Raw genomic sequence first — 57671 nt, 5'->3', positions numbered from 1 at the left:
GGAAACAAGATCCGCCAAAGCCGGGGCCTGCGTGAAGGAATTTGGAGCCAATGCGATTATCCATGCCGATAGCGCGGGCAACTTCCTGCACATTCCCACCCGTTTTTTCGCATAAATCAGCAATCTGGTTGATAAAGGTTACTTTCATCGCCAAAAAGCCGTTCGCCGCATATTTGATAATCTCGGCATTTTCCAGCGAGGTGACCACCATTGGCGTTTCACGGAGATATAACGGCCTGTAAAGCCGCTGCATTGTCAGCTCGCCCCGCTTGTCGTGAACACCCACTACAACACGATCCGGCCGCATGAAATCCTCAATCGCCGAACCCTCGCGCAAAAATTCAGGATTCGACACCATTGAAAACTCAACACCCGGACGAGCCGCCGCAATACGATCGCGAATTTTTGCATTCGTGCCGACAACGACGGTGGATTTAATAACAATTACCGCACCCGGCTTCATAGCCGCGGCAATTTCATCTGCCGCGGCCTCAATATATTGTAGATCAGCCTCACCATCACCCCGACGCGACGGCGTTCCCACAGCAATAAAAACGACGTCGGCATCCTTAACGCATGAGGATAGATCGGTAGAAAATGAAAGCCTCTGGTCCCGGATATTTCTTGCCATCAGCTCATCAAGCCCTGGTTCGAAAATGGTGACCTTTCCCGCTCGCAACTTGTCGATGATCGCCGGGTTTTTGTCTACGCAAGTGACGTGAAAGCCAAATTCAGCAAAACAAACCCCTGAAACCAGCCCGACATAGCCCGTTCCGATCATCGCTAGTTTCATTCATCAATTCCTTTGATTAGGCGCGCTTCAGCCTGCAAATGCTAAAGCCATTTATCATAGTCCGAGACGAGCAGGTGCAAGGGCTGCTCATTTTCCTCAATATCTGAGAATCGGCCGATTGGCTCACGGAAGATATTGTCAGTGAGGTCGTCATTGACAGTGGAAACTTCCCCTATCAACACATCATCGCCTTCACCCCAGAAAGCGTGCCAATTACCGGGCAGAAGAGTAACACTTTCGCCCGGCTGCAATTTTAAATGCGCGCCAGCTTTTTGTGTAACCATCCGCCCGTCAACTGCCACCGTTACGTCGCTCTCTTCATCAACACTGCCATCCGGAGCAGAGTTGAACAGTTCCAACACCAATGTTCCCCCGCCCCGATTGATAATGTCTTCAGCCTTTACGACATGGCGATGCATAGGCGAGAGCTGGTTCTTGCGCGAGATCATAATTTTCTCTGCATAAAGCATACCGGTGCCGCGCTTGAGATCCGCTGCATTGCCGTTGCGTACCGTGAAAAGAAACAGGCCAAGATCAGCGAAATTACCCTGCCCATAGTCCGTTATATCCCAACCCAGACGCGCATCACGAATGGCGCGGGCGTCGTTCGCAGTGCGTTCTTTTAGCTCTTCGGCTGACCAATAAGCAAAGGGAGGCAAAATGTAGCCGAATGAACGAATGAAAGAATCACTTTCACGAATTATTTCATTAATTTCCGAACGTTTCACGACCGCTATCCTCCAAAAGCCTGATACAATTCTTGCCCATCGTTGGTAGCCTCAATTCAGCTTTCCTGGCAATCCCGGAAAACAAACTTGTTATGTTTTAGTGATATTCCCCCGCTGGATTGAGCAGCTCTACTCTCGCGTGTCGTCTTTACGCGAAGTCCATGTCGCATCCCAATGCGCGTTCAGGACATTTCAATGATTGAATCATTGCAACGAAAGCGCGACTTCAACTGCCACCGATAGGAGGCAAACCGTTGATGTAACTATGATCCCGCTTTCGGAGGCACATTAATATACGGGATCGACCGCGGGTCGCTGAGAGAACAGAAGCAGCAAAGCTCCCGCGGATACAACACAAGGGTTTGTGATTATGGACGTTCGCAATGAGATGCTGGGGCTTTTGGCCGGACGCGATCCAAATTTCAGCCTGCAACAAAAGTTTTATACCGATCCAGAGTTTTACAAGCTGGATCTGGAAAACATATTCTATCGCGATTGGCTTTTTGTGGGTCACGATTGTGAGCTACCAAAAACCGGATCTTACATGACGGTACAGATCGGTGCCTATCCTGTTATTATAGTCCGCGACGGACAAGGCGACATTCGCGCATTTCATAATTCCTGCCGCCATCGCGGATCGCGAATTTGCTCGGCCGAAAAGGGCACAACGGCAAAACTTGTCTGCCCCTATCATCAATGGACCTATGAGCTTGATGGTCGGTTGCTATTTGCCAGACAGGTTGGACCGGATTTCAATCCGGCTGAATATGGACTTAAGCCAGTACATTGTGAATCTATCGCTGGCTATATCTATATTTGCTTGGCGGACGATGCCCCCGATTTTGCGTCTTTCCGCTCAACTGTCGAGCCTTATCTGGCACCGCACAATATTAAAGATGCCAAGGTCGCTTTCGAAAGCACTATCATAGAAAAAGGCAATTGGAAGCTCGTCTGGGAGAACAACCGCGAATGTTATCATTGCGCAGCTAATCATCCAGAACTTTGTCGGACTTATCCCGAAGCGCCCACTGCAACCGGCGTTCAGGGCATGCTGGATGATCCAGAAATCAATGAGCTATGGAGAAATTGCGAGGCGATTGGATTGCCTTCAAGGTTCCAAATTTCTGAGGATGGCCGCCATCGCATAGCCCGCATTCCGCTGTTGCATGAAGCGGTTAGCTATACATTGTCAGGAAAGCCCGCAGTAAAAAAGCCTTTGAGCGATCAGGTGGCCGGCGACACCAATATTGGGGCTATGCTTTTGTTCAACTATCCATCCACTTGGAATCACCTGATGGCCGATCATGCCATTTCATTTCGAGTGCTACCGATTGGTCCGGGTGAAACACAGCTCACCACAAAATGGCTTGTACATAAGGATGCGGTTGAAAACGTCGACTACAATCTGGACGAGCTCACCCATGTTTGGATGCAGACCAATGATCAAGACCGCCGGATTGTTGAGGAAAACGCAATCGGTATCAATTCGCCAGCATATGAACCCGGCCCCTACTCGGTTGAACATGAAGGAGGCGTGATGCAATTCCTAGAATGGTATGCCAACACCATCATCCCTCGCTTGCGCGGAGATACGGCAAAAATCGGCAAGGCAGCCTGATATCGCACTCATACGCTCAGACCGCGCGGCACATCGGCATGTTTTGCGTGCCGCGCTTCTAACTCGCGCAGCCAGGTCGGCTGCCCAACCAACGGATATGAAAAGTGAGAAAGTCATGCAGCCTCCGAAATATCTCGATGAGATGCTGCCGTGGAACGATCGCCTTCAGATGCTTCAATGCATTTCTGCGATCGAAGAGGCGCCAGACGTCATGACCTTTTCTTTCAAAGCGACTGATGACAACTGGTTCCGTTATGCACCGGGACAGTTCATCACTTTAGAGCTTCCCATTGAACGCGCCGATGAAGAAGGTCCTTTATTGCGGACCTATACTCTTTCCTCGACACCCTCGCGTCCATATCATATCTCGGTTACGGTTAAAGCGCAGAAAGACAGCATAGGCACCCGCTGGATGCTGGATAATCTCCGCCCGCCTATGCGGCTCAAAGCCTATGGCCCGAACGGCGATTTCTCTCTCGCCAACCATCCCGGCGACAAATATTTATTTATATCAGCTGGGTCCGGCATCACACCAATGGTTTCAATGACTCGTTGGCTGTTTGATTGCGCGCCCGAAACCGATGTTGCTTTCATCAACTGCGCCCGCTCGCCGGACGATATAATTTTCCGAAAAGAATTGGAGCTTTTGTCAGGGCGGATGGAAGCTATGCGCCTGGCTTTCATCGTCGAAGAATCTTCCGCGCGCCACGTCTGGCCCGGATTGCACGGGCGCATGGACCGCCCACGGCTTGAACTTCTAGCCCCCGATTTCATGAACCGCATCGTGTTTTGTTGTGGTCCCGAACCGTTCATGAACAGTGTTCGCACATTATTGGAACGGTCGGGGTTCGACATGAACCACTATCACCAGGAGAGTTTTCAACCAGCCAGCGCGATTTCAGAACAGCCTTCAACAAGCCTGCCCACCCCAACCGCGGCCGCCACAGCACCCACGGCACCGGTTATCGCTACCGCAACAATCATATTCACCCAATCGGGTATCGAAGTTGAATGTACTGAAAACGACACGATCTTGCTCGCAGCGCGCAATGGCGGATTAAAGATACCAAGCGCTTGCGAATTTGGCATTTGCGGAACATGCAAAGTCAAATGTATCGAGGGCGAAACGCATATGAACCATAATGGCGGCATTCGGGACGATGAAATTGCCGAAGGCTATATTTTGGCCTGTTGCACTCGCCCCCAAGGCCGGGTTGAGATCGAGGCTTGAATGGTTCTCACCGCCCGTCAAACTGCTCAGCTTTATCTGCATGATCATGGTTATCAATAACCCGATCTAAAAAACGACGCAGGCCGGCATTATACTAACTGCCAGCCCGCATCATAATTTTGCGCCTGATCAGTTTTCCAGCTCACCATCGGGCATGGCCACGTAAATCAGCACCGCAATAATTGTGATGAAGAAACGAAATGCCGACTCGATACCGTTCCAGGTTGACGACATCCACATACCAAACCACTCACCACCGATCGACATAAAGCCGACCTGCCATACTAAAAATCCGAGCGAGAGGCCGCAAATTGCCCATTTTTTCGCTCGGTTAAATTCCGGTGCGGTTTCCTTAATTTCACCCAACATGGTGAATGCTCCGACCCAGCAGAGAACTGCTGTGATGGTTTCCATTGCAATAATGAAAATATACGCCGCGTGATGCAACGTATTGCTTTCGATAGCGCGATATTTGATCGTTGCGTCAGGAAAAATTGTGTCCATCAGCAAGACATGCTGAACGAATGCGAAATTACTGCCGTAATCAGTGATATTCCCGAATGAAACCAGAGAAGCAAAAAAGGCGATTGCTGCAACAAATGCAGTCTTACTCAAGCGTGTCATATACATAGCATTCCCTCTCCATCAATCGTACTTCGCTGAAGCCACACTGTGCAGCTACGTAGGATCCGTGTGAGAATGCGTTAAAATACTTTCGAATTTATCAAGAGCAGAAGGGCAACTGAATGCCCTTCTACTAAATCACGGCTTACGAGCTGCTTTTTGACATCGTAATCTCATCAGCCTCCTGCTGTCGATCAGGATTGCGACGATTATATCGTATAGATGAAAGAAGCGAGAGTGCGATCAAGACACCGCCGATCAATCCGGTAATGACTTCCGGAATGTGAACAAGCGTCTGGATATACATAATCACTGCCAGCACCAGAATGGCGTAGAAAGCACCATGTTCCAAATAGCGATATTGGCCCAATGTTTTGCGCTCCACCAGCATAATGGTTAGCGATCGAACATAAAAAGCACCAATACCAAGACCAATGGCAATGATAAACAAATTGGTCGTCAGCGCGAAAGCACCAATCACACCATCAAAAGAAAAGCTCGCATCCAGTACTTCAAGATAGATGAAAGCCCCAAGCCCACCGCGGTGGACCGTGCCTAGCTGCTCCTTTGAGGCATCCAGCACCTCCCCTAGCCCTTCAACCGCTAAGAAAGTCAAAAGGCCAAATAAAGCAGCGATTAGAAAAGTATGAGAATTAACATCATCCAATTGGTATGAGACCAACAAGATCAACGCAATCGCCACGCCTATTTCGACGCCCTGTACCGACGCGAATTTCGACATACGGCTTTCAAGAACCCGGATCCAGTGCACTTCTTTTTCGACATCGAAAAAGTATTTCATGCCAACCATCAGCAGGAAGGTACCACCAAAGGCCGCAATACCAGTGTGAGATTCCGAAATGATCCGCGCATATTCATCGGGCTGCCAAATCGCCAGTTTCAGCGCCGTGATCGGATCCGTCCACATAGCAACTGCAACAATTGCCAGCGGAAAAACGATACGCATACCGAATACGGCAATGACAATACCCCAAGTCAAAAACCGATGCTGCCATTCGGGTGTCATGTCCCGCAAAATGCGTGCATTGACGATGGCATTATCAAAAGAAAGGGATACCTCTAGGACACTCAATACCGCACAGATAATGAATACAGAGACCATGCCGCCGATTGTGCCGGTTGTAGAATATCCAAGCCAAAGAGCGAAGAGAAGACCAACGACCGTAAAAAACGCAGGCCAGAGAAAGTAACGATAAGCGGCCATCACCAACCATCTATTAAAGTGCTTAAAAGAACAGGCTGTTCATTGCTTGCCATGCTTGACGGTAGGCAGTTCCCCACAATGCTCGCCTGCGACGCAGGGTGTTATGTAAGATATGCTTTATCGCAAACAAGGGAAACAATGGCAAAATTTAGCCATGTCAAATCATTCACCCACAAAATATGCTAAGATCGGCCATATCTTCAGCAAGGAGAATCGAAATGATTGATGGCTCCCAATGTCGTGCGGCGCGTGCTCTGGTTCAAATCACCCGTGAAAAGCTAGCATCATTATCGGGAGTGACCAGCGACATCATTGAACAATTTGAACGTAGACTAGCAAAGCCTTCAAATGAGCAAATCGCTCAATTACGCGCTGCTCTAGAACGATTAGGCGCCCAATTTATTGACGAAAACGGCGGTGGCGTCGGTGTAAGACTGAAATTCAGCCGCTCCGAGACAAAGCGGATCGCAGATCTTGAAAACGAGGGCGGTATCAGCGGCTTTGATGACGTTCCTTAGATTGAAAGCAATTCTATGCGTTTTTATGGACTGGCTGGCCTTGTCACAGCGCTCCTGTTTGTCTCGCCTTCACATGCGGCAACATTCAGGGTCTGTCATGGCTATGAATGCTACTATCGAACCAAAGTCACACTTTCAAACCGTGACCAGCAGCAAATCAGGCGCAAGTTAATCCAAGCTTCCCATTCACCCTCAGCAGAACGAGATGCCCTGCGCTGGGCAATCGCACTATTTGAGCAACGTTCGACCAAAATCATCGGCGTAAGAGACAAGCCAAAAACACAGTTTGGAAGAGCGCGTATCAAAGGACAAATGGATTGCATTGATGAAGCGACCAATACCGATGAGTTTCTGCGATTTCTTCATGCCAAGGGCTGGCTGAAGTTTCATACTCCTGCCAGAAAAGATTCGCGTGGAAGCTTCTTCGATGGCCGTTATCCGCATTGGACTGCGACAGTCAAAGCCCACGATGGCCAATTGTGGGCTGTCGACTCCTGGTATCAGGCTGGCGGAAATCCGCCCGACATAATGCCTTTATCCGAATGGAAACGGCGCGGTTATCGCCATCGTCCTTAAATCGCAACAAAAATTTGATGGCTTTGCATATCACCCATTGCATGAAACCATCCTGCATCCCGTACGTTATCTATCTAAGAACAATGGAGGATGAGTAGATGGATTGGAATCGCGTTGAAAGGAACTGGAAACAGGTAAAGGGCAAAGTCAAAGAGCAATGGGGAAAACTTACCGATGATGACCTCGACCAAATTAATGGCCGCCGGGATCAACTCGAAGGCAAGATCCAAGAGCGCTACAGCATCGAAAAAGATCGTGTAAGTGCCGATGTCGACGATTGGTATAATCGCCAACAATGGCTGTCATAACTTATAGCCTGCGTCCATTAATAAAGCCCTGCATTTGCAGGGCTTTTCTAGACCTCAACATTGATCGACCCGTTTCAGTGAAGCCGACAATCCCATAAGCGAGAAACTATATCGTGTATTGGTTCCCCGGCTTGAAGTAGCCTGAACATTCATTGCACGGCCGCTGCGCATTGCGTTTAAAATACTCGCCTCATCAGCAACATTCTGTGCCCAAGCTCGGTTTCCTTCTGTGAAAAACGGATAGTTTTTCCCATCAATAGTAACCGTAACACTGCTATTGGGCTTAAGCTGATAACCCATGACCAACTGGGGACTGAACTGACCGCTTGATTTCGAAATAATTACGAAATTATCGCCATGCCGAACACCTGCCGGATGAAAGCTTGTCGGTGCGGTCAGTGCGTAGCACTTGTTTCCGGGTAACTGAGTATTCCGATAAACACCCCAATCTCGGAATTCGCCAACGAAGCTCGTTTTGGCCGACACCGCGAGAGGACACGCCAACAACCCTGCAAGCGCCAGCGTCACGGTGGTTGCCTTCTTCCTCATTGCTAAAAAACTCCTTTTTGCTCAGCATCAGGCTTAAAAAATTGTGTCAATTAGTTATGAATTCCTTAACGTATAGCTAAAGTAACATTAAAACTTTGTAACCTACAATGAGATACCCATTTCACTTTTGAAAATGAAGAACTTAGAGTAAGTGGCAGGGAGAAACGCCGACTGAGCCCAAACTGAGAATCACAAAATTGACTAAGCAAGACAACGTGCCTATCCAGTCCTCTCTCGGGAGGGCTTTATGAAAATCTATGTTATCAACCTTGATCGCAGCCAAGATCGCTTGAAGTCGATCGCGGATCAATTTCACAATTTACATCTTGAGTTCGAGCGTGTGCCGGCAATAGACGGACGAGCTTTGCCGGAAGCTGAGCTATTGGCCCATCACGTGCCGACAAAAAACTGGCCGTCTCCTTTATCACCCGCGGAAATCGGTTGTTTCCTCTCACACAGAAAATGTTTTGAGCTGATCGCCAATGGCGAGGATGATTATGCGGCTATTTTTGAAGACGATATACGTTTGAGCACCGGTGCATCCGCCTTGCTTACGTCCACTGACTGGATACCCGCAGATTCGGACATCATTAAAATTGACTCTTACGGACATGAAGTATTGATTTCACGACCTGTGAAACAGGAAGGCTCTTATCAGATATGTCGGTTAAGATCGCGTCATTTACTGGCCGGGGGCTATATAATCTCTCGCAGATCAGCACAAAAACTGATTTCTTTAATGCAAAAAGCGACCGTACCGTTGGATCATTTTTTATTTGATCCGGATGATGGTCCATTCAACACATTAAATATTTATCAGATCCTCCCTGCGATAGCTCGTCAGTCAGGCGCCCAGAGCACTATCGGACAAAATCGTAGTCCGAAAAACCGTCCGCCATTTTTTCACTTAATCTATCGAGAGATTAAAAGAGCAGGCTCTCGCATGCGTCGAAATCTTAAGGGAAGCTGGGCAAACCTTACCAAAACCGGACGTTGGGGCCCTATTCCTGTGGAACACGATATTCAAAATTAGGAAGATTGCTTTTCGCTCATACACGACCTGAGAACGCGGATCGCTATTGTAAAGATGGTGGGCCCGGAGGGACTCGAACCCCCAACCAAGCGGTTATGAGCCGCCGGCTCTAACCAATTGAGCTACGGGCCCCACGCGTCCTTGCCCTACCCTAAAGAAAGCCAGGATACAAGCCGTCAATTTACATCTTGCCCTATTCCGCACATATTCCGTTGCCAACCTTTTGATCTTCCCTGTGTAAAAGTTCAATTCTTAGGCATGGATTAAGCCTTTTGCCCGAAAATCACCAAGTCAGGTAGTGTTTAAAACCATTGTTTAATGCGCTTATCATTCGACTTCCCAGCTATGTGAGAGGAAAAAACATGCATAATCGTGCCCGACTCGTTCTCGCGACATCTTTTTCAGTATTGATGCTAACTGGCGCGTTCTCTTTGCCCGCATCAGCGCAAGAAAAGCAACATGCGCCCCGCGCAGCCCGTATTGCCGTTACCGGTGAAGGGAAAATGACCGCAGCGCCTGATATGGCTATTCTTAATCTCACAGTTCTGCGCGAGGCCAAAACAGCGCGTGAAGCCATGACTGCCAATAATGAGGCAATGGCCAAAGTTCTGGAAGCCATGAAAGCCGCTGGCGTCGAAGATCGCGACCTGCAAACGGGCAGTATTAATATTCAGCCCCGTTATATTTATCCAGATGATAAAAATGGGCTGACAGAGCCAAGCATCGCCAATTACTCAGTTTCTAACAGCTTGGTAGTCCGCGTGCGCGATCTCTCAAAATTGGGCACAGTTCTTGATGAATCCGTAACATTAGGCGTGAACCAGGGCGGCGATGTCAGTTTCACCAATGATGATCCGGCTGAAACGATCAATGAAGCACGCAAACGCGCTGTTGCCGATGCAATTTCAAAAGCTAAAACACTCGCTGAAGCGGCGGGGGTCGAACTGGGACGAGTATTGGAAATCAACGAGCAAAGCCGTCCAGTTATGCCTATGCCGATAGCTCGACAGTTTAAAGCGGTAGCAGCGGCTGCTCCCGAAGATGCCGTCCCTGTAGCCGCCGGCGAAAATAGCTATAATGTGTCGGTGAATGTGACTTTTGAAATCAAACAATAAGTTTGATCCCATCAAATGATTAAATCCCCAGCTGCACTTCCTGCGGCTGGGGATTTTTTCGATTAGTCATATCACCGGTTCACCGGAGCCGGGCCGGTTGCTCAACGGACCGTCGGGCAACCACGACGGTTTGCGAAAGTCACTCTCGCCGAGCGTCCGTGACGAGTTCCACGAACTTGAACAGTTTTTCCTCGCTGGATCACGCGAGCATTCCGAATACCCATGCGGCGGGCTTTGCTTCTTGCGCTTTTGACTGAGCAAGCCGGACCACGATGCTTCTTACGCACGTTTTTGCGATGGCCGCGATAATCGACCTGCATTAACAATGACTGGTTTCCGATAGTGTTCCCGGCGGTTGAAACCGGCGCAGCAGCATTAGCGTTCGCGCCCGAACCCAATGCGACGGCGCATCCTAATACAGCTGTGATGATTAAGGATTTGAGCGGAGTTATGGACATTTGGTACCCTTTCATCAAAATTCAGAGATTTAGACCATAAGCAAAGTAAGATGAACAACAGTCGAAACGGGCATTCACCCTATATTCAGCTCTGTTCAGGCTCATCAACCATATGATTGAGATAATCGCCATCGTGTTGCATCTCATGATCGAACGCCGTAACCCGACCACGAACGGAAATACCCGCTTCGTGAACCGAATCTTCGGAACCAGAAACCAGCGGATGCCACCAGTATAAATCATATCCCTCGGCTACGAGGCGGTAAGCGCAAGTTGCTGGCAACCAGTCCACTTCATAAACCAGTTCCGGCGTTAGGATCACGCAATCCGGCACTATTTTTCGCCGATTAGGATAATCGCAACACTTGCCGCTTTCAGGGTTCAATAATGTACAGGCAACGCTGGTCCAATAGATCGCGTTGGTATCTTCATCACGTAGTTTATGCATACAGCACTGGCCGCACCCATCGCACAGGCTTTCCCACTCAGCTTTGGTAAGCTGCTCAAGCGATTTGGTGCACCAGAAAGGTTGTTTATCCATACTCACAATTAAACGCCGTTTGGAGTTCTCCGTAAAGAAAACAAAGCCGCGCATGGTCACCCATAACGCGGCGCCTTAAATCTAAATACCGCACATCAGTCGAAGATGCGCTCGCCCTGCTCATCAATGATCTGCCGCCCTTTATTGAGCGCAATATTTGCAGCATCCTCAATGCCTGGGCAACGATCAGCACGTACAAAACGGTGTTCTTTAACCTCGCCATTGATCGTTTTAGAGATCACACCGCAGACCTGATATTGCCCACCCTCACTATAAGGCGTTGCTATTATCAAAAAGTCCTTATGTTCCAACCGTCCGGCTTCTTTTGGTGCGGAATCAGCTTTTTCTGCCGAGCCGCCGCCAAATAGCCTTTTTAAAAAGGACATGGCTCCCTCTCCCTTAATTGCAATATTGCCCGAAATAGTCTCTATTTCGGGCAACGGATTTAGCTGTCGAGGAACGAACGCAATTTGCGTGAACGGCTCGGATGTTTGAGCTTACGCAGCGCCTTTGCTTCAATCTGACGGATACGTTCACGGGTAACCGAAAACTGCTGACCAACCTCTTCAAGAGTATGATCAGTATTCATGCCGATACCAAAGCGCATACGCAATACGCGTTCTTCACGTGGCGTAAGCGAGGCGAGAACACGGGTGGTTGTATCACGAAGATTTGCCTGAATAGCCGCATCAATCGGCAGCAGCGCATTCTTATCTTCGATGAAATCGCCCAGATGTGAATCTTCCTCGTCGCCCACAGGGGTTTCGAGCGAGATTGGCTCCTTGGCGATTTTCAGAACCTTACGCACCTTTTCCAGTGGCATTGCCAGCTTTTCGGAAAGTTCTTCCGGTGTCGGCTCACGTCCGATTTCATGCAGCATCTGACGCGATGTGCGCACGATTTTGTTGATTGTCTCAATCATATGCACAGGAATACGGATCGTGCGTGCCTGATCCGCAATCGAGCGCGTGATCGCCTGACGAATCCACCATGTTGCATAGGTTGAGAACTTATAACCGCGGCGATATTCAAACTTATCAACCGCCTTCATAAGCCCGATATTGCCTTCCTGAATGAGGTCGAGGAACTGCAGCCCGCGATTGGTGTATTTTTTGGCAATCGAGATAACCAATCGCAGATTGGCTTCAACCATTTCCTTCTTGGCGATAGACGCTTCGCGTTCACCCTTCTGAACCTGATTGACGATACGGCGGAATTCGCCGATCGAAATTGCAGTTTCAGTAGCAAGATTTTGAATTTCGCTGCGCAAACGCGTGATTGTACGTTCTTCTTTCGCAGCAAATTCCTTCCAGCCCCGGCTTGTCAGCGTTGAGATACGCTCGACCCAGTTTGGATCCAGCTCATGGCCCTGATATTCTCTAAGGAATTCTTCACGACGAACACCAAATGATTCTGCCAAACGAAGCAACCTGCCCTCGTTCTGAACCAGTCGCTTATTAATGTCGTAAAGCTGCTCGACTAGTTGTTCAATACGATTCTGGTTAAGCGAGAGCGATTTCACCGCCGTAATAAGCTGATCTTTCAGCTCTTTATACCGGCGTTCCTGACTGGAGGACAGCTCGCCCGTTGCAGCCAGACGGCTCTCAACTTGCTGATCCTGCAATTTACGCAGCTTCCGATAAGTATCAGCGATCAGATCGAGCGTTTCCATAACCTGCGGCCGCAGCTCTGCTTCCATAGCAGCCAGCGACAGGTTGACTTCATCCTCTTCATCATCGTCGTCTTCTGTAGCCGCATCACCACCAACATTGGTGACATCGTCATCATCGCGGCGTCGAGCACCCTTATCGTCGCGCGGCTTTTCCTCTTCCACCCGCTCGATAGCCGGGGCTTGCTTGGCTTCCGGCCCAGCATAAGTGGTTTCCAGATCGATGATTTCGCGCAGAAGAATATTGGATTCGTTTAGCTGTTCGCGCCAGATAATAATGGCCTGGAAAGTCAGCGGACTTTCACAAAGCCCTGCAATCATGGTTTCCCGGCCAGCTTCAATACGCTTGGCGATGGCAATTTCGCCCTCGCGTGAAAGCAATTCAACCGAACCCATTTCGCGCAGATACATACGCACCGGATCATCGGTACGATCTGTCGGCTCTTTTTTAGTTGTCGTAGTCGCGACGGCAGTGCCAGTGGCTTCAACCAGGTCGCCGCCTTCTGCTTCTTCTTCAGCCTCTTCGCGATCATTGTCCTGCTCGTCGTCTTCAACGACGTTAATACCCATATCGGATAGCATGGACATCGTGTCTTCGATCTGTTCGGATGTCACTTCTTCCGAAGGCAGCACGGCATTCAGCTCGTCCATAGTGACGTAGCCGCGCTTCTTCGCAAGCTTGATCATCTTCTTGACAGCATCGTCAGAAAGGTCGAGAAGCGGACCGTCAGTTGCACCTTCGCGCTCGACTTCGACTTCTTCGTTTTCCTTAACCTTCGTTGCCATATTGCTCGTCTCCAGGCGACACCGGTCGCATCTTAGATATATAGAGTGGTCACGCGGTTTTGCGAGGTTGCAATCCGCCGGTTATTTAATTCAGAGCAGTTCTGTTTGGCCAAATGCTCTGACAATTCGGCTCCTTCGCGTACACTCGCATTCGAAATCGATTCGCGAACTATACCGCTAGTAACCATTTCCCGTTAATGTCGCATTAACTGTGGGTGGACCCGATCCGCCATCCGGGTTCTTTACATGACCCCCGCGCGATTTTGCGCTTCTGTCCTAATCCCCAGTTGCTGCTGATCGGACGGATTTCCAAGTTTGAAACGGAAATATAAATCAATGTTAGTTCTCTAATTCCTTATCCGAACTTTGGTGATTCCGTCATTTTCCTTGCTGGTCAAGAGCGAATCACCTGATTCGCTCCAAAAAAGCGAATCATTTATTGCCACAGCCGTCCTCACAGCCCCTGATCATCGCAAATGATCGGAAACGCAGTTTCATGAAGACAGAGTCTATATGTAGTGATTCGGGCCTGCGAATCAAAAACCGCCCGGCGGACGGCCCGATGACAGGCCAAATCCATCTATCAACGCTTCTGTAGCTTCTGCCTGCATCAGCTTGTTACGAATATCAATAAGCCGCTCAAATAACTCACCCGTTTCATCTGTTTCAAGCGCTGCCTCAACCGCTCGCAACTCATTATGTAGTGCTCGGGTGCGTTGATGCAAGTGTAGCGCCTGCCGCAACGCTTCACGCACATCCTCTTCGGCAGCCAGCGTGGTTGCAGGCCAAAGCCGTGCACCCTTAACCATCATCTCAAGCGTTTCTATTAATTCTCCGTGCCCTGCCTTCACAAGGGCCTTGCGCATTTCGGCCCCCTCCTCAAGATGATGAGCTGCTAATATATCGAGCATAGCCATATGCAGCGCTTTCAAAGCATCATGCTCAAGGTCCAACCTTGACAGTGTCTCGAAATCCTCGTCCAGAAGCCGCGGGTGGTTGACGAGCATAAGAATGATGGCCGTTTCGCGTAAAGGCGGCTGAAACCCAATTCCAGATCGCCGTCCCTTCACCAAATTGGAGCGTGCGAGGCTTTCAGAATATGCTACCCGACCACTGGAACCTCTGCTAAACCGACCGCCCTGCTGATTGGAAAATCCATTATTGCCGCGATTGAATTGCCGGCCGCCCCGCTGATTATTGGAACGATCCTGGCCAAAAAACACACGAGTCCGATCACGCATTTCCTGGCTATAATGCCTGCGTATATCCTCATTGGCGATCTGGCTCGTGATTTGTCGCAGCTTGGCTTCCAGTTCAGCGCGCCGCTCTGGCGTATCGAACACGGTTCCCGAAGTTTCCCGGTGCCAGATCAGATCGACCAGCGGTCGAGCTTCTTCTAATATTGAATAAAAGGCTGAAGCCCCTTCCGCCCGCACCAGATCGTCCGGGTCCTGACCTTCTGGCAGCAAGGCAAAGCGTACAGAACGCCCCGGTTGCAGAACGGGAAGAGCCAAATCAGCCAGCCGATGGGCTGCCCGCGTCCCAGCACTATCGCCATCAAAACAAAGCACAGGCTCAGGGCTTATACGCCAGAGCAGCTCTAGCTGCTCCTCCGTCAAAGCTGTCCCAAGCGGGGCAACAGCATGTTCTATCCCCGCCTGAGACAGGGCAATAACATCCATATAGCCTTCTACGACAATAATAGCCCTCGCTGGCTGGCCTTTTTGCGGTTGGCTCGCCTTACGGGCATTAAGCGCATTATAGAGAACCCGACCCTTATGAAATAGCTCAGTCTCGGGTGAGTTCAGATATTTTGCCGGCGCATCTGGTGAAAGCGCTCTGCCGCCGAATGCAATAATGCGGCCGCGCATATCCTCTATTGGGAACATTATTCTGTCGCGAAAGCGATCATAGGAAACCGCAATGCCTTCTCCATGGACAACCAGGCCACAAGCCTCAATTTGCTCACGCGAAATGCCCTTGTTCGCCAGGAATTCTTTCAAAGCGCTTCGCGATTCGGGCGCATAACCAATTCGAAATTTCTGCTGTGTAGAGCTGGAAATTCCCCGATCTCGCAGATAAGCTCTGGCTTTCGCACCCGCCGCACTTTGCAGCTGGCTTTCAAAAAACTGCGACGCTAATTCCATCGCATCAAAAAGCGTTGCTCGCTGTGCTTCGCGTTTTTCCATCTCCGGGTCGCGAGCAGGAAGGGCTACCCCAGCCATATCGGCCACACGTGCGACCGCTTCTGGAAAACTGGCGCCTTCAAGTTCTGTCAAAAACCTAAAATGATCACCCGTGGCCCCACAGCCAAAGCAATGATATCGCCCCTTGCGGTCTTCACAGTGAAAACTTGGCGTCTTTTCACCATGGAACGGACAGCAAGCCCAAAAATCCCCCCTACCGGGATTACTCTTTTTACGATCAAACGAAACCCGCGTGCCAATCAATGTTGAAATTGGCACACGATCTCTAAGCTCGTCGAGAAAAGAGGGCGAAAAACGCATTCATTGTCACTTTCAAATTAGAGACACTTTCAAGTTAAGCCGGGGAGCTGAAACCAGCATCTGTGAATAGGCAATACTCGCTGCGGCTCTATCATTCTGGGCGAATATAGTAGGCGGCGGTCTCGCAGTCCATCGCGCATGAAATGCGTCCCCGTTAATCACATGGCCACTTGGCTATTCCCCATTATATGCTTTAATCTATTCGCCTTGATCTCATCGGCAGCTTGATCGGCGCCCTTCCCAGCCCATATTTTTCATATATCATGGGCAGTTAGATTATATTGTTCATTTTACCGCAGGCCATTCGGGCCTGCTGCATGTTCCTTTAGCAGAAAGGGTTTTTCGTGAACGGTTCTCTGGTCCTTTTGCATTTGGCCGGCGCTGTCGCCCTGTTGCTTTGGGCTACCCGTATGGTGCGCACCGGCGTCGAAAGAGCTTATGGTGACCGCTTGCGCCAACGTTTGCGAAATCAAATCCAGAACCCGTTACTGTCCGTATTATTCGGTCTGCTTTTGGCCCTTGCCCTCCAAAGTTCAACGGCGGTCACGCTTCTTGTCGGCTCCTTCGTAGGCTCCGGCTTTGTCGGCGGGATGGCTGGCCTTCTTGCCGTTCGAGGCGGCGAACTTGGCTCCGCTCTGGTCGTCAAAATCCTCAGTTTTGATCTAACGCTCTTGGTCCCGATCTGCCTTGTAGCCGGCACCGTCATATTCATGACAACTGAAAGACATGACTGGCGTCAAATTGGCCGCGTTTTTGTCGGGATAGGTCTGCTGATCCTTTCGCTTGAAATGACAGGACAAGCAACAGAACCACTGCGCGAAAGCGCTTTGCTGCCGATCATCGTTGAATATTTATCCGGCGATCCGATCACCGCCTATTTATTAGCGGCTTTAGTAACTTGGCTGTTTCATTCCAGCATTGCCGCGGTCATTCTTCTGACCACATTTGCCTCGCGTGGATTAATCCAGCCGGAACTCGCAGTCGTCATGGTGCTGGGCGTCAATCTTGGCTCTTCCATCATCGCGCCGATCTTAACAAGAAACGCGCCGCCAGAAACCCGAGTTGTCCCGTTGGGGAATTTGCTGATGCGTGGTTTTGGCTCGCTTGTTATTCTTATTCTGTTTGAACTTTTCAACCCACCGCTAAAGCTGCTGGGTAATGACCCTGTTAATCAAGTCGTCAACGCACATATCCTGTTTAATGTCATAGTTTTAATTGCTGGCATTCCTCTGTCGCGTCTGGTGCTTCGCACGACAGAAGCGCTTGTTCATCTGAATGCAGGAAAAAAGAATGCCGTCCAACCGCTTGAATTTGAAGAATATAGCGCGCTTGACACTGATGTGCTTGATCGGCCCTCACAAGCTTTAGCCAATGCAACGCGAGAAGTTATAGGTGTCTGCGACACGATTGATGTCATGCTGCGGCGCATCATCGAGCTTTATGAAAAGCCTGATCAGCAACATATTGATGAACTCGCAGCTCTTGATGATCGGGTGGACAGCAAACATGCTGCTATTAAGCTCTACCTCTCCAAATTGGCCACTCGCGAACTCAATGATTTTGAATCGCTGCGCATGCAGGAACTGATGGGCGCTTGCGTCAAGCTAGAGCAGGTTGGAGATATTATTGTTCGCAACATGCTTGTTCATGTCGAAAAGAAAATGAACCACAATCTCGAATTCACCGAGGAAGGCTGGCAAGAGCTGAGCCATTTTCATGCCATGGTGCTGGCAAATGCCCATATGGCATTCAATGTAATTGTCTCAAGAGATGGACGCACCGCACGCCAGCTTGTGCAAGAAAAAGACCGCTTAAGAGAATATGAGAAACAAACCAGTTTGCGTCATTTCTCTCGCCTGAGAGAAGGCTCACAGCGTAGTCTTGAAACCAGCGCTATCCATCTTGATACAATCCGCGATCTCAAACAGATCAACTCGCTCTTGGCTTCGATGGCCTATCCCATATTGGAGGCGCAAGGTCTCTTGGGCGAAACTCGGTTGAAAACTGCAAAGCAAAACTGATTATACAAAGCTTAATCGCATCAGAAGCGCCCTCAAAGGGCGCTTCTATTAAGCCGATTGAAGAAGCTCCTTAATCATAGAGCTGGCCTTGCTGAAATCCATTTGGCCCGCATAGCGTTCCTTGAGAATCGCCATGCATTTGCCCATATCACGCAAGCTTTCCGCTCCAGTTTCCGCGATCACCTCGGCGCATGCTTTGCGGATATCATCATCGCTCATCTGGGCTGGCAGAAAATCATTAATAATCTCAATTTCATCACGCTCGGCTTTAGCAAGATCGGCGCGACCACCTTCTTCATAGATCCGCGCTGATTCTTCGCGTTGCTTAACCATTTTGCTAAGAATTCCTAGCAATTCCTCGTCGCCGACAGGGTCTTTACTCGCTGTACGATTGGCGATGTCGCGATCCTTGACCGCTGCCATGATAAGCCGAAGCGTCGCAACACGCAGCTTGTCCTGCGCCTTAACCGCGGTGGTGAGTGCCTGAGAAATTTCCTGACGAAGCATACGTCTCTCCTGATGGCTTGTATGAACTCATACGCCGATCTGAACGCATGGCCCATCTGAACGTATGGATTTGATCCTATAATAGAACTTTTTATGTGCAAGCCATGCCAGAAATCAATCGCAACACATTATATATGAATAAGCTCTCCAGATATTATTTGGCATTATAAGCGCTAATTCGTATTTCCCTCTCGCTCAGCGATTGACCTCACTTGCAATTTTCTCTATTGCTCGGGGCTTAGCAGGACATCGGCACGTGCTCGCGGCGGGAGGTTTTAACCCCGCTGTTTTTTGGCGCGCATATCGCTCAAACCGTACCCTTTCAGCGTCAGGGTTGATACGGAAGTGTGCCGCTGCCTGAACATCTTATCATGCGCACGCCAAGGCAGCGCGAACCAAACACAGGAGTGCACGCCATGACCGAAGCCCCATCCAAGACCGCACCCTGGTCGGTTGCCAAGCGCACGGGCATTCTTGTGCTTGCGGACGGTACCATAATTGAAGGCATTGGCCTTGGCGCGACCGGCGCTGTAGAAGCCGAAGTTGTATTCAACACTGCCCTCACCGGCTATCAGGAGATCCTCACCGATGCTTCCTATACCGGCCAAATTGTTACTTTCACCTTCCCGCATATCGGCAATGTTGGCACCAATCAGGATGACATTGAAGACCTAACTCCGGCCAATCGCCATGGTCCGGTAGGTGCGATTTTCAAAGCCAATATCACCTCGCCATCAAATTTTCGTTCAACTCAGAGCCTTGATGCCTGGCTCAAAAGCCGTGGGGTTATCGCCCTTGCAGGCGTCGATACCCGTGCGTTGACCTCGCTCATTCGCGAACGCGGTGCGCAAAAAGCAGTGATCGCCCATGATCCAGAAGGCAAATTCGATCTTGAAGCCTTGAGAGAACGCGCCAAAAATTGGAGCGGACTGGAAAAACAAGACCTAGCCAAAGAAGTGACCGTCGGTCAGAGCCTGGTTTGGAAGGAAACACCCTGGACCCTTGCGGACGGTTATGGTGAACAAACCAGCGGTGAATACAATATCGTCGCTCTCGACTTCGGTGTAAAACGCAACATCCTGCGCCTGCTTGCAGGACTGGGGGCGAAAATCACGGTTTTGCCTGCAACCGCGGCAGCAGAAGATGTGCTTGCGCATAATCCAGATGGGGTATTCCTCTCTAACGGCCCCGGCGACCCGGCTGCAACGGGTGAATATGCTGTCCCCACCGTCCAGAAACTTATCGAAGCTGAGCTGCCGATTTTCGGCATCTGCCTAGGCCATCAGATACTCGCTCTGGCACTTGGCGCAAAGACGGAGAAGATGCATCAGGGCCATCATGGTGCCAATCATCCAGTAAAAGATTACACAACAGGCAAAGTTGAAATCGTATCGATGAATCATGGCTTTACGGTTGATTCCGACAGTCTGCCTGATCATATTGAAGAAACCCACGTCTCGCTATTTGATGGTACCAATTGCGGCCTGAGCGTTGTGGGCAAGCCGATCTTTTCAGTTCAGCACCATCCGGAGGCGTCCCCCGGACCAGAAGATTCCCATTATCTTTTTATTCGCTTCATAAACCACATCCGCGAGAAAAAAGGCCTAGCGCCACTTGCTGAGAGACAAGCCGCAGCGTGAATCAAAGCTGAGAAACTTCAGTTAACTTCTTGATAAATAAAAGCCGGGCCCGTGCGCCGGCTTTTATTTGTGATGGGATAACTAAATTTCGCCAGCGAATGTGTCGCACGCATCTACGCGCCCACTATCAAAGCCGCGTTGAAACCACTTGGCCCGCTGCTCGGACGTACCGTGATTGAAACTATCAGGAACCACATATCCCTGACTGCGGCGCTGCAAAGTATCGTCACCAATCTGATGCGCGGCATTCAATGCCTCTTCCAGATCGCCAGACTCCAAAATACCCTTTTGCTCGGTGTAATATCCCCAGACACCGGCAAAGCAATCCGCTTGCAATTCGACACGCACCGACATCTGATTAGCCTGAACTTCATTCATCGTTTGCCGCATTTGATTAAATTTTGGCAGAATACCCAGTAGATTTTGCACATGATGCCCCACTTCATGAGCGAGAACATAAGCCTGTGCAAAGTCCCCTGACGCGTTAAAACGATTGGCCAATTCATTAAAGAAACTCAAGTCGATATAGACTTTGCGGTCACCCGGACAATAAAATGGTCCAGACGCGGAAGATGCAAGCCCACAAGCGGAACCAACCGAGTCAGAAAAAAGCACCATTGTAGGCGGTGTGTAAGTCTGACCCCGAGATTGGAAAATCCCGCCCCAGACATCTTCAGTTTCAGCAAGAACCGTGCGCGCGAATTGGGTAACTTCATCATTAGAGACACTACCGCCCTCGGCGATTGTGCGTCCGCCACTTTGTTGTGTCTGGATGCCAGACCCCATTCCGCCATCTCCGAAAAGAATGGGTAAAGGATTAATCCCGACCGCCCAAAGGACAATCGCCATAATGGCAACCATCACAATGCCCGAAAAACCACCCCCCCGTATCAAGCGAAACCCCGGCCCGCCTAATCCCCCGCCCCGCATACCACCAGGCTGGCCGCGCCTGTCTTCCACGTTGTCACTCTGCCTACGACCTTGCCAACGCATGTCAGAACTCCTTCAGTTTCACGCTACACAGCGGCAGCACAGGTGATAAACAGATTGTCGCATAAAGATTGCGCACAGCAACATTTAATCCAGCTTTCTATTGCATCACAAACAGATACGTAGCTGCAACAGTCGGCTAGCATGAGAATTCGGCCTACTATTGTATGCTGAATGCTTTTTCTTTTATTAAGAGCGTTTGTGGGGTTTCACTTTACGTCATCATTGCCTATAAGGCCCACTTAGCCCACAGATTGCATATTCTGCCAACCCGCCGGAGGTCCGTGCGGGTTTTTCAGGCAGGATAAAATGAAAACGCCTGAAATCGGTCTCCGATCTTGGGGCGTAGCCACATGACAATAGAAAGAACAGGACGCGCTCATGCCGAAACGTACAGATATCAAATCGATCCTGATTATCGGCGCGGGGCCCATTGTTATCGGTCAGGCCTGCGAGTTCGATTATTCCGGCACTCAGGCTTGTAAGGCGCTGAAAGAGGAAGGCTACCGCATCATCCTGGTCAACTCCAATCCGGCAACGATCATGACCGACCCTGATCTTGCTGACGCAACTTACATTGAACCGATCACACCGGAAGTCGTCGCCAAGATCATCGCTAAAGAACGTCCTGACGCGATTTTGCCGACCATGGGCGGTCAAACCGCTCTCAATACAGCATTGTCGCTCCGCCGCATGGGCGTTCTTGAGCGTTATAATGTTGAGATGATCGGTGCCAATGCAGAAGCGATCGACAAAGCCGAGGACCGCGCTCTTTTCCGCGAAGCAATGAAGAAAATCGGGCTTGATACCCCTGCTTCAATGCTGGCCAATGCAACCGAAATCAAAGATGAAGACCGCAAGCTGCATGAAGCCAAGCGCGCCGAAATCAAAGCAACATATAGCGGCGAAGAGCTCGATAAAGCGCTGGATAAGCTTGAAACAGAATGGCAGCTCGGCGAAGTTGATCGCAAGCAGCGCTATATGAGCCATGCTCTGGGCAAGGCTGCGCAAGCGCTCGATTTTGTAGGCCTTCCAGCCATCATTCGCCCTTCCTTCACCCTTGGTGGCACCGGCGGCGGTATTGCCTATAACCGTCAGGAATTCTTTGAAATCATCGAACGCGGTCTGGATGCTTCCCCCACGACCGAAGTTCTGATCGAAGAATCAGTGCTGGGCTGGAAAGAATATGAGATGGAAGTTGTTCGCGATAAAGCGGACAATTGCATCATCATTTGCTCTATCGAAAACCTCGACCCGATGGGTGTTCATACGGGCGATTCCATCACGGTTGCACCCGCGCTGACATTAACTGACAAAGAATATCAGATCATGCGCAACGCCTCGATTGCGGTGCTGCGCGAAATTGGCGTGGAAACTGGTGGTTCGAACGTTCAGTTTGCCATTAATCCCGCCAATGGCCGCATGATCGTCATTGAAATGAACCCGCGTGTGTCCCGCTCATCCGCGCTTGCATCCAAAGCCACGGGCTTCCCGATTGCGAAAGTCGCTGCAAAACTTGCAGTCGGCTACACACTCGATGAACTGGATAATGACATTACCGGCGGCGCAACCCCGGCATCCTTTGAGCCATCAATTGATTATGTCGTTACCAAAATTCCGCGTTTTGCCTTCGAAAAATTCCCCGGTTCGTCGCCAATCCTCACAACGGCGATGAAATCCGTTGGGGAAGTAATGGCAATCGGTCGTACTTTCCAGGAAAGCCTGCAAAAAGCGCTTCGTGGCCTTGAAACCGGGTTGACTGGTCTCGACGAAATCATCATCCCCAATATTGAGGAAGGCGACGAAAAGAACGCCATACGCGCGGCCATCGGCACGCCAACTCCCGATCGGTTGCGTATGGTTGCGCAGGCCATGCGCCTTGGACTTTCTGTTGAACAAGTCTTTGACGCATCAAAAATCGACCCTTGGTTTCTGGAGCAGATTGAAGAAATCGTCAGAACCGAGGATCGCATCCGCGAACATGGCCTGCCGAAGGATGCAGAAAATCTTCGTATGCTCAAAGCCATGGGCTTTTCAGATGCTCGCCTTGCCAGTCTGACTGGTCAGGACGCAGAAGACGTGGCCAAGCTACGCGCCGAGCTTAAAGTTCATCCGGTTTTCAAGCGCATTGATACCTGTGCCGCGGAATTCGCCTCACCCACCGCTTATATGTATTCAACCTACGAAACACCTTTCGCTGGCGAAGCTCATTCGGAAGCCTATGTTTCCGACCGCAAGAAAGTTGTAATTTTAGGCGGCGGTCCCAACCGTATCGGTCAGGGCATTGAGTTCGACTATTGTTGCTGTCACGCCGCTTTTGCGCTCGGCGACGCTGATTACGAAGCAATTATGGTCAACTGCAACCCGGAAACGGTTTCAACCGACTATGACACTTCAGATCGTCTCTATTTTGAGCCATTAACCACTGAAGATGTTCTCGAAATCCTCCGTGTTGAGCAGGAAAAAGGCACTTTACATGGCGTTATCGTACAGTTTGGTGGCCAAACGCCGCTCAAACTTGCCGATGCGCTCGAAAAGGCTGGAATTCCCATCCTTGGAACATCCCCGGATGCGATTGACCTTGCGGAAGATCGTGACCGTTTCCAAAAACTACTTATCAAGCTCGGGCTAAACCAGCCAAAGAATGGTATTGCCTATTCGGTCGAGCAAGCACGTCTCGTTGCATCTGACCTCGGTTTTCCGCTGGTGGTTCGTCCTTCCTATGTTTTGGGTGGTCGCGCTATGCAGATTATCCACGACGAACGTGGCTTGCAGACATATCTACTCGACACAGTTCCTGAACTGGTCCCGGAAGACATTAAGGCCAAATATCCCAACGACAAGACTGGTCAAATCAATACGCTACTGGGCAAGAACCCGCTTTTGTTCGACACCTATTTGACCGAAGCTATCGAAGTGGACGTGGATTGTCTTTGCGACGGCAACGAAAGTTACGTTGCTGGCATCATGGAACATATTGAAGAAGCAGGCATTCATTCGGGCGACTCTGCCTGCTCCTTGCCAGTTCATACGCTCTCCCCAGAAATCATTGCGGAACTGGAGCGTCAAACAGCAGCCTTGGCCAAGGCCTTGAAGGTCGGCGGTTTGATGAACGTTCAATACGCCATCAAAAATGACCAGATTTATGTGCTTGAAGTAAATCCCCGTGCTTCCCGTACCGTTCCTTTTGTCGCAAAGGCAGTGGGCGCTCCGATTGCCAAGATAGCCGCACGCATTATGGCCGGCGAAAGTCTCAATGAAGCGATTAGCGCTTATGGCGGCAAACCAAAGCCGCCAGCCCGTCCGCATATCGCTGTCAAAGAAGCCGTGTTCCCATTTGCCCGCTTCCTTGGTGTGGACACACTGCTTGGCCCAGAAATGCGCTCAACCGGCGAAGTTATGGGCCTTGACTATGACTATGCGCTGGCTTTCGCCAAAGCTCAGCTGGGCGCTGGCGTCGAACTGCCGCGTGAAGGTACTGTTTTCGTTTCAGTACGCGACGAAGACAAAGAGCGCGTTCTTGGTCCGGTGCGCCGTCTGACCGAACTTGGTTTCAAGGTTATGGCCACAGGCGGTACCCAGCAATTCCTCGCGGCTCACGGTGTTGAAGCAACGAAAGTTAATAAGGTGATTGAAGGTCGTCCTCATGTTGAAGACGCAATTCGTAACCGCCAGATCCATCTGGTCTTTAACACAACCGATAGTGCCAGCGCTGTTTCAGATTCTAAATCAATCCGCCGCGCCACGCTGATGCAGAAACTGCCTTATTATACAACAATGGCTGGCGCAGAAGCTGCAGCAGAAGCAATAGCAGCACTCAAAGCAGGCTCATTGGAAGTACGTCCCCTGCAAGACTATTTCCGCTAATAGCTGCGCTTATTTTCTAATGCCTTTGATTGCCCCTCTTTTTGAGGGGCATTTTTTTTCGAACGCATTATTGCAATGTTTTAATTTGATAATTTGTTCCAAAATTCTCTTTAAAAGGAGAGATATTGTGTCTAAATTGATTAGTACTTCCATATTATGCTCAACCCTGATGCTTATTTTCGCTGCTGATTCTCATGCAGGCTGGAAAGATGAGCTCAAAAAAGCCGGTAAAAAGGTTGAACAAGTCGGCCGCGCCGTGCGTGACCCTCAAGGCAAAGATGCGCAAAAGGTTTTGCATTCCGACGCAAGAAATTTGTTGCATAATCCCGGAAACGAAATGAACAAATTTTGCGGTTCAGCTACGAATAAAATCGGCGGAGCGCTAGAAAATTTAGCGCATCGAATCACCGTCAATCTAGAGGATTGCACCGTTAATCCGGCAACAACTTCAACGGGACCACAATAAAACTGTTCAAGATCTTGGTATCACAGATATCATATTGCCCATCTTGTATTGGACAAATTTGTCGCATATAGTTGAATAATCGATTTTTCGGTCGAGTGACTTTGCGACCCGTACGGCGTGCCGTGCTTCCTGACGATCTCCTGTCCATAAATTCGATTCACAGGGACGTATGCGATGCATGCGGACTACACGCCTACTAACGTTACAAAGGAATTTCCCATGGCTACGGGAACAGTTAAGTGGTTCAACACGACCAAGGGCTTCGGCTTCATTCAGCCTGATCAGGGCGGCGCGGACGTTTTCGTTCATATCTCCGCTGTTCAGCGCGCAGGTCTGGCCACGCTCGACGAAGGTCAAAAGGTTTCATACGAAATCGTCCAGGACCGTCGTTCGGGACGCTCGTCTGCAGACAATCTGGTCGCAGCTTAACCTCTGCTTGAACGCTTATCTCAAACGACATGTTTGAGTAAGCATTGACGGCAAGACAATCGCGATAATATCGCGTGATCAAGAGAATAAAAGGCGGGAGAAAATCTCGCCTTTGTTATATTTAATGGACTACATTCACTCACCCTGCGGCTGCTTGCCCACACTTCGTGCATGATCCATTCAACGTTTATGCGGGAAAAAACTGAAATAATATTTTCAGTCAGCTAACAACCGTCGCGATTGCTAGCAGTTTCCCGATTCTAGCTGGAAACAAGTTTTAGCAGCTCGGGCTTTCACCAATCACACTGCAATGAAGGCAGTTCATCCATCGCTTTGCGCAGGAATGTGTTCGGTTCGGTGGTGAAATTTGACTATTTTAGCACACAGATACATCGAAAAACGAAATTTGTTGCGGATTCGCAAAGCATCTGTTGCGATTCGTGCGCCGATAAGACATAGGAAGTTCGCAAGACCGGCCCATGCCCGGCGCCGGTTATCTGATCCTGCCATTCATGGAGAACGATCATGGCATTTCTCGCCGACGCCCTTTCACGTGTTAAGCCCTCTGCGACTATCGCTGTTAGTCAGAAAGCACGAGAACTGAAAGCCAAAGGCAAGGACGTGATTGGTCTGGGTGCAGGGGAACCCGATTTCGACACGCCAGAAAATATAAAGCAGGCGGCGATTGACGCGATCAATCGCGGTGAAACCAAGTACACGCCGGTTGCTGGTATTCCCGAACTCCGTCAGGCCATTGTAGCCAAGTATAAACGCGAAAACGGCCTTGATTATAAGCCGGAACAGGTCATCGTCGGAACTGGCGGCAAGCAAATCCTTTTCAACGCATTCATGGCAACGCTAAATCCGGGTGACGAAGTCATCGTTCCTGCTCCCTACTGGGTTAGCTATCCCGAAATGGTCGCGATTAACGGTGGCACCCCCGTTTTCGTCAACACGAAGATTGAGAACAATTTCAAGCTCACCGCAGAGGATCTGGAAAAGGCAATCACGCCAAAGACCAAGTGGTTTATCTTCAATTCGCCATCGAACCCGTCCGGCGCTGCCTATACGGAAGCCGAACTGCGTGCGCTCACCGATGTGCTCGTTCGTCATCCCCATGTATGGATCTTGACCGACGACATGTATGAACACCTGGTCTATGGTGATTTTGTTTTCACCACACCCGCTCAGATCGAACCCTCACTCTATGACCGCACCCTGACTATGAATGGTGTGTCCAAGGCTTATGCAATGACCGGCTGGCGTATTGGCTATGCAGCAGGGCCTTTGCAGCTTATCAAAGCCATGGATATGGTTCAGGGTCAGCAGACCTCGGGCGCATGCTCTATCGCCCAATGGGCAGCGGTTGAAGCACTGAATGGTCCGCAGGATTTCATTTCTACTAACAAAGCGATCTTCCAAGGCCGCCGTGATCTGGTAGTTTCAATGCTCAATCAGGCAACCGGCATTAATTGCCCCACCCCCGAAGGCGCATTCTATGTCTACCCATCCTGCGCAGGGGTAATCGGTAAAAAAACCGAGGATGGCAAAGTGATTGAAACCGACGAGGATTTCGTCACAGCACTTCTCGAAGCCGAAGGCGTAGCCGTGGTTCACGGATCAGCATTTGGTCTTGGGCCAAACTTCCGCATTTCTTACGCAACATCCGAGGAACTACTGGAAGAAGCTTGTAAGCGTATCCAGCGCTTCTGCGCCAGCCTGCGTTAATCGCTCAAGTAATCCGATATTAAGAAGGGGCCGCGAGGCCCTTTTTATTCAACAAGCAGATAAATAAACTAAAAAAAAGCCAGACGAATGTCTGGCTTGAGTTTTGAAGGTGCCTTGAGGCAAACCTCCAGAGGGGAACACTCAGCTCGCGCAAATGGGAGGAGGAAACGTAGAGCTGAGATGACTTATATATGCGCCTTGGTTTCGAATTTTGCAATGAGTCTTTAACGCAATGCAGCTATGCATTTTACACATGGCTATTTTGGATGGCTATTATGCTTAATTTTCAAATAGTTAAGCCCATCTCAAATTGCTCGAACCATTACATTCTTCTCTAACCTCGCAGCCCCCGGCCCCGGTAACCCTCTTAGGACGTGTTAATTGAAGCCCTGTTCATTGATGCGCGCGCACGAATCATAACAACTAAGCAGTCGCTATCCGCGCTATTAAAATGTCCAGTTGCGAGCCTTTGAAAACAAGAAATCGCGGAAAGCATGAAGCTTAGCCGAGTTTTTCAATGCCTCTGGGTAGCAGAAAAACGTATCAAAGGATGGTATTTCTTCTAAACCCGGCAAAAGTTTCACCAATCCGGCATCATTCTCTGCCATATAATCCGGCAAAACCGCGATTCCGACACCGCGCAACACAGCGCGACGTATAGAGAGAAGATTATTCACCTGAAGCACCGGAATTCGGCTCCCCTCTTCCGGGTTGCCGGCAATCTCCAGCCAATTAAGCCCTGTTAAATAATTCGGCGCTGATTCGCCGAAAGTTATGATCCGATGCTGATCAATTTCGTCTATAGAGTTGAGTTTCCCATATTTGGAAACATAGCTCGCCGCTGCATAAACATGCATATGGACAGTAAATAATCGGCGCTGGATGAGATCAGGCTGCTGGGGCTGACGCAATCTGATCGCACAATCCGCATGGCGCATTGTCAGATCCAACTCTTCATTATCGAGAATGAGCTGAAGCTGAATGTCAGGATATAGGTCAACAAATTCTTGAATTCTCTCGACCAGCCAACCCGATCCAAGACCCACAGTTGTGGTCACCCTCAAACGCCCAGTCGGCTTTTCCCGACTTTCAGAGAGTTTCGAACGGACATTTTCAAGCTTCATCAGCACATCATGTGCTGTACGATAAAGTATCTCGCCCTGTTCTGTCAGAATGAGGCCACGTGCGTGGCGATGAAATAACGGAACGCCCACATCCTGCTCAAGCGCACTTACCTGTCGAGAGATTGCCGACTGTGAAAGGCGCAGTGTTTGCGCAGCATGGGTGAAAGACCCTGCCTCAGCAGCGGCATGAAATATGCGCAATTTATCCCAGTCTAGCGGTGCTGCCACGTTATTCTCCCAAATTACTCCGCAGCTTGAACGAGCGGCTCCTGCGCGGCCAACCAGCGCTCGGCTTCAAGCGCTGCCATGCACCCCATACCGGCGGCTGTAACAGCCTGGCGGTAAATATCATCAGTCACATCACCGGCCGCAAAAATTCCTGGCACGTCCGTGGCTGTCGAATCCGGCGCGGTCCACAGATAACCATTTGGCTTCTGCTTCAGCTTGCCTTCAAACAATGAGACTGCTGGCGCGTGACCAATGGCGATAAAGACGCCATGGGTTTCAAGTTCGCGCATCTCTCCACTTACGACGTCTTTTAACCTTACGCCCGTAACCGTTGCCCCCATCGGCGGCTGCGCCTCTGTACCGAGGATCTCATCAATCACATGGTTCCAGATAACATTCACATTCTCACGTGCGAGAAGGCGATCCTGAAGAATTTTTTCGGCCCGAAAGCCCGTACGGCGATGAACAACCGTGACGCTCTTTGCGATATGTGACAAATAAAGCGCTTCTTCGACAGCGGTATTGCCGCCGCCCACAACGACAACATCCTTGCCGCGATAGAAAAAACCATCACAGGTGGCGCATGCAGACACACCGCCTCCCATAAAAGTCTGCTCACTCTCAAGGCCAAGCCATTTGGCCTGAGCGCCTGTAGCAATGATCAGCGCATCACAAGTATAGACGGTACCGGAATCACCAATGAGCCGGAAAGGACGTTGGGTCGTCTCCACCTCAGTGATAATGTCATGGACAATTTCGGCACCAACATTTTCCGCCTGTTTGGCCATCTGATCCATCATCCATGGCCCCTGCACTGCCTCTGCATAACCTGGATAATTTTCGACATCCGTCGTGATCATCAATTGGCCGCCCTGCTGCAACCCGGCAATAATAATCGGCTTGAGCATGGCGCGTGCTGCATAAATTGCCGCTGTATACCCAGCCGGCCCAGAACCGATAACTATGACTGGCGCGTGACGTGATGACATGGGGGATTGCCTTTCCGGTCCTGAAATCAAAGGCGGGAACTGATAGCTTTTCGAAAACGTTGCCGCCCCCTACTCTGCTTTGCCCGTTATCATTAAGGTTAGGTGTGCTACCGCTATTTTGCAAGGTTTGACAGTCCTCTAGACGGCTTTAAACACAGCTTGTCTGCTTGCACTATGTCAACTATAAAAGCCTCATTGCAGACAGAGAGCGGTAGACAGAGCCGTCCGAATAGAGCCAAGACAATAAACATGCCGTACTAATGTCGGAGCCGTTGTCATTTATCACACAATCGCCAATATCTGCGCCCGTTTTGGCCTCTTCATGGCGGCGGCCATGCTTTTACCAGTTATTATCGACTTACGAGATGGAAGCGATGATTGGCTGATTTTTCTGCGTTCTTCCGCCGCAACGGGTGCCTTGTCTCTTTTGGTTTTTATTGCAACGCAAAACAATTCTGCGCGCTTTACACCACGCTTGGGTTTTTTACTCACCGTATCGCTATGGTTGACGGCATGTCTGCTTGGATCGATACCGCTTTATTTCTCACATCTACCAATTAGCTATCCAGCCGCCTTTTTTGAATCAATGTCAGGCGTCACTTCTACAGGCGCCACGGTTCTGGTCGGCCTTGACGATATGCAACGCGGGATTCTCCTGTGGCGCTCTCTGCTGTGCTGGATCGGAGGCATAGGCTTCATCGGCTTGGCATTATTAATGCTGCCCTCACTTCGGGCCGGTGGTCTGGCGCTTTTTCATATGGAGAGCTCGGACAAATCCGAAAAAATTCTCCCACGCATGAATCAGATCGCCCTTGGCATTGTCAGCGCTTACCTCACGCTAACTGCCGCCTGCATGATCACATATTTCACCGCAGGAATGAGCGTTTTCGATGCCGTGAACCATGGTCTTTCAACAGTAGCAACAGCGGGTTTTTCAACCCATGATGACTCATTTGGGTATTATGAAAACAACTCAATAATATTGATTTCTACCACCATTTTCATGGCGCTTTCTTCGCTGCCATTTGCCCTTTATATTAAAGTTTTTCTTCCGCGCAGACTTAGCGTCTTTTCTGATCCACAGATGAAATTATTTCTCACTTTGGTCGTGGGTTTCAGCTTTTTGCTTGCTGTTTTGCTGCGGAGCAATTTTAACATGCCGTTTGGCGATGCGCTTATTTCCGCTTCATTCCATTTCGTATCAATAATATCCACAACCGGATATGCCACAGAAGATTATTCGCTTTGGGGCCCGCCTGCTGTCGGAATATTCTTTCTTGCGTCATTTCTCGGAGGCTGCGCCGGTTCCACTTCCGGCGGCATCAAGATGAACCGGCTGATTATTCTGTGCAGCCTTACTCGCTCCAGTCTGCTCCGTCTTATTGTTCCCCATGCAGTGAGCAAGATTAAATACGGTTCTTCCGAGGTTTCGGGTGAAATTGCGCAAAGTGTTCTGCTTTATCTATTTCTCTATATAGCCTCGCTCATAATTGGCTCGGTATTTTTGGCTTCTTTCGGCCTCGATTTCGTGTCTGCCTTTACAGGCGCGCTCAGCGCTCTTTCCAATGTCGGGCCGGGTTTGGGTGACACGATCGGCCCTGCGGGCAATTTCTCCACCCTTGATGATTCCGCGCTCTGGGTGCTGGCATTTTTAATGCTTGCAGGCCGGCTGGAGCTCGTAACTGTATTTATCCTGTTTACACGTGTTTTCTGGGTACGTTGATTGTAGAAGAGCAGTTTACATTGCTGTGATTCATTTGTTATGAGCAAGGTAAGATTGCGCTATCTAAGCGTTGAATGTTTTATAATTACCGAGGAAAGTAATTTCCTTGCGCGGAGTTTTAAATGCCAATAAAGGCAGATCTGGATGAAATTGACTGGAAAATCCTCCGGGAACTCCAGAATAACGGGCGCATTACAAACGTCGAATTAGCGGAGCGGGTCGGTATCTCAGCCCCCCCTTGTTTACGGCGCGTGCGCAAGCTTGAAGAAAGCGGTGTTATTCGCGGCTATCGCGCAATATTGAATGGCACCACGCTTGGCCAAGATCTTGTGGCATTTTGCTCAGTAGGGCTTCACCGACAGGCGGATGCCGATCTCAAGGCTTTTGCTGAAAAAACCAAACAATGGCCCCTCGTCCGTCGAGCTTGGATGGTTTCGGGCGAATCCGATTTCCTTCTGCATTGTGTCTCGCGTGATCTCAACACGTTCCAGACTTTCGTAATTGAGGAATTAACGGCGACACCCAATGTTGATTCCGTGCGCACCGCACTAACGATTCGGCCAGTTAAAGACGAACCATTAATGATTTTGTAAACGCTAATTTCCCGAAAATAGCCGCTCGTAAACTGCACTGATTGCGGCGGCTTCTTTTTCCAGCGGAAAAACCTTACGGACATGATGCAGCGCATTTTCACCCTGCCGCTCTGCCATTGCGGGTTCCGCGAGGTAAGGTTTGATCGCCTCGCATAATGCCTTCCCGTCCCCCGCGGATACAACACGACCAGTCCCCTCGACAATCATTTCCGCATATGCACCCGCGTCACTTGCCACAACAGCAGTCTGCGATGCCATTGCTTCTAAAGGCGTAAGTCCAAAACCCTCATTTCGCGAAGGTGCGACGTAAAGGGTTAATCGACGATACCAAACTCGCACGTCAGGAACTTCGCCCAAGATAAGAATGCGGTGTTCCAAACCAGCTTCCTTGATCCGCTTTTTTAAATCATCAGCGAATGCTTGATGCTCAGCGGTCGCACGTCCGGTAATAATCGCTGTCCAATCGGGATAATGCGGCAGAAGCGCGATCATGGCGTCTACGAATAAATCCGTTCCCTTTGATGGGCGCACGCGACCAAAACAGCCAATCAAATATTTACCGGGTATTTTGGCGGCAGCAATTTCATCATCCGGACCCTTGGGCGGATGAAAACGCGCCAAATCGACCCCATGCATGATCACGTCATGCGGCACTTCCAGAAAACTCCCAGAGCGCTCGCTCGTCGCAATCACGCCATCCATTCGGCGAATCAGCCATTTGGTAAAAGACTTGTGATGGCGCTGTGCCGCCGATGTAAAAACCAGGCGCAGTTTCATGCGCAATATATCGCGCATAAAAACACCCGCTAGCATTTCAATATTGCGACGCGCATGCCAGATACGGAATCGGCGTCCCTGCGGCGCTTTCCACAGAAACAACAGCGAGCCCCACCCCAGCCGGGGAAGGCTCTCGGGCAATCCCGGCCCGAGAGTTGCTATCTTAATTCCGTTCGCGCATTGCAAAGGAATGAGCTGGACGATCGTCGAGGTAACGCCAGAAAGGCGGCGCTTGAAATTTGGCGCGATGACCTCGACGTTTTGAATGGAAGCTTTCACTGCAAATCAGATATATTTGAGCGACATGATTTCATAAGAACGTGATCCACCGGGTGCATTAACCTCAATGGTTTCTCCCTCACCTTTTCCGATAAGTGCACGGGCAATCGGCGAAGAGATCGAGATCCGGCCCTGTTTCACATCGGCTTCCTGATCTCCTACGATCTGATAAACCTTTTCCTCTTCCGTGTCCTCATCAATCAGGGTTACGGTTGCACCGAACTTGACCTTGTCACCGGTAAGCTTCGAAACATCGATAACCTCAGCTCGCGCCACCAAGTCTTCCAGCTCGTTGATCCGTCCTTCGTTAAGGCTCTGCGCTTCCTTGGCTGCATGATACTCGGCATTTTCCGAGAGGTCTCCATGCGCCCGCGCTTCAGCGATCGCCTCAATGATCCGGGGACGTTCGGATTGCTGGCGCCAGCGAAGTTCTTCCTTGAGCTTGTCAAAACCGCCCGGTGTCATAGGGAACTTTTCCATACTCAATAAATTCCTTTCCATTGCCTGCTGCGCGCGTTCTTTTAGGAAAATACGCGGCGACATTTAGTTTCCCGCCCTATCTCACGCCTTTGCTGGGCACGAGACAACCCGCCGAAGGATGCAATTTTCTTCGGTTTACAAAAAGAAAACGGTCACCGAACACGTGTTTCGGCACCGTTCAAATCGTTCAGTTCAAATATAGCACTTTCTTAAGTCATTTCACGAGGAAAAAATACTTTCCCTAATTTGCATTAAAATCAAGTAGTTAGGACGATTGGGCTTGCCGAGCTGGCGTGATAACGCCCATAGGTTCCGACATCAAAGACGCGAGAACTTCACCGAGGCCTGATGACACGCATATACGCTAATTTGCTTATAGCCATGTTTGCGGTCGAGATCGGCCTAATCTTCTGGTGTCGCAAGACATTCCGAACCTTTTCTGGCCCAGCAGTTTAGACTTCATGCCTTAAAAATAAGGGCTGCTCCACCCGCGATCAGCGCAAATCCGAGCAGATGGTTCCAACCGAGCGCTTCTTTTAAGTAAAAGACCGAGAACAGGCTGAACACCACCAACGTGATCACTTCCTGCATCGTTTTTAATTGGGCTGCAGAGTAAACCTCATGTCCAATGCGGTTTGCCGGTACAGCCATGAAATATTCAATGAGTGCTATTCCCCAACTTGCGAATATGACCGTCAAAAGCGGAGTGTGCGGGAACTTCAAATGCCCATACCAGGCAAAAGTCATGAAAATATTCGATCCAATCAAAAGCAATATCGGAAGGATACTTGGCGACAACAATGCAGACATGGAATGATCTTTAAGGCGCGAATGATAATGGGGCGGCCGGCCCAATGCCGCAGTAATCTGTTAGCAAAAACCAACAGTAATTTCGCGTATATTCTGTATCGAGGTTTATCGCCTCTTTTAAACGCGCACCCTGCTCTTATCTTCCCGGACTATGGACCGCCAACGAATAGGCCGACTATTTCATTTGAACTTGCAATTATGCCGAACCGCACCTGCAACTAGACGCGGTTCTTATTCGATGGTTTCGTGCTGATAATCTATTCCGCAGGAAGTGGGGTCGGTTTACCGTTTTCGTCAAGCGCTACCATGATAAACTCGCCATGGGTGACCAATTCCTTCTGCTGAGTGAGATAGCGTTGTGCCCATGCCTCCACTTTCAGCGTAATGGAAGTCCGGCCAACCTTTATAATATCGGTATAAACACAAAGCGTGTCGCCAATTTTAACCGGCCGCGCAAAAGACATTTCGCGCACCGCAGCTGTTACGACCCGACCCTTTGCCCGTTCGGCAGCGCGGATACCGCACGCTGAATCCATCTGCGCCATTACCCAGCCACCGAAAATATCGAATGCTGCATTAGCATCCTGGGGCATGGCTGGCACACGAAGTGTCAGCATTCCCTGCGGATTTGCGTCTTCGCTCATAATTAAATTCCTATTTGATTTTTGAATCGGCGCGAATATGCGTCAGCTTTTGGTATATTTCCAGCGCTTTCCGATCAATTTGTCTCACCGCCCTTTTCATTTACATGGCGAAAATCCATATTGGTATTATGGCTTCTTCAAAAGATAAATATACCACAGATTCGAATAATCAGGCTGGCGGCTTCGGCGAAGCTCCGCAAGCTGAGTTTTCAGGTGCGCCGCTTTCCGGCTCGATTGCGGATTGGGCAAAAGAGATTAGCACCCAAGCATCAGAAACCCCCAAAAAGGGGAAACTGGCTAAGTCGCTGAAAAGCCCAAAAAAGGCTTCCACCCGCAGTGGCACATCCTCGAAAAGCGCGCGCGGCACATCGCTTGGTGGTGCCGCCACAGCGAAAGAGCGGGCTGCATCTGGTCTCAATCCCGTTGCAGGTCTGGATATCAGTCTTGAAGAGGCAACCCAGCTCAACCCGACTGGTGCGACTGCAACCGTAAAAGCGCTTTCCGAACTTATCGAATCCGGCAATCCGCTTTTCAAGAATGGCAAATTGTGGACGCCTCACCGTCCCGCCCGGCCAGATAAATCTGAAGGCGGTCGTCGCTTTGAGATGGTCTCGGACTTTGAGCCCGCGGGCGACCAGCCGACGGCGATTAAATCTCTGGTATCGGGACTTGACGAAGGCGAACGCACCCAAGTCCTACTCGGCGTTACCGGGTCTGGTAAGACATTTACCATGGCCAAGGTCATCCAAGAGACCCAGCGCCCGGCACTCATTTTAGCACCCAATAAGACTCTTGCAGCACAGCTTTATGGGGAATTTCGCAACTTTTTCCCCAATAATGCGGTGGAATATTTTGTTTCCTATTATGATTATTACCAGCCGGAAGCCTATGTGGCGCGATCCGACACCTATATCGAGAAAGAATCGACGGTAAACGAACAGATCGACCGTATGCGTCACTCCGCAACCCGTGCCTTGCTGGAGCGCGACGATGTTATCATCGTGGCGTCCGTATCCTGCATCTACGGTATTGGCTCGGTCGAAACCTATACCGCCATGACCTTCGAAATGAAAATCGGAGACCGGCTAGACCAGCGCCAGCTTCTCGCCGATCTGGTCGCCCAGCAATATAAGCGGCAAGACATCAATTTCGTTCGCGGCTCTTTCCGGGTACGTGGCGACACGATCGAAATTTTCCCCGCCCACTTAGAAGATCGTGCCTGGCGGATCTCACTTTTTGGCGACGAAATTGAGACTATTACCGAATTCGATCCCCTAACTGGTCAAAAAACCGGTGAACTTCAATCGGTAAAAATTTACGCAAATTCCCACTACGTAACGCCGCGCCCGACCCTCAATCAGGCAATAAAATCTATTCAGGAAGAATTAGAGCAACGCCTTATTGAACTCACGCGAGCTGGCCGTTTATTAGAAGCTCAGCGCTTGGAGCAACGGACCAATTTTGATCTTGAAATGCTGCAAGCTGCAGGCGTCTGCAATGGTATCGAAAATTATTCCCGTTATCTTACAGGTCGCCAACCCGGTGAGCCACCGCCAACCCTATTTGAATATATACCCGACAATGCCTTGGTTTTCCTGGATGAAAGTCATGTGACTGTACCCCAGATCGGCGGTATGTATCGGGGAGACTTCCGCCGAAAAGCCACCCTCGCGGAATATGGTTTCCGTCTTCCTTCTTGTATGGACAACCGGCCCCTTCGTTTTGAAGAATGGGACGCCATGCGTCCGCAAACCATTGCTGTCTCGGCTACGCCTGGCAAATGGGAATTGGAAGAAGCCGGTGGTGTGTTTGCCGAACAAGTCATCCGCCCAACAGGCCTGATAGATCCGCCTGTGGAAGTACGCCCTGCGAAGAACCAAGTCGATGATGTTCTCGGCGAAATCCGTGAAACGGCCCGCAAAGGTTATCGCACACTTTGCACGGTTTTGACCAAGCGCATGGCGGAAGACTTGACCGAATATTTGCACGAACAAGGCGTGCGGGTGCGCTATATGCACTCTGATATTGATACGCTTGAACGTATCGAAATCATTCGCGATTTGCGGCTAGGTGCATTTGATGTTCTGATTGGCATCAATCTATTACGCGAAGGTCTTGATATACCCGAATGTGGATTTGTGGCAATTCTGGATGCGGATAAAGAGGGCTTTCTACGGTCCGAAACCTCCCTTGTCCAGACCATCGGACGCGCAGCGCGGAATGTTGACGGCAAGGTCATTCTTTACGCCGATACGATAACCGGTTCCATGCAACGCGCGATGCAAGAGACCTGCCGTCGCCGCGAAAAGCAGGAAGCTTACAATAAAGAACATGGTATTACCCCTGCCTCTGTGAAAAAGAATATTTCGGATATTCTCGACTCCGTCTATGAACGCGATCACGTTCGCGCCGACATTTCAGGCTTCGCTGAAGAAGGCGCTATGATGGGTAATAATCTCGCCTCGCATCTCGAACATCTGGAAAAGCAGATGCGTGACGCAGCCGCTGATCTTGATTTTGAAAAAGCTGCTCGCCTTCGTGATGAGATCAAGCGCCTACGAGAAACCGAACTCGCCATTGCTGACGACCCATTAGCACGTGAAATCGAGGCGGAATTTTCTGGTTCAAACCGTGGAGCAGGAAGCGGAAAACAAAACCGAAAATCACTATTCCAAAAGCCTTCCCTCGATAATATGGGCCCCGGAACAGATATGGCTAAGCCCTTGTTTCGTAAGAACACGCTGGATGAAATGACCGTCAAACGCACAGAAGTCCCAGCGGGGGATAGTGATCCTGCAATTCGTCGTGAGCGCCCCGGATTAGGTTCCTATGAAGGCCCTTCTTCTGCACGCAAAGCGCGTAGACCTGGGAAAACCGGTCGACCAGGCCGTTAACTCTCCTCAATGTTTAATCACATTTCCGCTCACCCCCCGGGCGAGCTGGATTGGTTAACAGCATGACGATACCTGTCCAATCATATAATTCTCTACGATCTTCGAGGCATCTCGATCTTGGGGACTTATGGGGCTACGAAATATGCAAGACAGTAATAATTCGGATTTCAATAAATCTGCTTGGCAAAATGTCAGCAATATACGCCTGCAACTTTGGCGAGAAGCAAACACCAAACCCTCAGACATTATTTACGCCAATGGCTTGCATCAAGTGCTTGTAATCGCAATTCTTGACTTAACGGACAACAATGGAAATCCATTGCCCGACGATAAATGTCCTCCTGTTCAAAACATCAAGGCTGGTTGCAGACCGATAAATTATGTTAACGGCGATCCGCTGGGCGACAAAGGATCAGTGGGCTGGTCTTATGAGGATACGAAAAATGCTTTTTCATCACCTATTGTCGAAAATTCGCCTTCACTCGTCGATACAAAACCCGATTATATTTCAAACGGTTGCGCATACTTACATTATTATATTCAAACGACTTCCGCATCTTCTGAGATTCAAATTGGATTTGAAGTAGAAATTCGAGACGATCAAGGCATCCCTCAAAAAAGAATTAAATCTAGTCTCAATGGCGAATTTAAAGCAAAAGTTGATATTAAAAGTATCGGCCAAATAACCTTCCAACCCGATGATTTTGAATGGTTTGGCGCTCAAAAGTACCATGGAGGGGACGAAAATGATACTATCACTCCCGGACCTATGTCCGATAACAATGCGTGGCGTGAGTATGAGTACAGTATTTCTTTAACGGAAAAAAAATTTTCTAAAGAATCAAACCATATTTACCGAGCCTGCATTACAAACTTAGAAAATTACACTGACTATTCTTTTGGAACCATTTTCAGCGGATTTTATACATTCAAAGGTTATTTTTGGCCATTTAATATTTTTAAAGAACAGGAAATTACAAAATGGGACGCACAACCCATTTTTCCTACGGCTAAACAGACATTCACGATGGATATATCCGGTGCACCAAAAAGAACCTCCGATATTACCTATATATCTGGCAGATTTAGCATAAGTTTATTATGCGCATTTGGTGCAGAATATTGGTTTGGATATATTCATAACACTCTTTCTATCTTAATATATGAGCAATACGGAAACAGAGGCTACATAAACATAGATCCTAAACTGCTTCCTGATAAATATATTCCAAGCTCGAAAGACAATGGTTTACAATCTCTCTCATACTTCAGCAAAGGAGAAATTACGGAGCCAACAAAAAGCATTGCTAGAAAGTATGTATTTATAAAAAATGTAAATAAGGAATATCCTGAACGAGCCTGCGCATACCAATACAAGCCAGACAGTATTATGATTTGGCCTGAAAAGAACTGTTCCAATGTCGAATTATTTAATTTAGCTTTTAATATAATTATTAATGACAACTCCATATCTGGAGTAGATTATATAAATATGAGTTTTTTCTCTGATTTAGATAGTAATTTATACATCGATGAAAGGGGGTATGTCTGCTCCAGCAAAGGAAAGCCTGGTGATAAGTTCAAAGTTGCACCAAATTGGATTACCGGAAGCACGTGTATTTCAACCAACAGTTATAATTCATACTTGGCTTTGATTTTTGATGCGGAAGGTCATTATTATGACGAGATCCAGTTTATTGACAAATATTATTTTAATCCGTCTACTTGGCCTATACACAAACCGGAACCAATCAGTTTTGCAGGATTTGATTGGGAGTTAATACCCACAGATGACATTCCATACGAACCATAGCGGTTCAACTTCCAAGAAGCATATGGAACGGTAACGGCGGCATAGTATTAGTCCGCTATCGGCAGTCAGTTTATATAAATCAGTTTCTTGGCAAGAAACCGTAGCAACTATTCATATAGCCATTCCTGTTGTGTAACTCGCTTTACATACAAAACGGCAAAAGCATAGCTCGACTCGTTTCTTTATACTGGATAATTGATTTCCATATAAAACTACGAGAAACTACCAGCTGTTTTTAGCTTGGGAGCTCGGTTTGAAGCTATTATGTAGTTTAAGTAGGACATTTTACCGTTTTGTACCTGTCTTAGCACTACTGCTACTTAGAACATGCTTTGCCTCAGATGCACTTGCTGAAAGCTCGCCTGCGGCCCAATCGGCCATTAATAACGAAAACGCGCCGCCACCTACCAGTCGTGAAATATGCAAGCTAATCGAAACAAGCGCGGATGCCCACTCCATTCCAAAGGATTTCTTTGCAAGGCTCATCTGGAAAGAAAGCCATTTTAATCCTCATGCTGTCAGTCCAGTCGGCGCCCAAGGCATTGCTCAATTCATGCCCTATACGGCAAAAGAACGCGGGCTTGCTGACCCTTTCGATATAAAACAGGCGATACCAGCCTCTGCACATTTCTTGAGCGATTTAAGACGCGATTTCGGCAATTGGGGACTGGCCGCTGCCGCCTATAATGCCGGACCTGGCCGCGTTTCTCGTTGGAAGCGATCCGGCGGGTTCCTTCCTTTGGAAACCGAAAATTATGTTTTGGACATCACCGGGCTACCTGCGGATAGTTTTGCGTCTGGGGCTGAGATCACAAACAGACCGCTTGATCCCAAACTTCCATTTATGCAAGCCTGCGAGCTTCTGCCTGTCATCCGCAAAGCGACAATCCCTATGGCGCGTATCAAGCCAAAACCGTGGGGAATCCAGGTCGCTGGCAATTTTCGGCGCAATGTAGCGGTCAACCAATGGCAACGATTACGCAAGCAGTTTCCTTCGGTATTGGCGACGCACAATCCCGTCATCAGCCGGGTTCGTTCACCGATAGCACGCCGCGGCATCTATGCGGTGCGCATCGGCGCGGATAATCGAAAAGAAGCGGATCAAATTTGCGGGAAGCTTCGTGCCGCCGGCGGCTCATGCATCGTTCTGCGTAACCGTTAATTCTAACTCAGCACCCTGATCAACATAGTAATATAGATCGCAGTGTTGCTATAATTTAGAAAAATTAAGCCGATAATCCGGGATATTATTGAAAATATTTTTGTTATTTTCTAGCAAATTTAGATATTTACCTGTGAGATGAAGAATTTGCTTGCCAAATTTCGTATCATAGATCAGTCTTTTGATGTCCGGGCGTTTTGCGAACAAATGGAAGACTGAAAGAACGGCGAGCCGGAGCCGCTAGAAGTTCCGGGTTAGAGTGCAAACTCTGGCAATGATCGGTTCCTTCCCCAATGTCGAGAACTGCCTGCATGACCCTCTGCCGGGTGTGTGGTGCGTTCGGCAGAAGTTGTAATTCCGCTGTTCTCACAAAGACAGTGGCGCCAAGGAAAAGGAACGATCCCATGGCACAGACCGGACAGGTCAAATTCTTCAACTCTGAAAAAGGTTTTGGCTTTATCAAACCTGATGATGGTGGTGCGGACATCTTCGTCCATATTTCTGCCGTCCAGGCTTCTGGCTTGGCAGGATTAGCTGATAATCAAAAAGTGTCCTACGAGACGGAACCGGACCGTCGCGGTAAAGGTCCAAAAGCTGTAAATATCACCATTACGGAATAATTGCTTAATCGAACGCTTTTCGACCCCGGCTCCGGCCGGGGTTTTTCATTTTACGCTAGGCCGAACCATTCAGCCTATATTCATCGGGAAAGTTTAACCTACTGTTCATAATTTACGCCAGTTTTGATGCGTGGATATTCGCTTCTAAGGAGCTTACATGAACAGATTTTTAAAAATGACTATTTTAGCTGCCGCCGGTTTTTCGGCAATTGCCACACCTATAACCAGTGCTTCTGCCGATTCTTGGGCTCGCCACGGTGGCAGATGGCATCCCTCCCACCACCGCCATAATCGGACGGGTGATGCTATTGCAGCAGGCATTTTAGGCCTCGCCGCAGGTGCGGTTGTAGGCAGTATAATGAGCCAACCGCAACCGGTTTACGCTCAGCCAGTGCCGACTTATTCACCTCCGCCACCAGTCTATTACCCAGCCCCACCAGCCTATGCACCAACCTATCGAGGATATGAACCTTGGAGCCGGGGTTGGTATAATTACTGTTCTGAACGCTACCGGTCTTTTAATCCGAATACCGGAACCTACCGGGGTTATGACGGACAAGACCACTTTTGCACTGCAAATTAATATTGAAAGCCGCTTTCACAGCGGCTTTTAAATCAACTCAGTCCGAGCCTATGAGGAAAGGATTGCTTCGCCTTTCCTCACCAAAACGCCCGCCCGGCCCGTGACCGCAAATAAAACCAACATCATCACCAAGAGGCAGCAGCTTATCTTTGATGGACCGGATCAGCGCTGAATGATCTCCGCCCGGCAAATCCGTGCGGCCGACAGACCCGTTAAATAAAACATCACCTACAATTGCAAGTCGCACATCTTTGTTAAAGAAGACAACGTGCCCAGGGGCATGACCCGGACAATGGAAAACCTCAAATTTGTGCTCACCAAAACTGATCGTTTCGCCTTCAACAAGCCAGCGATCCGGCGTCACATTACGTACGCCTTCGGTTAACCCATATTTCAGGCCCGTCGTCGCTAGATTATCAAGCAAAAATTTATCATCTCGGTGAGGACCAATAATGTCCACCCCGAGTTCTTCTTTAAGATCCATTGCCCCCGCGGCATGATCAATATGGCCGTGGGTAATCCAGATCGCTTCCACATCGACATTCTGTGATGCTATTGCTTCCTTGATCCGCGCGACATCACCGCCGGGATCAACGACTACCCCTTTTTTGGTTTCTGTATCGAAGAGGATGGTACAATTTTGCTGAAATGGGGTAACCGGAACGATGATGGCCTGTAACTGTCCCATAAAATACTCCATTGATTCAGCCGCTGTCCGTAGCAGCGAGACGCGAGAAACATTGTCTCTCTCTCACACAAAGCAAAGTATTCAGCAAGACAGCAATGGCAAAAATAAACGGGCAACACAGTGCCGCCCGTTTCATGTGCTATTAACCTAGCTTGTTCAAAGTCTCACTGGCGCCAGAAATGCTCAGGCTTTGCTTGCCATAGAGTTTTTAATTAAACCGACGACTGCGGTCAGGATGACACCGCCCACGCCTCCGCCAGCCAGATTGCCAACGACACCATTCAAAACTGAATCCAATCCACCGCTAGCAATCAGCGGCAGAATTTGCCCGAGAATGACGCCACCAATACCACCGGCAACAGTATTGCCAGTCGTTCCAAGATTAATATTTTTCGCTGCGCCAGCAATATTGCCGCCAACGGCCCCTGCTACAAGCTGGAGAATGATAGGTATTAAAGATTCCATAATCGTCGCCCCATCGTTAGACCGGAAAATCACCATTCCGGCACGAAAGAGTTGAGCTGAAATGACGCAATGTCAAACATTAAGCTGAAAACTAGTTAAAAAGCGGAGTTAAAACTACTATTTTTTGTTTAAAAGCAAGTAATTATTGATTTTTCATCGAGGCAGAACTTCCCCATTTTAGTCATCGATGGGCATGGGACGCCGACTTAAGACCAAAAACGATAACTTTTAATCATAAAATCAGCATTATTTTAGCGCCACTGCATGCCCCTCGTTTCAACTCGACCTAGTACAAAAACTTCTGCGCAAACTCATCGATTTTGACTAGTAAAACCAGCTATCTAAGCTCGCTCCAGCTCATTTCTCCGAAATAAAGAAAATAAAGCTCGCCTTCGCGCTCTGTCCGCCCTATGGAACCTGACGACTATCAGTCAAATAACTCATATTTTAAAGCGCTGATTTTTCCTCCCAAATAGTTTCCGATCCCAAGTAAATTCCAACCTATCAAAAAATATTCATGATGATTGAGTTAAGTCAACAATGCTGACATATTTGAATAAACCGGATGGAGCTTGGATGTGAATTCGACGAACGACATGAATTATATTAGCAGACCATTGACCTCTTTGGAGGCATCAAACCTCGACGTCATTGAACTGCTGTTTTTTTCTTATCGCGATTTCACCGCTGATCCAGATTTAATCCTTGAAAAGCTCGGATTTGGTCGTGCTCATCACCGCGTACTTTATTTTATAAACCGTAAGCCAGGCATGACCGTCGCTGAATTATTGGAAGTCCTGCGTATTACCAAGCAGAGCTTGTCACGCGTTCTTAAGCAATTGATTGATAAGGGGCACGTAGTACAGGCAACCGGGCTGCATGACCGACGCCATCGAAAACTTTATCCAACCAAAACTGGCCGGGAGCTTGCCTTAGCCCTTGCCTTGCCACAGTCCCATCGTATCGAACGCGCATTGGACGGTTTTTCCGCTAGTGACCGCGACCTTCTCGAACGTTTTCTTTACAATATGGTCAATCCAGAACGCCGCCGCCAAATCGATGATTTTGCAGCCACAGAAAATCAAGAATCTAAACCCCGCGAGAATGCTGCGAAGCAAATCTCTCAATAGACGTGGTTGCATTCACTGGCTAAGATAATTCAAGAACAGCATAAGCTGTGTCGTAAACAGGAACAGAAATGGGATCGATCGTCGCCATGGCTGTAGAAGAAAACGTTCTTTCGGATGACGCACCTCACCTCTTGGTCGTTGATGACGACACACGTATCCGCAGCCTTCTTTCACAATATCTCTCCACTAGCGGGTTCCGGGTTACTATGGCAGCAAATGCCGCTGAAGCCCGACGCAAGCTTGAAGGCATAGATTTCGATCTTCTGATCCTCGACGTTATGATGCCGGGTGAAACTGGCGTTGCTCTGACAAAATCATTGCGCGAACATAAGAATGTGCCGATTCTCATGCTGACGGCGCTTTCTGAGACCGATAGTCGAATTGATGGTCTTGCCGCTGGTGCAGATGATTATCTGCCCAAGCCTTTCGACCCACGCGAACTCATATTGCGCATCAATAATATCTTACGTCGTGGAGCGTCGCCATCCCCGCTCAAAATCGAACAGATTGTGTTCGGGCCTTATACTTTTTTCATTCCGCGTCGGGAGCTTAAAAAAGGCGCAGAACCCATCAAGCTTACCGAGCGCGAACAAGACATAATGGTGATATTTGCCGAACGCGCTGGAGAAACAATTCCACGCCACGAACTCACCGGTCAGGATGGCGAGGTTGGCGAGCGAACGATCGACGTGCAGATCAATCGGCTTCGTCGCAAGATCGAACAGGACCCGGCAAACCCCGTATGGCTGCAAACCGTTCGCGGAATAGGTTACAAATTGAGTATTGAATAATACCATAATCCGGAGCCTTCCCCATTTCAGGACACGGCACACTGATCATCGAGAAAGTTAGAAATCCGCACCGCAATGCGGGAATGGTTTCGCGGCGCTCTATGATTCTCGCCAGTGATGCGCCTACTATCGGCGCTCAAGGGCTTGGAGTATCCTGACACAATGAAATCGCTCTGGAGACAGATCACGCGCTGGTTTGCGCGCCGAATGCCAAAGGGCCTTTATGCGCGTTCATTGATCATTATCATCGCGCCAATGGTCCTGCTCCAATCGGTGATAGCCTATGTGTTCATGGAGCGTCATTGGCAGATGGTAACGGAGCGTCTCTCCACCGCGGTGGTGCGTGATATCTCCGGTATAATTGATATTCTCGAGACTTACCCGCAGGAACCCGGGTATGACAATCTTATCCGTATTGCGCAGCAGCGGCTTGGGCTAAATATTTCTATCTTGCCCCCTGATCCCCTGCCCCCACCAGGCCCAAAACCATTTTTTGCCATTCTTGATTATTTTCTTAGCGAAGAAATTACCCGACAGATCAACCGTCCGTTTTGGGTTGATACGGTCGGCGATTCAGACCTGATTGAAATACGCATCAATCTTGGCGATAAAGTCTTGCGAGTTTTTGCCCGGCGCAGTCAGGCTTATGCATCCAATACGGGCATTTTCCTAACCTGGATGATTGGTACCGCACTCGTGCTCCTAATCATCGCCATTGCGTTTTTACGCAATCAAATAAAGCCCATCCAACAACTTGCCGAAGCAGCCGAGAGTTTCGGCAAAGGCCGTCCGATGCCTGAAGGTTTTAGACCTCATGGTGCCGAAGAGGTGCGCCGCGCCGGCATTGCCTTTGTGCAAATGCGCTCGCGTATTGAAAGACAAATCGAACAGCGCACCGCGATGCTTTCTGGCGTTAGCCACGATCTGCGAACGATCCTTACCCGGTTTAAGCTGCAATTGGCATTAGCTGGACAGGCAATCGACGTCGAACCGCTTAATCAGGACATCGCCGATATGCAAACCATGTTGGAAGGCTATCTCGCCTTCGCACGTGGAGAAGGATCTGAAGAAACATGCCAGTATGACATTGTGACTCTATGTGAAAAACTTGAAAATGAAGCGTTTTTGAAAGAGCGAGGCTTCACTTATAAGCTGGAAGGCGATCGCGAAGTTTATGTGCGCCCCAACTCTTTTTCCCGCCTCGTCAGCAATTTGGTTTCCAATTCTTTCCGTCACGCGCAGAATGTCGAACTATCCATTGTTCATGGCGATGGATGGCTAACCATTATCGTTGACGATGACGGCCCTGGAATTCCCGAAGATCGACGTGAAGATGCTTTCAAGCCCTTTGTCAGACTGGATGAAGCACGCACTCAAGACGCAGGCGGCACGGGCGGATTAGGCTTGGCAATCGCGCGTGACATTGCCCGAACTCATGGCGGTGATATTACCCTTGATAAGGCGCCGATAGGCGGGCTGCGTGCGGTCATTCGCATCCCAGCCTGAGATCTGGCGTATATCCATAGGCGTGCCGCCAAACGCCAAAACCAATGCGCCAAATCTATAAGAAAAGCCTACTCGCAGCTACTCGGTCACAGCATGATATCTGCGAGTGCGGGCGAATAAACACGTCAAACAACGCGTCGGCCTGCTCCCGCTTAAAGCAAAGTGCCTTGCCTAAAACAATTTTCCACCATTTGGCACCGACTTATCGGAAATGAACGGGCCAATTTGCCGTGGCGGGAAATTTACGACCGCCAGCACTTGTTTGCCTACGAGTTCTTCCGGCTTATAATGTTTGGTAATCTGCGCTGAAGATTTTTTTATCCCGATCTTTTCGCCAAAATCGATCTTCAATTTATAGGCTGGCTTTCGCGCTTGAGGAAATGACTCTGCTTCAACAATTGTCCCTGTGCGAATATCAACTTTTTCGAAATCATCCCAGCTGATCAGTTCTTTTTCACTCATTTCCCCCCTCCAACCCTAAAAAACTCAGGCTCGACCAACGGTTTCAAACACCACGCTTTCGAGCGATTTTTGCGCAGTAGCGCCCGACCAAACGACAAATTGGAACGCTTGAAAATAGTTCTCACAAGCTTCAAGCGCAGCAGAAAGCAACACTTCGACCTGCCGGCTTGTGGGTTCAGCCCCACCGGCGAGAAGCAGCGATTGCCTGTACATTATCGCACCCTCTTGCTGCCAAAGGTCGAAATGCCCCATCAGCAATTTTTCATTGATGAGAGAAAGCAAACGCATGACTTCATTGACCCGAGGCTCTGCCACTTTGATGTCGAAAGCGCAGGCGAGATGCAATGCCTCGAAATCTTCCATCCAAGAAAACGAGATGTGGTAATCCGTCCAGTGTCCCGCCACTGATATGGCGATTTCATCGTCGCCAGTCCGCTCGAACGTCCAGTCGTTTGAATTCGCGACGTGTTCGATAACATCCACAGGATGCGCTTCACGGGCAAATTCAAGCTCAAGAAGACTCATGTCCGTTTCCTGTTCTAGGAAGTGTTCGGAAACACCCCCAAATAATTTCCAGCGCAGGGCTTCCCTGCACCCCGTCCGTCATCCTCACGCGACAACGCGGAAATGAGGCACGAATTGATCGGCTGAGGAACTTCGGCATACCCGAAGGCATGCAAGCACCCCATTGGCACACGCACATACGCAACTGATACTGAAAAGCGACGCGAAAGACGCGAGACCTAAAAGGTCTCCTATCGCCGCCTACCTGACCCTGTTACGAATCATGTAGTGTTTTCAGTCTATTGATGCTGAATCTGAACGCTAGCCCTTTTATGAAAACGGGCATTAAAGGGTGTGGAAATATGAAACGGTTGGGCTGCCACCCCTGCCTTAAGCGATTCTAAGACAAGGGTTTTTGCCGCTTGCAGCCTGTTAATAAAAAATTATGATTTTCCTTTGGATTTTGCATCAGAATCAGCTTTTTCGTCCTGATGAGCGCCTGAATGAGCTTCCAAAGTCGCAATTCGCGCTTCGAGTGCTTCGATTTTTGCGACCAATTCGCTGTTTTCCGCACGTGCTTTGATGGCCAATTCGCGCACTGCTTCGAAGTCTTCGCGTTGCACTACATCAAGCGTATTGAGCACACGCTCCCCTTGCGAGCGCAGCGCGGTTTCCATTTCACGCCTCACACCTTGCGCTGCTCCGGCAGCATCCGTCACAAGCTTGGCGAGCTCGTCGAGTACCCGATTTGATCCGCTGGTCATGGCTTTCTTCCTTGTTAAAAACCTCTTTTGGAAATAGGGCTGTACCCGTTCCGTTGCAAGCTCGACTATGCAAAACTGAAAAACAGATGCGTTCTCACTGCTTTACGATTTGTTTTCGACTGCCCGTAATTTGTAAAAATGGAGTGATTGAATGACAATAACACCGACTCCGGTTTCGGGCCTTGCTTTTCCACCTATTGACCCAATCATTTTTTCGATCGGCCCCATAGCCATCCATTGGTATGGTTTAGGCTATGTTGTCGGCATATTATTTGCTTGGTGGTATGGCAAGAAATTGCTGAACAATCACCGGCTTTGGGCCAACAACCATCCGCCGATGCAGGCCGACACTTTGGACGATTTTGTTATCTGGGCCGCGCTTGGCGTCGTTCTGGGTGGTCGGCTTGGATATGTATTATTTTATAATCTGCCTTTCTATCTCGCCAATCCGCTTGCGATCCCAGCCGTGTGGGACGGTGGAATGTCTTTTCACGGCGGAATTATCGGCACAACTCTCGCGATGATATGGTTTGCCCGCTCCCGGAACATTCCCGTTTGGAGCATGTTTGATACTATTGCTGCAGGCGTACCAGTCGGCCTAGGTCTGGTGCGGGTCGCAAATTTCATCAATCAGGAATTATGGGGCCGAGTAAGTGACGTGCCTTGGGCGGTATATTTCCCCAATGGCGGTCCGCTGCCGCGCCATCCGAGCCAAATCTACGAAGCTCTGCTTGAAGGGCTGGTTCTGTTTTTTGTGCTTTTCATCCTCACTTGGGTAGGCCGCAAGCTGAAAAAGCCGGGCTATATTGCAGGCACCTTTGTTGCGGGATACGGGCTAAGCCGTATTCTCGTTGAATTCTACCGCGAGCCAGATGCCCAATTGGGCTATATTTTTGGTGGTTGGCTGACTATGGGAATGATCTTAACACTACCAATGGTACTGTTTGGTTTTTGGGCAATTTGGCGCGCTAACCGGGCTGCCACGAATGAATAATACGTCTTTAAAAACCCGTATCCAGCGGCTCATTGAAACGTCTGGGCCGATCAGCGTCTCTGAATATATGACCATATGTCTGAGTGACCCGGACTTTGGCTATTACATGACGCGCGATCCTTTCGGAACCCAAGGCGATTTTATAACTGCCCCTGACATTAGTCAGATGTTTGGGGAACTGATCGCGATCTGGTCCATTGGCATTTGGCATGCCCTTGAAAAGCCAAGCGATATTGTTCTGTGCGAAATCGGCCCCGGCCGTGCAACTTTGATGAACGATATGCTGCGAACAATTACGCAGCTAGCGCCAAGCTTGGCAAAATCCGCAAAAGTCGTTTTGGTCGAAACAAGCCCCCGACTTATCGAACGTCAAAAAGAAGTGCTCGGCTCCTTTGAAATCAATATTCAATGGATAGACCGCTTTGATGCCGTTCCCCACGGTCCGCTTATCCTTGTTTCAAATGAACTCTTTGACGCGCTTCCCATCCGGCAATTTGTTAAATACGATGGTCGCTTTGTCGAACGTCTGATCGGTCTGGATGAGGCCGGAAACTTTCAGTTCGTGAGTGGTGTTGCAGGGATCGACGCATCGCTTTTGCCAAAAGACCATAATGCCACACCAGAGGGCACTATTTTCGAAGTGGCCCCATCGCGCGCCGCTTTGATGCAACAAATCTCAGAACGTATCGCAACCAGCCGGGGCGCAGCATTAACAATCGATTACGGGCATTTGAAATCAGGCTTTGGCGACACTTTACAGGCCATGCTTAAACACGCTTATGATGACGTATTCGCCAATCCTGGCATAGCAGATCTGACAAGTCATGTTGACTTCCAGCATTTGGAAGAAATAGCAATTCGTTCTGGTTGTAAAACGGGAACCATGACTCAGGGAGAATTTCTTCTCGCCATGGGATTGATCGAACGCGCCGGAAGATTAGGGTCAGGCCGAGGAGACGATTTTCAAAACAAACTTCGTCAGGATGTCGAGCGCCTCGCTGCGCCCGATCAGATGGGAGACCTGTTTAAAGTACTGGCTATTGCCGATAGTAAAACATCAATATTCCCTTTGAGAGCCAATCAGAACAGACCTAACTAAAAGCTGCAATTGACAAGCCCAATCGCGTCGCCCACCATCCGCCCGTTTGAAAGAGAAAACTGATGAACGAAAAGCCTCAACCGCTTCGCTCCCATTTACTGGATGGCCCTGCCGGACAAAATGGCCATTCCATTTCTCATGGTTTCTTTACGCGCAAGGGCGGCGTTTCAAACGGCATTTATGCAGGTCTCAATGTCGGTGGAGGCTCCGATGATGTTCCCCAAAATGTGCAGGAAAATCGCCGTCGTGTAGCTGGCTATCTTGGGGTAATTCCCGATAATCTTTTAACAGTCCACCAAATTCATTCGCCCGATGTTATATCGGTAACTAAACCTTTTGGCGCGCCGCGCCCCAAAGCTGACGCCATGGTAACCAAAATTCCTGGCATTGCGATTGGCGCTCTTTCAGCCGATTGCGGGCCGGTTCTTTTTGCTGATCATCAGGCGGGCGTCATTGGTTCCGCACATGCGGGCTGGCGCGGTGCTTTGACCGGCGTGCTCGAAAACACAATCAATGCGATGATCGAGCTGGGTGCCCAGCGCGAAAATATTGTAGCCATTTTAGGCCCGACGATCGGCCCAAATCATTATGAAGTTGGCCCGGAATTTTATGCGCAATTTATCGATAAGGATCAGGCCTTCACCACATATTTTGAGCCTTCCACTAAAGCAGATCATAAATTATTTGACCTTTGGGCCTTTATCATCGACCGCTTGACCAGCGCCGGTGTGAAAGCAGACGCACTTCGCCAATGCACCTATGCAAACGAAGAACAGTTTTATTCCTACAGACGGGCTACACACCGCAACGAGGCCGATTATGGCCGTCAGATTGCTGCTATAGCCATCATAGAAGCCTGAGGAGAAAGCAATGGCCCTTCACTTTGAACCTAAAGAATTTGCCGCCCGCCGTGACCGACTTATCCTCAAAATGGAAGAAGAAAAGCTTGATGCTTTGCTGCTCTTTGCACAAGAAAGCATGTATTGGCTCACAGGCTATGACACGTTCGGCTTTTGCTTTTTCCAATGCCTCATTGTTAAGGCAGATGGCTCGATGGTGTTATTGACACGCTCCGCCGATCTCAGACAAGCGCGACATACTTCCAATATTGAAAATATTGTCGTCTGGACCGACCGGGAAAAGGCCAATCCCGCAGTAGACCTGCGCAATATTCTCACTGAACTGGACTTGCTCGGCTGCCGTATCGGCATTGAGTATCAAACCCACGGTTTGACTGGCGCTAATGCACGCAAACTTGATGAGCAGTTGCAAAGCTTTGCCAAGCTTTTTGATGCGTCAGGAATGGTTGATCGTTTAAGGCTCTTAAAGAGTCCCGCCGAAATCGCTTTCGTAAAACGGGCTGCAGAACTAAGTGATGACGCCTTGGATGCTGCGTTGAAGCTCGCCAATTCCGGTGCAAACGAAGCCGATATACTTGCCGCCATGATGAGCGCCAATTTTGCTGGCGATGGTGACTATCCGGCCAATGAATATGTGATTGGATCAGGTCCGGACGCCTTGCTATGCCGCTATAAATCGGGCCGCCGAACTCTGGGTACAAACGATCAGCTCACCCTAGAATGGTCGGGCGTCTACCGTCATTATCATGCCCCGATGATGCGAACGATCCTTATTGGTGAACCCACAGAGCAACACGTCAAATTGTTCGATGCCGCCCATGAGGCGATGGAAGCTGTGGAAGCTGCGATGACACCAGCCTCAACATTTGGCGATGTTTTCGATGCTCATGCCCATACGATGGAAGCCCACGGCCTCACCCGCCACCGTTTGAATGCTTGTGGTTATTCAGTCGGGGCTCGCTTCGCTCCATCCTGGATGGACCCGCAAATGTTTTACTCAGGCAACCCAGAAACAATTCAGCCGGACATGACGCTTTTTGCTCATATAATTGTTGCGGATTCTGACACCGGCACCGCAATGACACTCGGTCAGACTTACCTGACCACTAATGGCGCGGCAAAACCATTATCGCGTCATTCTCTCCACATGCTGGTTGCTCGATAAGATTGTAAATTTCCCGCTGATCGGTGATAACAGCGATGAGCGCACGAGAAGTCTGCGCTCGCAGGAGCAAGAACCGGACATGAACAAAGCAAACTTATCAGTAGTGCTGTTGCTCGCAGGGCTGCTTGCGGCATGTAATAGTACCGAATCTGCACTTGATATTCAGGGGCAATCAGAAACTGCAACAGCTTCTCCGCAAGTCGCAACGGCGACGGAAAGCCCGACGCAATCAGCGCCACCGTCAGCCAAACAGACCTTGCAGCCGGGCAAGCTTTATATCGCTCCGATCATCGGCGCTCCACTAGAGATTGTAACTCCGCTCACCCATCGCTTGAACGACGTGGCACGTGCGCGCAAAATTGAGCTAGTGGGCAGTAGCGAAGCAAATGCCGCCTATGTCATGAAGGGTTATTTTTCCGTTCTGTCAGAAGATAACGAGACCACGGTTTTATATGTATGGGATATAAATGATGCTTCCGGCAACCGTTTGCATCGTATCCAAGGGCAAGAAAAAGTCTCAGGCGCAGCAGCAGATTCGTGGAGCGTGGTGCCAGCTTCCGCCATGCAGGCAATCGCAGATCGCACATTTCAAGAATATTCGAGCTGGATTGCGGCAAATCGCGCATAGTCCGCGCCAATTTGCGCAATAGTTTGAATCTCTTACAGATTCTCCTGCCAAGAAAAGAAAGAACGCATATCGTTCTATCTTTTTATTCGATTTTGACGAGTCAACCCTTGCAATAGCCGTCACTCTTTGCAATAGGCCCCACATTCGAGAAGCCTTGCGAGCCGCGCTATTTGAACCGTCTTTCTCGGTCGGAATAATTGCAGCGCTCTCAACGTTTTGCGAATATATCGGCTTAGTCAGTATAAATGGCTTTAGCGTTAGACGAAAGAATAAGTCCCCTTCAAGGACCTTTGCGACAGAACGAAACTGCTCCGGCTTCAGAGGCAAAAGAATGAAACTATTCGCAGGCAACTCCAACCGGGTTCTTGCCGAATCCGTTGCTCAATATCTCAATATCCCACTCGGCAAGGCGACAGTCCGCCGGTTCGCTGATCAGGAAATCTTCGTAGAGATTCAGGAAAACGTGCGCGGCGAAGACGTATTCGTTCTGCAATCAACATCCTATCCGGCAAATGATCATCTGATGGAATTGCTCATCATGATCGACGCATTCCGCCGCTCCTCTGCTCGTCGTATCACCGCAGTTCTTCCTTATTTCGGTTATGCGAGACAAGACCGTAAACCTGGTCCCCGTACACCAATTTCAGCGAAATTAGTCGCTAATCTTATTACCGAAGCCGGCGCCAGCCGCGTTCTGACCCTCGATCTCCATGCAGGCCAGATTCAGGGCTTTTTTGATATCCCCACTGACAATCTCTATTCGGTTCCGGTAATTGTGCGTGACGTGAAAGCCAATTACACAAATGGCAATTGCATGGTTGTTTCACCGGATGTCGGCGGTGTCGTCCGTGCCCGTTCTCTTGCCAAGCGCATCGACGCGCAGCTTGCCATTGTTGACAAGCGCCGTGAACGCCCCGGTGAATCCGAAGTCATGAATGTGATCGGTGATGTTACCGGAAAAGACTGCCTATTATTCGACGATATCGTCGATTCGGGCGGCACGCTGTGCAATGCTGCGGAAGCCCTGTTGAGCAAGGGCGCGAAAAGCGTAACCGCCTATATCACCCATGGCGTTCTTTCCGGCGGCGCTGTCGCACGTATTGCATCATCAAAGCTAAAAGAATTGGTAATCACCGATTCAATCCAGCCAACAACTGCTATCAATGATGCTCCAAATATCCGCGTTCTTTCGATCTCAAGCTTGATCGGTGAAGCGATCGCTCGCACCGCAGCGGAAGAATCCGTCTCAAGTCTTTTCGACTAAGAGATTAAAAACCGCTCAAGCGAGCCAAAATTCCCAAACATGCCGCTAGTAGCAATACAAGCGGCATGTTTGTTTTTAGCCCAATGAGCAGCCAGCCCGCAAAAATTGCAATCATTACAGCTGCCCCGTCTGCCGAATTCCAATTAGGCATTGGGACGGTAAATAGTCCCCAATTCAGCTCGGTCACTTCGCTAAAAACCACATGCACTGAAAACCACAATGCCAGACTGGCGATAACGCCCACCACCGCTGCGGAAACTCCTGACAGCATCGCCGCCAGCCACCGCACCTGTCTTAGACGCTCAACAAAAGGTGCACCGGCAAAAATCCATAAAAAACACGGCACGAAAGTAAACCAAAGCGCAATCAAACCACCCGCAACCCCGCCCCATAATGCAGGATAACCGGATAGATTTGCTGCACCAACAAAGCCAACAAAAACCAAAACCAGGATCAGAGGACCCGGGGTGGTTTCAGCCAGGCCCAGACCGGTCAACATTTCACTTGGCTCCATCCAGCCATAATTCTCTGCTGCAACCTGTAGCGTATAGGACAGCGCCGCATAGGCCCCACCAAAGCTCACCGCAGCAAGCTTGGAAAAGAACAAAGCCTCAGTTGAAAATACATGCTCCAATCCAAAGCTTAACAGAATTGCTGCCAATGGGATTAGCCAAAGCGAAGACCAAATCGCGGTTTGTTTGATAAACTCCGGTATCGCTCTTGATGACATCGATTTGAAACGGTTCGTTTCGGCCGATCTATACCAAAGCGCATGTCTTACACCGCCCGCCAAGGCCGCCAACGCAATCACAATTGGAAAGGAGAGGTTTAAAAAGCTAATTGCTATAAACGCCAAAATTGCCAGTATCAGTGAAAATACCGAAGTGAGCGTACGCCTTCCCATACGGTAAAGGGCTTCAAATATGATTGCCAAAACAGCTGCTTTCAGGCCGAATAACAGCCCCGCAACAATATCGACATGGCCCACCATGACGTAAAGCGCCGAGAAAGCCAGCATAACAGCAGCGCCCGGCAGCACGAACAACATTCCCGCCAACAGCCCACCACGCCATCCACGCAAAATCCAACCACAGTAAGTAGCTAGTTGCATCGCTTCGGGCCCGGGCAGCAGCATGCAAAAATTCAAAGCATGCAGCAGCCGCTCTTGGTCCATCCACTTTTTTTCGTCAACAACGACGCGTTGCAGCATCGCAATCTGCGCCGCCGGTCCCCCAAATGAAATAAGCCCGATCTTGCCGAAAGTGAAAAAGATTTCCCGATAATTTGGCACGAGCGCTTTATCTGTCACAAAATTCTTCCTGCTCTAATCTAATCAGGCTTTGGCCGATGATCATTACAGTTTTGTGACAGATTTAGGCTTTCACTTCTATTCTGCTGCGCTCTGCTCACTAAATTCATCAGGAGCATTCGGGTCTCCCGGCGCGGTTTCACATTGAAGATCCGGGAAATTAACTATTCGCAATCCTTCAAAATCATTGCGCAAAACCAAAAGCCCCCGCTCTTCAAAGTAAGTCAGAAGGCGCCGGGCTCTACTATAGGAATGTGTTCCATAAGCGCGCGCCAAAGCTGCATCAGAGGGACAGGGCGCGCCTGTCACGGCAGCCTGAGCAACAATAAGGAAAACCCCCTGCACATCATCGGTCAGCGTTTCAGAAAGGCTTAACGCCTTTTGCCAGCTTTCGCTTGATGCCGCCTCGCCTTCTATACTCGCCTGCGCCAGTGCGAGACGACGCCGAAAAGCTGGCAACGCTAATGGCTCTCCGGGTACACGATGGATCCGGCATCGCACAAGAAAGTCCTGATAAAGCACCGCCACTGAACGGAATGAAGCTTCCGGATCATCGACAATCTCGCGCATCACCTTATCAAGCAAATCTTCACGTTCCGCTTCGATTATATCCGGAAATAGCGGTTCTTGCGCAGGTTCTGCTTCTGGTTTGGGCTTTGCCACCTGAGCCAGTATTTCCGCCGTGGTCGGTGAAGGCGGAGGTGGCGGAGCCCGTCTGACGGGCACACGTATTTCTTCAGGCGCGGGAGTAAAGATAAGCTCATGCGCATCCTCAGGCGTATCAGGCAAGGGCATGAGCTTGGGCGATGACGAACGCGCTGAAGTTTCGACCGACCCGATCTTAATCGGCAATGGTCGCCTTGATAAAGCAGGCCCCAAAGCCACAAAATGCCCTCGTTGCAAATCGCGGAACATTTCAGCCTGCCTGCGCTCCATTCCTAAGAGATCAGCGGCGCGTGCCATGTCGATATCCAGAAAGGTCCGCCCCATCAAGAAATTGGAAGCTTCAGCCGCTACATTCTTGGCAAGTTTAGCAAGACGCTGCGTAGCAATCACCCCTGCAAGGCCACGCTTGCGACCGCGACACATCAGATTGGTCATCGCCCCAAGCGAAAGCTTTCGCGCTTCGTCCGACACCTCGCCGGCTGCCGCTGGCGCAAAAAGCTGCGCCTCATCCACCACAACCAGCATTGGGTACCAATAATCTCGCTCAGCGTCGAAAAGCCCGCCGAGAAAAGCGGCGGCCGCGCGCATTTGCTGCTCGACATCCAGACCTTCCAAATTGAGAATGGCGGATACTCTATGCTGCCTTATACGGGAGGCAATTCGAACCAGCTCATTCTCGGTCCGCGCTGCATCAACCACCACATGCCCATGAAGATCCGTAAGAGTAACA

At 49.6% G+C, this 57671-nt stretch carries 54 protein-coding genes and 1 tRNA gene (2 of these 55 cut by a window edge); 29 read left to right on the top strand and 26 right to left on the bottom strand.

Annotated elements, in window-relative coordinates:
• On the bottom strand, positions 1-793 hold the 5' portion of the coding sequence (locus tag C7374_RS04185; RefSeq protein ID WP_111574367.1) for a UDP-glucose dehydrogenase family protein. It extends 515 nt beyond the left edge of the window; only the first 793 of its 1308 coding nucleotides appear in the window; its start codon is at positions 791-793; its stop codon lies beyond the left edge, outside the window.
• A 41-nt stretch (positions 794-834) separates the two neighbouring features.
• Complete coding sequence (locus tag C7374_RS04180; RefSeq protein WP_111574366.1) at positions 835-1521, bottom strand: D-lyxose/D-mannose family sugar isomerase; 687 nt, start codon at positions 1519-1521, stop codon at positions 835-837.
• Between the two features lie 370 nt (positions 1522-1891).
• On the opposite strand from C7374_RS04180, the gene C7374_RS04175 reads away from it, so the two are divergent.
• Positions 1892-3139, top strand: coding sequence for an aromatic ring-hydroxylating oxygenase subunit alpha (locus C7374_RS04175; RefSeq protein ID WP_111574365.1), 1248 nt, complete (start codon positions 1892-1894; stop codon positions 3137-3139).
• A gap of 115 nt (positions 3140-3254) precedes the next feature.
• A complete protein-coding gene (locus C7374_RS04170) occupies positions 3255-4370 on the top strand; it encodes an FAD-binding oxidoreductase (protein WP_111574364.1) in 1116 nt (371 codons plus the stop codon).
• A gap of 129 nt (positions 4371-4499) precedes the next feature.
• On the opposite strand, the gene C7374_RS04165 is transcribed toward C7374_RS04170, so the two are convergent.
• Positions 4500-5000: a DUF2165 family protein gene (locus C7374_RS04165; protein WP_111574363.1), complete on the bottom strand. Its 501-nt coding sequence runs from the start codon at positions 4998-5000 to the stop codon at positions 4500-4502.
• A gap of 139 nt (positions 5001-5139) precedes the next feature.
• Positions 5140-6219 (bottom strand): DUF475 domain-containing protein, encoded by a 1080-nt coding sequence (locus tag C7374_RS04160; protein ID WP_111574634.1) that lies wholly within the window; start codon positions 6217-6219, stop codon positions 5140-5142.
• A 218-nt stretch (positions 6220-6437) separates the two neighbouring features.
• On the opposite strand from C7374_RS04160, the gene C7374_RS04155 reads away from it, so the two are divergent.
• From C7374_RS04155 to C7374_RS04145, 3 genes are all read left to right on the top strand, one after another.
• A complete protein-coding gene (locus tag C7374_RS04155) occupies positions 6438-6737 on the top strand; it encodes a helix-turn-helix domain-containing protein (protein WP_111574362.1) in 300 nt (99 codons plus the stop codon).
• Between the two features lie 15 nt (positions 6738-6752).
• Entirely contained in the window at positions 6753-7313 is a 561-nt protein-coding gene (locus tag C7374_RS04150; protein WP_111574361.1) for a hypothetical protein, read from the top strand.
• Positions 7314-7411: 98 nt separating this feature from the next.
• Positions 7412-7621 (top strand): CsbD family protein, encoded by a 210-nt coding sequence (locus C7374_RS04145; protein WP_111574360.1) that lies wholly within the window; start codon positions 7412-7414, stop codon positions 7619-7621.
• 54 nt (positions 7622-7675) lie between these two features.
• Here the strand turns inward: C7374_RS04145 and C7374_RS04140 are convergent, their stop codons facing one another.
• The gene (locus C7374_RS04140) at positions 7676-8170 is read right to left on the bottom strand and encodes an invasion associated locus B family protein (RefSeq protein ID WP_111574359.1); all 495 of its coding nucleotides are present in this window, start codon (positions 8168-8170) and stop codon (positions 7676-7678) included.
• Positions 8171-8417: 247 nt separating this feature from the next.
• Here C7374_RS04140 and C7374_RS04135 point away from each other — a divergent pair, with 247 nt between their 5' ends.
• Positions 8418-9203 carry a glycosyltransferase family 25 protein gene (locus tag C7374_RS04135; protein ID WP_111574358.1) on the top strand — a complete coding sequence of 262 codons (786 nt, stop codon included), beginning with the start codon at positions 8418-8420 and terminating at the stop codon, positions 9201-9203.
• Positions 9204-9258: 55 nt separating this feature from the next.
• Here the strand turns inward: C7374_RS04135 and C7374_RS04130 are convergent.
• A tRNA-Ile gene (locus C7374_RS04130) sits at positions 9259-9335 on the bottom strand.
• Positions 9336-9565: 230 nt separating this feature from the next.
• On the opposite strand from C7374_RS04130, the gene C7374_RS04125 reads away from it, so the two are divergent.
• Complete coding sequence (locus C7374_RS04125; protein WP_111574357.1) at positions 9566-10318, top strand: SIMPL domain-containing protein; 753 nt, start codon at positions 9566-9568, stop codon at positions 10316-10318.
• Positions 10319-10419: 101 nt separating this feature from the next.
• On the opposite strand, the gene C7374_RS04120 is transcribed toward C7374_RS04125, so the two are convergent.
• From C7374_RS04120 to dnaG, 5 genes are all read right to left on the bottom strand, one after another.
• On the bottom strand, positions 10420-10776 hold the full coding sequence (locus C7374_RS04120) for an antifreeze protein (RefSeq protein ID WP_111574356.1): 357 nt from the start codon (positions 10774-10776) through the stop codon (positions 10420-10422).
• An 85-nt stretch (positions 10777-10861) separates the two neighbouring features.
• Entirely contained in the window at positions 10862-11317 is a 456-nt protein-coding gene (locus C7374_RS04115; protein WP_111574355.1) for a YcgN family cysteine cluster protein, read from the bottom strand.
• A 95-nt stretch (positions 11318-11412) separates the two neighbouring features.
• Positions 11413-11703, bottom strand: coding sequence for an HlyU family transcriptional regulator (locus tag C7374_RS04110; RefSeq protein ID WP_111574354.1), 291 nt, complete (start codon positions 11701-11703; stop codon positions 11413-11415).
• Between the two features lie 59 nt (positions 11704-11762).
• Positions 11763-13772 (bottom strand): RNA polymerase sigma factor RpoD, encoded by a 2010-nt coding sequence (gene rpoD / locus C7374_RS04105; protein ID WP_111574353.1) that lies wholly within the window; start codon positions 13770-13772, stop codon positions 11763-11765.
• 536 nt (positions 13773-14308) lie between these two features.
• Complete coding sequence (dnaG, locus tag C7374_RS04100; protein WP_111574352.1) at positions 14309-16279, bottom strand: DNA primase; 1971 nt, start codon at positions 16277-16279, stop codon at positions 14309-14311.
• Between the two features lie 344 nt (positions 16280-16623).
• On the opposite strand from dnaG, the gene C7374_RS04095 reads away from it, so the two are divergent.
• Entirely contained in the window at positions 16624-18300 is a 1677-nt protein-coding gene (locus tag C7374_RS04095) for a Na/Pi cotransporter family protein (protein ID WP_111574351.1), read from the top strand.
• A 48-nt stretch (positions 18301-18348) separates the two neighbouring features.
• On the opposite strand, the gene C7374_RS04090 is transcribed toward C7374_RS04095, so the two are convergent.
• Entirely contained in the window at positions 18349-18807 is a 459-nt protein-coding gene (locus C7374_RS04090; protein WP_111574350.1) for a GatB/YqeY domain-containing protein, read from the bottom strand.
• A gap of 416 nt (positions 18808-19223) precedes the next feature.
• Between C7374_RS04090 and carA the strand changes: the two genes are divergently transcribed.
• A complete protein-coding gene (gene carA / locus C7374_RS04085; protein ID WP_111574349.1) occupies positions 19224-20447 on the top strand; it encodes a glutamine-hydrolyzing carbamoyl-phosphate synthase small subunit in 1224 nt (407 codons plus the stop codon).
• A gap of 81 nt (positions 20448-20528) precedes the next feature.
• On the opposite strand, the gene ypfJ is transcribed toward carA, so the two are convergent.
• Positions 20529-21440: a KPN_02809 family neutral zinc metallopeptidase gene (gene ypfJ / locus C7374_RS04080; protein WP_111574348.1), complete on the bottom strand. Its 912-nt coding sequence runs from the start codon at positions 21438-21440 to the stop codon at positions 20529-20531.
• Between the two features lie 378 nt (positions 21441-21818).
• Here ypfJ and carB point away from each other — a divergent pair, with 378 nt between their 5' ends.
• From carB to C7374_RS04060, 4 genes are all read left to right on the top strand, one after another.
• Positions 21819-25304, top strand: coding sequence for a carbamoyl-phosphate synthase large subunit (gene carB, locus C7374_RS04075; protein WP_111574347.1), 3486 nt, complete (start codon positions 21819-21821; stop codon positions 25302-25304).
• Positions 25305-25323: 19 nt separating this feature from the next.
• A complete protein-coding gene (locus C7374_RS04070) occupies positions 25324-25770 on the top strand; it encodes a hypothetical protein (RefSeq protein ID WP_146612707.1) in 447 nt (148 codons plus the stop codon).
• 219 nt (positions 25771-25989) lie between these two features.
• Positions 25990-26199 (top strand): cold-shock protein, encoded by a 210-nt coding sequence (locus C7374_RS04065; protein WP_109707345.1) that lies wholly within the window; start codon positions 25990-25992, stop codon positions 26197-26199.
• Positions 26200-26724: 525 nt separating this feature from the next.
• Positions 26725-27927 carry a pyridoxal phosphate-dependent aminotransferase gene (locus C7374_RS04060; protein ID WP_111574345.1) on the top strand — a complete coding sequence of 401 codons (1203 nt, stop codon included), beginning with the start codon at positions 26725-26727 and terminating at the stop codon, positions 27925-27927.
• A gap of 446 nt (positions 27928-28373) precedes the next feature.
• Here C7374_RS04060 and C7374_RS04055 read toward each other — a convergent pair whose 3' ends face one another.
• Together C7374_RS04055 and trxB are read right to left on the bottom strand one after the other, a co-directional pair.
• Entirely contained in the window at positions 28374-29279 is a 906-nt protein-coding gene (locus tag C7374_RS04055; protein ID WP_111574344.1) for a LysR family transcriptional regulator, read from the bottom strand.
• Positions 29280-29293: 14 nt separating this feature from the next.
• Positions 29294-30268: a thioredoxin-disulfide reductase gene (trxB, locus tag C7374_RS04050; RefSeq protein ID WP_111574343.1), complete on the bottom strand. Its 975-nt coding sequence runs from the start codon at positions 30266-30268 to the stop codon at positions 29294-29296.
• Between the two features lie 322 nt (positions 30269-30590).
• Between trxB and C7374_RS04045 the strand changes: the two genes are divergently transcribed.
• Both C7374_RS04045 and C7374_RS04040 read left to right on the top strand, forming a co-directional pair.
• Positions 30591-31991, top strand: a complete 1401-nt coding sequence (locus C7374_RS04045) for a TrkH family potassium uptake protein (protein ID WP_111574342.1) — start codon at positions 30591-30593, stop codon at positions 31989-31991.
• A gap of 122 nt (positions 31992-32113) precedes the next feature.
• Positions 32114-32584 (top strand): Lrp/AsnC family transcriptional regulator, encoded by a 471-nt coding sequence (locus C7374_RS04040; protein ID WP_111574341.1) that lies wholly within the window; start codon positions 32114-32116, stop codon positions 32582-32584.
• A gap of 3 nt (positions 32585-32587) precedes the next feature.
• Here the strand turns inward: C7374_RS04040 and C7374_RS04035 are convergent, their stop codons facing one another.
• The 4 genes from C7374_RS04035 to C7374_RS04020 all read right to left on the bottom strand — a co-directional run bounded on the left by C7374_RS04035 (position 32588) and on the right by C7374_RS04020 (position 35574).
• On the bottom strand, positions 32588-33628 hold the full coding sequence (locus tag C7374_RS04035; protein ID WP_374850186.1) for a glycosyltransferase family 4 protein: 1041 nt from the start codon (positions 33626-33628) through the stop codon (positions 32588-32590).
• An 18-nt stretch (positions 33629-33646) separates the two neighbouring features.
• Positions 33647-34120, bottom strand: a complete 474-nt coding sequence (gene greA / locus C7374_RS04030) for a transcription elongation factor GreA (protein WP_111574633.1) — start codon at positions 34118-34120, stop codon at positions 33647-33649.
• 459 nt (positions 34121-34579) lie between these two features.
• Positions 34580-34930 (bottom strand): DMT family protein, encoded by a 351-nt coding sequence (locus C7374_RS04025; protein WP_111574339.1) that lies wholly within the window; start codon positions 34928-34930, stop codon positions 34580-34582.
• Between the two features lie 257 nt (positions 34931-35187).
• Positions 35188-35574, bottom strand: a complete 387-nt coding sequence (locus C7374_RS04020) for an acyl-CoA thioesterase (RefSeq protein ID WP_111574338.1) — start codon at positions 35572-35574, stop codon at positions 35188-35190.
• Positions 35575-35702: 128 nt separating this feature from the next.
• Here C7374_RS04020 and uvrB point away from each other — a divergent pair, with 128 nt between their 5' ends.
• The 5 genes from uvrB to C7374_RS03995 all read left to right on the top strand — a co-directional run bounded on the left by uvrB (position 35703) and on the right by C7374_RS03995 (position 42646).
• The gene (gene uvrB / locus C7374_RS04015) at positions 35703-38468 is read left to right on the top strand and encodes an excinuclease ABC subunit UvrB (RefSeq protein WP_111574632.1); all 2766 of its coding nucleotides are present in this window, start codon (positions 35703-35705) and stop codon (positions 38466-38468) included.
• A gap of 142 nt (positions 38469-38610) precedes the next feature.
• The gene (locus C7374_RS04010; RefSeq protein ID WP_111574337.1) at positions 38611-40281 is read left to right on the top strand and encodes a hypothetical protein; all 1671 of its coding nucleotides are present in this window, start codon (positions 38611-38613) and stop codon (positions 40279-40281) included.
• Between the two features lie 313 nt (positions 40282-40594).
• A complete protein-coding gene (locus C7374_RS04005) occupies positions 40595-41443 on the top strand; it encodes a transglycosylase SLT domain-containing protein (protein ID WP_111574631.1) in 849 nt (282 codons plus the stop codon).
• 404 nt (positions 41444-41847) lie between these two features.
• Entirely contained in the window at positions 41848-42063 is a 216-nt protein-coding gene (locus tag C7374_RS04000; protein WP_111574336.1) for a cold-shock protein, read from the top strand.
• Between the two features lie 157 nt (positions 42064-42220).
• Positions 42221-42646, top strand: coding sequence for a BA14K family protein (locus tag C7374_RS03995; RefSeq protein WP_111574335.1), 426 nt, complete (start codon positions 42221-42223; stop codon positions 42644-42646).
• Between the two features lie 37 nt (positions 42647-42683).
• On the opposite strand, the gene C7374_RS03990 is transcribed toward C7374_RS03995, so the two are convergent.
• Entirely contained in the window at positions 42684-43334 is a 651-nt protein-coding gene (locus C7374_RS03990; RefSeq protein WP_111574334.1) for an MBL fold metallo-hydrolase, read from the bottom strand.
• Between the two features lie 183 nt (positions 43335-43517).
• The gene (locus C7374_RS03985; protein ID WP_111574333.1) at positions 43518-43799 is read right to left on the bottom strand and encodes a hypothetical protein; all 282 of its coding nucleotides are present in this window, start codon (positions 43797-43799) and stop codon (positions 43518-43520) included.
• 578 nt (positions 43800-44377) lie between these two features.
• Between C7374_RS03985 and C7374_RS03980 the strand changes: the two genes are divergently transcribed.
• From C7374_RS03980 to C7374_RS03970, 3 genes are all read left to right on the top strand, one after another.
• A complete protein-coding gene (locus C7374_RS03980) occupies positions 44378-44929 on the top strand; it encodes a MarR family winged helix-turn-helix transcriptional regulator (protein ID WP_111574332.1) in 552 nt (183 codons plus the stop codon).
• A gap of 68 nt (positions 44930-44997) precedes the next feature.
• Positions 44998-45720 carry a response regulator gene (locus tag C7374_RS03975; RefSeq protein ID WP_111574331.1) on the top strand — a complete coding sequence of 241 codons (723 nt, stop codon included), beginning with the start codon at positions 44998-45000 and terminating at the stop codon, positions 45718-45720.
• A 162-nt stretch (positions 45721-45882) separates the two neighbouring features.
• On the top strand, positions 45883-47226 hold the full coding sequence (locus tag C7374_RS03970) for an ATP-binding protein (RefSeq protein ID WP_111574330.1): 1344 nt from the start codon (positions 45883-45885) through the stop codon (positions 47224-47226).
• 171 nt (positions 47227-47397) lie between these two features.
• On the opposite strand, the gene C7374_RS03965 is transcribed toward C7374_RS03970, so the two are convergent.
• The 3 genes from C7374_RS03965 to C7374_RS03955 form a co-directional block, all read right to left on the bottom strand.
• On the bottom strand, positions 47398-47688 hold the full coding sequence (locus tag C7374_RS03965; protein WP_111574329.1) for a tRNA-binding protein: 291 nt from the start codon (positions 47686-47688) through the stop codon (positions 47398-47400).
• A 24-nt stretch (positions 47689-47712) separates the two neighbouring features.
• Positions 47713-48213 carry a type III secretion system chaperone family protein gene (locus C7374_RS03960; protein ID WP_111574328.1) on the bottom strand — a complete coding sequence of 167 codons (501 nt, stop codon included), beginning with the start codon at positions 48211-48213 and terminating at the stop codon, positions 47713-47715.
• A gap of 422 nt (positions 48214-48635) precedes the next feature.
• Entirely contained in the window at positions 48636-48956 is a 321-nt protein-coding gene (locus tag C7374_RS03955; RefSeq protein WP_245412575.1) for an accessory factor UbiK family protein, read from the bottom strand.
• A gap of 151 nt (positions 48957-49107) precedes the next feature.
• Between C7374_RS03955 and lgt the strand changes: the two genes are divergently transcribed.
• From lgt to C7374_RS03925, 6 genes are all read left to right on the top strand, one after another.
• On the top strand, positions 49108-49950 hold the full coding sequence (lgt, locus tag C7374_RS03950) for a prolipoprotein diacylglyceryl transferase (protein ID WP_111574327.1): 843 nt from the start codon (positions 49108-49110) through the stop codon (positions 49948-49950).
• A complete protein-coding gene (locus C7374_RS03945) occupies positions 49943-51049 on the top strand; it encodes a class I SAM-dependent methyltransferase (protein WP_111574326.1) in 1107 nt (368 codons plus the stop codon). The genes lgt and C7374_RS03945 overlap by 8 nt, the downstream gene beginning before the upstream one ends.
• A 62-nt stretch (positions 51050-51111) precedes the next feature.
• Entirely contained in the window at positions 51112-51909 is a 798-nt protein-coding gene (gene pgeF, locus C7374_RS03940) for a peptidoglycan editing factor PgeF (RefSeq protein ID WP_111574325.1), read from the top strand.
• Between the two features lie 10 nt (positions 51910-51919).
• The gene (locus tag C7374_RS03935; protein WP_111574324.1) at positions 51920-53074 is read left to right on the top strand and encodes a M24 family metallopeptidase; all 1155 of its coding nucleotides are present in this window, start codon (positions 51920-51922) and stop codon (positions 53072-53074) included.
• A gap of 79 nt (positions 53075-53153) precedes the next feature.
• On the top strand, positions 53154-53702 hold the full coding sequence (locus C7374_RS03930) for a hypothetical protein (RefSeq protein WP_111574630.1): 549 nt from the start codon (positions 53154-53156) through the stop codon (positions 53700-53702).
• Between the two features lie 331 nt (positions 53703-54033).
• Entirely contained in the window at positions 54034-54966 is a 933-nt protein-coding gene (locus C7374_RS03925; RefSeq protein ID WP_111574323.1) for a ribose-phosphate pyrophosphokinase, read from the top strand.
• A gap of 4 nt (positions 54967-54970) precedes the next feature.
• On the opposite strand, the gene chrA is transcribed toward C7374_RS03925, so the two are convergent.
• Entirely contained in the window at positions 54971-56275 is a 1305-nt protein-coding gene (gene chrA / locus C7374_RS03920) for a chromate efflux transporter (RefSeq protein ID WP_111574322.1), read from the bottom strand.
• Between the two features lie 78 nt (positions 56276-56353).
• A protein-coding gene (locus tag C7374_RS03915; RefSeq protein WP_111574321.1) for a helicase HerA domain-containing protein crosses the window boundary here: on the bottom strand, positions 56354-57671 show its 3' portion. The gene runs 224 nt beyond the window's last position; the window shows 1318 of its 1542 coding nt (coding positions 225-1542); its start codon lies off the right edge, out of view — the gene reads right to left on this strand; it ends in the stop codon at positions 56354-56356.

Origin of the sequence: Falsochrobactrum ovis, assembly GCF_003259955.1 — a bacterium.
GTDB lineage: Bacteria > Pseudomonadota > Alphaproteobacteria > Rhizobiales > Rhizobiaceae > Brucella > Brucella ovis_A.
Note: the sequence above shows the minus strand (reverse complement) of the source record. Positions and strands in the feature narration are given on the sequence as shown.

Excerpts from the sequence above, each read along its gene's own strand:
- C7374_RS04175 (WP_111574365.1), top strand. The coding sequence starts at position 1,892 with ATGGACGTTCGCAATGAGATGCTGGGGCTTTTGGCCGGACGCGATCCA.
- C7374_RS04170 (WP_111574364.1), top strand. The coding sequence starts at position 3,255 with ATGCAGCCTCCGAAATATCTCGATGAGATGCTGCCGTGGAACGATCGC.
- C7374_RS04165 (WP_111574363.1), bottom strand. The coding sequence starts at position 5,000 with ATGTATATGACACGCTTGAGTAAGACTGCATTTGTTGCAGCAATCGCC.
- C7374_RS04160 (WP_111574634.1), bottom strand. The coding sequence starts at position 6,219 with ATGGCCGCTTATCGTTACTTTCTCTGGCCTGCGTTTTTTACGGTCGTT.
- C7374_RS04155 (WP_111574362.1), top strand. The coding sequence starts at position 6,438 with ATGATTGATGGCTCCCAATGTCGTGCGGCGCGTGCTCTGGTTCAAATC.
- C7374_RS04150 (WP_111574361.1), top strand. The coding sequence starts at position 6,753 with ATGCGTTTTTATGGACTGGCTGGCCTTGTCACAGCGCTCCTGTTTGTC.
- C7374_RS04145 (WP_111574360.1), top strand. The coding sequence starts at position 7,412 with ATGGATTGGAATCGCGTTGAAAGGAACTGGAAACAGGTAAAGGGCAAA.
- C7374_RS04140 (WP_111574359.1), bottom strand. The coding sequence starts at position 8,170 with ATGAGGAAGAAGGCAACCACCGTGACGCTGGCGCTTGCAGGGTTGTTG.
- C7374_RS04135 (WP_111574358.1), top strand. The coding sequence starts at position 8,418 with ATGAAAATCTATGTTATCAACCTTGATCGCAGCCAAGATCGCTTGAAG.
- C7374_RS04125 (WP_111574357.1), top strand. The coding sequence starts at position 9,566 with ATGCATAATCGTGCCCGACTCGTTCTCGCGACATCTTTTTCAGTATTG.
- C7374_RS04120 (WP_111574356.1), bottom strand. The coding sequence starts at position 10,776 with ATGTCCATAACTCCGCTCAAATCCTTAATCATCACAGCTGTATTAGGA.
- C7374_RS04115 (WP_111574355.1), bottom strand. The coding sequence starts at position 11,317 with ATGGATAAACAACCTTTCTGGTGCACCAAATCGCTTGAGCAGCTTACC.
- C7374_RS04110 (WP_111574354.1), bottom strand. The coding sequence starts at position 11,703 with ATGTCCTTTTTAAAAAGGCTATTTGGCGGCGGCTCGGCAGAAAAAGCT.
- rpoD (WP_111574353.1), bottom strand. The coding sequence starts at position 13,772 with ATGGCAACGAAGGTTAAGGAAAACGAAGAAGTCGAAGTCGAGCGCGAA.
- dnaG (WP_111574352.1), bottom strand. The coding sequence starts at position 16,279 with ATGCGTTTTTCGCCCTCTTTTCTCGACGAGCTTAGAGATCGTGTGCCA.
- C7374_RS04090 (WP_111574350.1), bottom strand. The coding sequence starts at position 18,807 with ATGCTTCGTCAGGAAATTTCTCAGGCACTCACCACCGCGGTTAAGGCG.
- carA (WP_111574349.1), top strand. The coding sequence starts at position 19,224 with ATGACCGAAGCCCCATCCAAGACCGCACCCTGGTCGGTTGCCAAGCGC.
- ypfJ (WP_111574348.1), bottom strand. The coding sequence starts at position 21,440 with ATGCGTTGGCAAGGTCGTAGGCAGAGTGACAACGTGGAAGACAGGCGC.
- carB (WP_111574347.1), top strand. The coding sequence starts at position 21,819 with ATGCCGAAACGTACAGATATCAAATCGATCCTGATTATCGGCGCGGGG.
- C7374_RS04070 (WP_146612707.1), top strand. The coding sequence starts at position 25,324 with ATGCCTTTGATTGCCCCTCTTTTTGAGGGGCATTTTTTTTCGAACGCA.
- C7374_RS04065 (WP_109707345.1), top strand. The coding sequence starts at position 25,990 with ATGGCTACGGGAACAGTTAAGTGGTTCAACACGACCAAGGGCTTCGGC.
- C7374_RS04060 (WP_111574345.1), top strand. The coding sequence starts at position 26,725 with ATGGCATTTCTCGCCGACGCCCTTTCACGTGTTAAGCCCTCTGCGACT.
- trxB (WP_111574343.1), bottom strand. The coding sequence starts at position 30,268 with ATGTCATCACGTCACGCGCCAGTCATAGTTATCGGTTCTGGGCCGGCT.
- C7374_RS04045 (WP_111574342.1), top strand. The coding sequence starts at position 30,591 with ATGGCGGCGGCCATGCTTTTACCAGTTATTATCGACTTACGAGATGGA.
- C7374_RS04040 (WP_111574341.1), top strand. The coding sequence starts at position 32,114 with ATGCCAATAAAGGCAGATCTGGATGAAATTGACTGGAAAATCCTCCGG.
- greA (WP_111574633.1), bottom strand. The coding sequence starts at position 34,120 with ATGGAAAAGTTCCCTATGACACCGGGCGGTTTTGACAAGCTCAAGGAA.
- C7374_RS04025 (WP_111574339.1), bottom strand. The coding sequence starts at position 34,930 with ATGTCTGCATTGTTGTCGCCAAGTATCCTTCCGATATTGCTTTTGATT.
- C7374_RS04020 (WP_111574338.1), bottom strand. The coding sequence starts at position 35,574 with ATGAGCGAAGACGCAAATCCGCAGGGAATGCTGACACTTCGTGTGCCA.
- uvrB (WP_111574632.1), top strand. The coding sequence starts at position 35,703 with ATGGCTTCTTCAAAAGATAAATATACCACAGATTCGAATAATCAGGCT.
- C7374_RS04010 (WP_111574337.1), top strand. The coding sequence starts at position 38,611 with ATGCAAGACAGTAATAATTCGGATTTCAATAAATCTGCTTGGCAAAAT.
- C7374_RS04000 (WP_111574336.1), top strand. The coding sequence starts at position 41,848 with ATGGCACAGACCGGACAGGTCAAATTCTTCAACTCTGAAAAAGGTTTT.
- C7374_RS03995 (WP_111574335.1), top strand. The coding sequence starts at position 42,221 with ATGAACAGATTTTTAAAAATGACTATTTTAGCTGCCGCCGGTTTTTCG.
- C7374_RS03990 (WP_111574334.1), bottom strand. The coding sequence starts at position 43,334 with ATGGGACAGTTACAGGCCATCATCGTTCCGGTTACCCCATTTCAGCAA.
- C7374_RS03985 (WP_111574333.1), bottom strand. The coding sequence starts at position 43,799 with ATGGAATCTTTAATACCTATCATTCTCCAGCTTGTAGCAGGGGCCGTT.
- C7374_RS03975 (WP_111574331.1), top strand. The coding sequence starts at position 44,998 with ATGGGATCGATCGTCGCCATGGCTGTAGAAGAAAACGTTCTTTCGGAT.
- C7374_RS03970 (WP_111574330.1), top strand. The coding sequence starts at position 45,883 with ATGAAATCGCTCTGGAGACAGATCACGCGCTGGTTTGCGCGCCGAATG.
- C7374_RS03965 (WP_111574329.1), bottom strand. The coding sequence starts at position 47,688 with ATGAGTGAAAAAGAACTGATCAGCTGGGATGATTTCGAAAAAGTTGAT.
- C7374_RS03960 (WP_111574328.1), bottom strand. The coding sequence starts at position 48,213 with ATGAGTCTTCTTGAGCTTGAATTTGCCCGTGAAGCGCATCCTGTGGAT.
- C7374_RS03955 (WP_245412575.1), bottom strand. The coding sequence starts at position 48,956 with ATGACCAGCGGATCAAATCGGGTACTCGACGAGCTCGCCAAGCTTGTG.
- lgt (WP_111574327.1), top strand. The coding sequence starts at position 49,108 with ATGACAATAACACCGACTCCGGTTTCGGGCCTTGCTTTTCCACCTATT.
- C7374_RS03945 (WP_111574326.1), top strand. The coding sequence starts at position 49,943 with ATGAATAATACGTCTTTAAAAACCCGTATCCAGCGGCTCATTGAAACG.
- pgeF (WP_111574325.1), top strand. The coding sequence starts at position 51,112 with ATGAACGAAAAGCCTCAACCGCTTCGCTCCCATTTACTGGATGGCCCT.
- C7374_RS03935 (WP_111574324.1), top strand. The coding sequence starts at position 51,920 with ATGGCCCTTCACTTTGAACCTAAAGAATTTGCCGCCCGCCGTGACCGA.
- C7374_RS03930 (WP_111574630.1), top strand. The coding sequence starts at position 53,154 with ATGAACAAAGCAAACTTATCAGTAGTGCTGTTGCTCGCAGGGCTGCTT.
- C7374_RS03925 (WP_111574323.1), top strand. The coding sequence starts at position 54,034 with ATGAAACTATTCGCAGGCAACTCCAACCGGGTTCTTGCCGAATCCGTT.